At 42.5% G+C, this 57,671-nt stretch carries 44 protein-coding genes, 1 tRNA gene and 1 pseudogene (2 of these 46 running past the window's edge); 18 read left to right on the top strand and 28 right to left on the bottom strand.

Translation table 11 applies throughout. The features are described 5' to 3' along the window. A protein-coding gene (locus tag GO495_RS30255; RefSeq protein ID WP_157303695.1) for a S53 family peptidase crosses the window boundary here: on the top strand, window positions 1-1,091 show its 3' portion. 481 nt of this gene lie to the left of the window's left edge; 1,091 of the gene's 1,572 nt are visible here — the last part of the coding sequence; its start codon lies off the left edge, out of view; its stop codon occupies window positions 1,089-1,091. Window positions 1,092-1,127: 36 nt separating this feature from the next. On the opposite strand, the gene GO495_RS30250 is transcribed toward GO495_RS30255, so the two are convergent. The 3 genes from GO495_RS30250 to GO495_RS30240 form a co-directional block, all read right to left on the bottom strand. Beyond that, window positions 1,128-3,794 carry a T9SS type B sorting domain-containing protein gene (locus tag GO495_RS30250; protein ID WP_157303694.1) on the bottom strand — a complete coding sequence of 889 codons (2,667 nt, stop codon included), beginning with the start codon at window positions 3,792-3,794 and terminating at the stop codon, window positions 1,128-1,130. A gap of 220 nt (window positions 3,795-4,014) precedes the next feature. Then, window positions 4,015-7,188, bottom strand: a complete 3,174-nt coding sequence (locus tag GO495_RS30245) for a CheR family methyltransferase (RefSeq protein WP_157303693.1) — start codon at window positions 7,186-7,188, stop codon at window positions 4,015-4,017. A gap of 106 nt (window positions 7,189-7,294) precedes the next feature. After that, window positions 7,295-7,990 carry a DUF92 domain-containing protein gene (locus GO495_RS30240; RefSeq protein WP_157303692.1) on the bottom strand — a complete coding sequence of 232 codons (696 nt, stop codon included), beginning with the start codon at window positions 7,988-7,990 and terminating at the stop codon, window positions 7,295-7,297. Window positions 7,991-8,197: 207 nt separating this feature from the next. Here GO495_RS30240 and GO495_RS30235 point away from each other — a divergent pair, with 207 nt between their 5' ends. After that, a complete protein-coding gene (locus GO495_RS30235; RefSeq protein WP_157303691.1) occupies window positions 8,198-9,805 on the top strand; it encodes a glycoside hydrolase family 99 protein in 1,608 nt (535 codons plus the stop codon). Between the two features lie 206 nt (window positions 9,806-10,011). Beyond that, the gene (locus GO495_RS30230; protein ID WP_157303690.1) at window positions 10,012-10,884 is read left to right on the top strand and encodes an RpnC/YadD family protein; all 873 of its coding nucleotides are present in this window, start codon (window positions 10,012-10,014) and stop codon (window positions 10,882-10,884) included. Between the two features lie 26 nt (window positions 10,885-10,910). On the opposite strand, the gene GO495_RS32785 is transcribed toward GO495_RS30230, so the two are convergent. Both GO495_RS32785 and GO495_RS30220 read right to left on the bottom strand, forming a co-directional pair. Further along, entirely contained in the window at window positions 10,911-11,051 is a 141-nt protein-coding gene (locus GO495_RS32785) for a hypothetical protein (RefSeq protein ID WP_157303689.1), read from the bottom strand. Beyond that, window positions 11,045-11,407, bottom strand: a complete 363-nt coding sequence (locus tag GO495_RS30220; RefSeq protein ID WP_157303688.1) for a TonB-dependent receptor plug domain-containing protein — start codon at window positions 11,405-11,407, stop codon at window positions 11,045-11,047. The genes GO495_RS32785 and GO495_RS30220 overlap by 7 nt, the downstream gene beginning before the upstream one ends. 194 nt (window positions 11,408-11,601) lie before the next feature. Between GO495_RS30220 and GO495_RS30215 the strand changes: the two genes are divergently transcribed. Beyond that, on the top strand, window positions 11,602-12,744 hold the full coding sequence (locus GO495_RS30215) for a TlpA disulfide reductase family protein (protein ID WP_157303687.1): 1,143 nt from the start codon (window positions 11,602-11,604) through the stop codon (window positions 12,742-12,744). A 100-nt stretch (window positions 12,745-12,844) separates the two neighbouring features. Continuing rightward, window positions 12,845-14,095 carry an MFS transporter gene (locus GO495_RS30210; RefSeq protein ID WP_157303686.1) on the top strand — a complete coding sequence of 417 codons (1,251 nt, stop codon included), beginning with the start codon at window positions 12,845-12,847 and terminating at the stop codon, window positions 14,093-14,095. A gap of 392 nt (window positions 14,096-14,487) precedes the next feature. Here GO495_RS30210 and GO495_RS30205 read toward each other — a convergent pair whose 3' ends face one another. From GO495_RS30205 to GO495_RS30170, 8 genes are all read right to left on the bottom strand, one after another. Then, window positions 14,488-15,582: a hypothetical protein gene (locus tag GO495_RS30205; RefSeq protein WP_157303685.1), complete on the bottom strand. Its 1,095-nt coding sequence runs from the start codon at window positions 15,580-15,582 to the stop codon at window positions 14,488-14,490. A gap of 144 nt (window positions 15,583-15,726) precedes the next feature. Further along, window positions 15,727-17,211: a calcineurin-like phosphoesterase C-terminal domain-containing protein gene (locus GO495_RS30200; protein WP_157303684.1), complete on the bottom strand. Its 1,485-nt coding sequence runs from the start codon at window positions 17,209-17,211 to the stop codon at window positions 15,727-15,729. A 7-nt stretch (window positions 17,212-17,218) separates the two neighbouring features. Further along, window positions 17,219-18,724: a DUF5689 domain-containing protein gene (locus GO495_RS30195; RefSeq protein ID WP_240915381.1), complete on the bottom strand. Its 1,506-nt coding sequence runs from the start codon at window positions 18,722-18,724 to the stop codon at window positions 17,219-17,221. 2 nt (window positions 18,725-18,726) lie between these two features. After that, window positions 18,727-20,217: a SusD/RagB family nutrient-binding outer membrane lipoprotein gene (locus GO495_RS30190; protein WP_157303682.1), complete on the bottom strand. Its 1,491-nt coding sequence runs from the start codon at window positions 20,215-20,217 to the stop codon at window positions 18,727-18,729. A gap of 10 nt (window positions 20,218-20,227) precedes the next feature. Continuing rightward, window positions 20,228-23,629, bottom strand: a complete 3,402-nt coding sequence (locus GO495_RS30185; protein ID WP_240915380.1) for a SusC/RagA family TonB-linked outer membrane protein — start codon at window positions 23,627-23,629, stop codon at window positions 20,228-20,230. 123 nt (window positions 23,630-23,752) lie between these two features. Further along, window positions 23,753-24,658, bottom strand: a complete 906-nt coding sequence (locus GO495_RS30180) for a FecR family protein (RefSeq protein WP_157303680.1) — start codon at window positions 24,656-24,658, stop codon at window positions 23,753-23,755. A gap of 56 nt (window positions 24,659-24,714) precedes the next feature. Then, window positions 24,715-25,227 (bottom strand): sigma-70 family RNA polymerase sigma factor, encoded by a 513-nt coding sequence (locus GO495_RS30175; RefSeq protein WP_157303679.1) that lies wholly within the window; start codon window positions 25,225-25,227, stop codon window positions 24,715-24,717. Window positions 25,228-25,358: 131 nt separating this feature from the next. Further along, complete coding sequence (locus GO495_RS30170; protein ID WP_157303678.1) at window positions 25,359-28,757, bottom strand: PA14 domain-containing protein; 3,399 nt, start codon at window positions 28,755-28,757, stop codon at window positions 25,359-25,361. A gap of 209 nt (window positions 28,758-28,966) precedes the next feature. Between GO495_RS30170 and GO495_RS30165 the strand changes: the two genes are divergently transcribed. The 5 genes from GO495_RS30165 to nhaA all read left to right on the top strand — a co-directional run bounded on the left by GO495_RS30165 (window position 28,967) and on the right by nhaA (window position 34,129). Then, window positions 28,967-29,782 carry a DUF6597 domain-containing transcriptional factor gene (locus GO495_RS30165; protein ID WP_157303677.1) on the top strand — a complete coding sequence of 272 codons (816 nt, stop codon included), beginning with the start codon at window positions 28,967-28,969 and terminating at the stop codon, window positions 29,780-29,782. Between the two features lie 67 nt (window positions 29,783-29,849). After that, on the top strand, window positions 29,850-30,230 hold the full coding sequence (locus tag GO495_RS30160) for a YybH family protein (RefSeq protein WP_157303676.1): 381 nt from the start codon (window positions 29,850-29,852) through the stop codon (window positions 30,228-30,230). A 12-nt stretch (window positions 30,231-30,242) separates the two neighbouring features. Next, the gene (locus tag GO495_RS30155) at window positions 30,243-31,007 is read left to right on the top strand and encodes an isocitrate lyase/PEP mutase family protein (protein ID WP_157303675.1); all 765 of its coding nucleotides are present in this window, start codon (window positions 30,243-30,245) and stop codon (window positions 31,005-31,007) included. A 298-nt stretch (window positions 31,008-31,305) separates the two neighbouring features. Then, entirely contained in the window at window positions 31,306-32,835 is a 1,530-nt protein-coding gene (locus GO495_RS30150) for an ammonium transporter (RefSeq protein WP_205691360.1), read from the top strand. 73 nt (window positions 32,836-32,908) lie between these two features. Next, window positions 32,909-34,129, top strand: a complete 1,221-nt coding sequence (gene nhaA / locus GO495_RS30145) for a Na+/H+ antiporter NhaA (protein WP_157303673.1) — start codon at window positions 32,909-32,911, stop codon at window positions 34,127-34,129. Window positions 34,130-34,134: 5 nt separating this feature from the next. Here the strand turns inward: nhaA and uxuA are convergent, their stop codons facing one another. Beyond that, a complete protein-coding gene (gene uxuA, locus GO495_RS30140; RefSeq protein WP_240915379.1) occupies window positions 34,135-35,316 on the bottom strand; it encodes a mannonate dehydratase in 1,182 nt (393 codons plus the stop codon). 186 nt (window positions 35,317-35,502) lie between these two features. Here uxuA and GO495_RS30135 point away from each other — a divergent pair, with 186 nt between their 5' ends. Further along, a complete protein-coding gene (locus tag GO495_RS30135) occupies window positions 35,503-36,735 on the top strand; it encodes an InlB B-repeat-containing protein (protein ID WP_157303672.1) in 1,233 nt (410 codons plus the stop codon). Window positions 36,736-36,742: 7 nt separating this feature from the next. Here the strand turns inward: GO495_RS30135 and GO495_RS30130 are convergent, their stop codons facing one another. The 10 genes and pseudogenes from GO495_RS30130 to GO495_RS30085 all read right to left on the bottom strand — a co-directional run bounded on the left by GO495_RS30130 (window position 36,743) and on the right by GO495_RS30085 (window position 48,025). After that, the gene (locus GO495_RS30130; protein ID WP_157303671.1) at window positions 36,743-37,726 is read right to left on the bottom strand and encodes a DUF5996 family protein; all 984 of its coding nucleotides are present in this window, start codon (window positions 37,724-37,726) and stop codon (window positions 36,743-36,745) included. Between the two features lie 65 nt (window positions 37,727-37,791). Then, a pseudogene (locus GO495_RS32780) lies at window positions 37,792-37,953 on the bottom strand (helix-turn-helix domain-containing protein); the annotation flags it as partial. Between the two features lie 25 nt (window positions 37,954-37,978). Continuing rightward, a complete protein-coding gene (fbp, locus tag GO495_RS30120; RefSeq protein ID WP_205691358.1) occupies window positions 37,979-39,016 on the bottom strand; it encodes a class 1 fructose-bisphosphatase in 1,038 nt (345 codons plus the stop codon). 12 nt (window positions 39,017-39,028) lie between these two features. Further along, the gene (ppsA, locus tag GO495_RS30115; RefSeq protein WP_157303669.1) at window positions 39,029-41,464 is read right to left on the bottom strand and encodes a phosphoenolpyruvate synthase; all 2,436 of its coding nucleotides are present in this window, start codon (window positions 41,462-41,464) and stop codon (window positions 39,029-39,031) included. Window positions 41,465-41,790: 326 nt separating this feature from the next. Beyond that, window positions 41,791-42,456 (bottom strand): DUF6629 family protein, encoded by a 666-nt coding sequence (locus GO495_RS30110; RefSeq protein WP_157303668.1) that lies wholly within the window; start codon window positions 42,454-42,456, stop codon window positions 41,791-41,793. 220 nt (window positions 42,457-42,676) lie between these two features. Further along, window positions 42,677-43,432 carry a hypothetical protein gene (locus GO495_RS30105; RefSeq protein WP_157303667.1) on the bottom strand — a complete coding sequence of 252 codons (756 nt, stop codon included), beginning with the start codon at window positions 43,430-43,432 and terminating at the stop codon, window positions 42,677-42,679. Between the two features lie 79 nt (window positions 43,433-43,511). Continuing rightward, the gene (locus tag GO495_RS30100) at window positions 43,512-46,013 is read right to left on the bottom strand and encodes a TonB-dependent receptor (protein WP_157303666.1); all 2,502 of its coding nucleotides are present in this window, start codon (window positions 46,011-46,013) and stop codon (window positions 43,512-43,514) included. A 3-nt stretch (window positions 46,014-46,016) separates the two neighbouring features. Further along, window positions 46,017-46,958, bottom strand: coding sequence for a FecR family protein (locus GO495_RS30095; protein WP_157303665.1), 942 nt, complete (start codon window positions 46,956-46,958; stop codon window positions 46,017-46,019). 39 nt (window positions 46,959-46,997) lie between these two features. Further along, window positions 46,998-47,543 carry an RNA polymerase sigma-70 factor gene (locus GO495_RS30090; RefSeq protein ID WP_157303664.1) on the bottom strand — a complete coding sequence of 182 codons (546 nt, stop codon included), beginning with the start codon at window positions 47,541-47,543 and terminating at the stop codon, window positions 46,998-47,000. 152 nt (window positions 47,544-47,695) lie between these two features. Beyond that, window positions 47,696-48,025, bottom strand: a complete 330-nt coding sequence (locus GO495_RS30085) for a hypothetical protein (RefSeq protein ID WP_157303663.1) — start codon at window positions 48,023-48,025, stop codon at window positions 47,696-47,698. 244 nt (window positions 48,026-48,269) lie between these two features. Here GO495_RS30085 and GO495_RS30080 point away from each other — a divergent pair, with 244 nt between their 5' ends. Together GO495_RS30080 and GO495_RS30075 are read left to right on the top strand one after the other, a co-directional pair. After that, window positions 48,270-49,775, top strand: coding sequence for a TolB family protein (locus tag GO495_RS30080; protein ID WP_157303662.1), 1,506 nt, complete (start codon window positions 48,270-48,272; stop codon window positions 49,773-49,775). Window positions 49,776-49,915: 140 nt separating this feature from the next. Continuing rightward, the gene (locus GO495_RS30075) at window positions 49,916-50,842 is read left to right on the top strand and encodes an EndoS/ChiA family endoglycosidase (RefSeq protein WP_157303661.1); all 927 of its coding nucleotides are present in this window, start codon (window positions 49,916-49,918) and stop codon (window positions 50,840-50,842) included. A 103-nt stretch (window positions 50,843-50,945) separates the two neighbouring features. On the opposite strand, the gene GO495_RS30070 is transcribed toward GO495_RS30075, so the two are convergent. Then, window positions 50,946-51,641, bottom strand: coding sequence for a hypothetical protein (locus tag GO495_RS30070; RefSeq protein ID WP_157303660.1), 696 nt, complete (start codon window positions 51,639-51,641; stop codon window positions 50,946-50,948). A gap of 306 nt (window positions 51,642-51,947) precedes the next feature. On the opposite strand from GO495_RS30070, the gene GO495_RS30065 reads away from it, so the two are divergent. Both GO495_RS30065 and GO495_RS30060 read left to right on the top strand, forming a co-directional pair. Further along, the gene (locus GO495_RS30065) at window positions 51,948-52,697 is read left to right on the top strand and encodes a DUF4846 domain-containing protein (RefSeq protein ID WP_205691356.1); all 750 of its coding nucleotides are present in this window, start codon (window positions 51,948-51,950) and stop codon (window positions 52,695-52,697) included. A 47-nt stretch (window positions 52,698-52,744) separates the two neighbouring features. Beyond that, on the top strand, window positions 52,745-53,080 hold the full coding sequence (locus GO495_RS30060) for a hypothetical protein (RefSeq protein ID WP_157303658.1): 336 nt from the start codon (window positions 52,745-52,747) through the stop codon (window positions 53,078-53,080). Between the two features lie 3 nt (window positions 53,081-53,083). On the opposite strand, the gene GO495_RS30055 is transcribed toward GO495_RS30060, so the two are convergent. Then, entirely contained in the window at window positions 53,084-53,563 is a 480-nt protein-coding gene (locus GO495_RS30055; protein WP_157303657.1) for a group II truncated hemoglobin, read from the bottom strand. 43 nt (window positions 53,564-53,606) lie between these two features. Continuing rightward, window positions 53,607-54,425, bottom strand: a complete 819-nt coding sequence (locus tag GO495_RS30050) for an alpha/beta fold hydrolase (protein WP_157303656.1) — start codon at window positions 54,423-54,425, stop codon at window positions 53,607-53,609. Between the two features lie 258 nt (window positions 54,426-54,683). On the opposite strand from GO495_RS30050, the gene GO495_RS30045 reads away from it, so the two are divergent. After that, a complete protein-coding gene (locus GO495_RS30045) occupies window positions 54,684-55,721 on the top strand; it encodes a DUF6340 family protein (RefSeq protein ID WP_157303655.1) in 1,038 nt (345 codons plus the stop codon). A 303-nt stretch (window positions 55,722-56,024) separates the two neighbouring features. Here the strand turns inward: GO495_RS30045 and GO495_RS30040 are convergent, their stop codons facing one another. Beyond that, entirely contained in the window at window positions 56,025-57,125 is a 1,101-nt protein-coding gene (locus GO495_RS30040) for an NADH:flavin oxidoreductase (protein WP_157303654.1), read from the bottom strand. Between the two features lie 124 nt (window positions 57,126-57,249). On the opposite strand from GO495_RS30040, the gene GO495_RS30035 reads away from it, so the two are divergent. Then, window positions 57,250-57,333 (top strand) — tRNA-Leu (locus tag GO495_RS30035). Window positions 57,334-57,434: 101 nt separating this feature from the next. Then, window positions 57,435-57,671, top strand: partial view of a hypothetical protein gene (locus GO495_RS30030; protein ID WP_157303653.1) — the 5' portion only. 105 nt of this gene lie beyond the right edge of the window; 237 of the gene's 342 nt are visible here — the first part of the coding sequence; its start codon is at window positions 57,435-57,437; its stop codon lies beyond the right edge, outside the window.

Here is a 57,671-nt window from a genome sequence, read left to right as displayed (position 1 = left end):
GGAACAGCGGACAGATAGCATATGCCCGGCAGGTAAGCACGTCTTTTACCGCTGATCAGCTGGCGCGTATTTATGATTATCCTGCTGATGTGACAGGCAAAGGTCAGTGTATCGCCATTATTGAATTAGGCGGTGGATATAAGACAGCCGATATCACCAAATATTTCAAATCATTAAAGCTCACCAAACCAAAAGTAAAGGCCATTTCTGTGGATGGTGCGCATAATAGTCCCAGCACTCCGGATAGCGCCGACGGAGAAGTTCTGCTGGATATAGAAGTAGCAGGGGCCGTGGCACATGGCGCCACTATAGCGGTATACTTTGCACCTAATACGGATAGCGGATTTCTGAATGCCATTACCCAGGCCGTACATGATACCCATTACAAACCATCCGTCATTTCCATCAGCTGGGGATCGGCAGAGTCCAACTGGACGGAACAGTCCCTGCAGGCCTATAACGGGGTATTCCAGGAGGCGGCAGCACTGGGCGTAACGATTTGTGCAGCAGCGGGCGACAGCGGCTCCAACGATGGAGTAAATGACGGCCAGGTACATGTGGATTTCCCGGCTTCCAGTCCTTATGTGGTGGCTTGCGGCGGCACACGTTTAAATGTGAATGCGGCCAACGAGATCACAGAAGAAGTGGTATGGCATGAAAACGATAGCAGCGCTACCGGTGGCGGCGTCAGCGATGTATTTCCATTACCGGATTATCAGTCTGCCAGCAAAGTACCGGTTTCACTGCATACCAAAAAGGCTGGACGTGGCGTACCGGATATAGCTGCCGTGGCTGATCCTGCTACGGGTTATGATGTGCTGGTGGATGGACAAAGCCTGGTGATTGGCGGTACAAGTGCCGTAGCACCACTAATGGCGGGTTTAATTGCGTTGATCAATGAGAAACTGAAACGTCCGGCCGGCTTTATCCATACGAAGTTATATGCATCCGCAGACGTATGCAGGGATATTATACAGGGAGATAATATTACCGTAACAGGTAACAAAGGATATAAAGCAGGAAAAGGATGGGATGCCTGCACGGGTATGGGTGTTCCGATAGGTTCTAAATTGCTGGAAATACTAGCATAAATATTACAACCCCGGGGATTCGCTCCGGGGTTGTAACTAATTCACTAACGTCAGCACACCCTTCTGAAGTAATGGTTGATCATCCTGCCCATAATACGCATATTCAATCATGTACACATAAGTACCCGAAGATTGCAATTTATTTTTAAAACTGCCGTCCCAGCCATTCTCAGGATTATTACTGCTATAAATCAATACTCCCCAGCGGTTATAAATACTCATCCGGAACCGGCCTATCCCAAAGGATTTTACTTTGAAATAATCATTCATACCATCATGATTGGGCGTAAAAGCACTGGGGATATATAAATACTGAGAATGAGAAAGCGCAATGCGAACGGTATCAGCAGCAATACAGTTTTTTCCCGTGATCGTTTTCACTATATAAGTAGTTGTCTCCAGCGGTTGTGCCACCGGCGCAGCACAATTGGTACAGGATAAGCCCTCCGCAGGTGTCCATTCATAATCCACACCGTTAATAGCCTGCAGTTGTACCGTTTGCCCGATATTGATGTTCATATCTTTATTCAGAATTAATATCCTTGGTATAGTGATATTATTAATCGTCGTCAGATTAGAGGGACTGCTGCATCCTTTACTGTCCACAGCCGTTATCAGATAATCACCAGGGGATAAATTATTGAGCGAAGCTGAAACCAATGTGCCATTACTGTAGAATGTATACGGCGGAGTTCCTCCGCTGACATCCATATCCAGTCGTCCATCTGCAAGATCGCAGGTAGCATCTGTACCTCTGGTATTTAACGTCACGACCGGCGCCGGTAATGTTACCTCAAAACTATCAATACAAGCCGCATTACGGGCATATAAGGTGTACGTCCCGGATTGTATGCCAGAGAATACAGGATCGGGCTGAAATGGCTGCCCTTTTATCGCGTATTCAAGCGGCGCGGCCCCCTGCAGTATAGATAAAGTGATCGTCCCATCCTCTTTCCCGTCACAGGAAGGAGGAACAGAAGAAACACTGCCGCTGACAGGTACTACCGCGTCCAGATCAATATCCGCCCGGGCAGTCGCCCTGCACCCTGCCGCATCTGTTACATCAATGGTATAGGTACCTGGTGTCAACTGATCAAAAGTTGGCGTAGTACCCATATCCACGGTATTCAGAAAATATTCATAAGGCCCTGTCCCACCTGTTATAACAGCGGACAACTTACCCGTCAGGTCGCCACAGGCATAGGCGGCATTGATAGCACTAAGCTGCATGGATGAACTGATAGTCACATTCACATCATCCACGGCCGTACACCCCCCATTGGATTTTGTCACCTGATAATGGCCTGAAGTATTCACCACTAACTGTTGCGCCGTACTATTATCAGACCATAGATACCGCGTATCGTCCACACCCGCATCCAGGGTCACGGTAGCGCCGTCACAGACTTTAATATCAGGGCCCAGGTCTGCTGTTAAAGGCGGCATTACCACAATATCCCGGCAAACCGACTCCTGCGTGCCCAGCCCTTCGTCCATCATCATTTTAACATTGTATGTCCCCGGTGTAGTATAAGTAAATGCAGGCGGTTGCTGTAACACCGAAGAAGGGATACTGCCATTGGTACACCCCGAAAATTTTATCCTGGTAATCGTACCGTTAAACGCATTTGTCACGATTGTATACAGGTCATCCCCTTCCCTGATCAAAGAAGAAAGACTATGCGGATAATTAAGATTACCAATGTTGCCATAAGAAGTAGCCGAGATAGCACCTGTAATAGCATTCCCGTCAAAAGCCAGTCTGAGGATATCATCCCCATCTCCGTTGGCCATTAAACCAATGAGATTACCACAGTCATTGATGATCATCAGGTCCCTGGGATGATTGAGCTTATTATCCGGATTACCTAAGTTCACGGCGACAGGCACATTCAACAGAGAAGCGCCGAAATCAAACCGTGTGATCGTATTTGAATTCGTATTACAGACAAACACATGCCATTCACCATCTATCTTAATCGCATACACGCCCGTAGGCCAGTCTAAACTTCCCAGGTTACCCAGATTCGTAGCCGCAGGTGGATTATTAAAATCAGTACCAAATGAAAAACGCGTGATCGTATTGGATTGCGCATTCACCGTAAATCCATAATACGCATTATTCTCCCTGAAAATATAGAGATCGGTAGGATAACTCAGCATCCCTAAATTCCCCCAGTTCACGGCTACCGGTGACATATTATCCAGTGAATTACCAAAATCCACTTTTACGATATAAACATTAGCAGGATCAGGATCATTCCCTCCAACTATGATCACTCTCCATCCCACAGCATCTTTCACTACCTGTATCCCTTCTGCTGTACCACGTATGACACCGCCAAAACTGCCAAAATCCTGTACTACCGGCGTATTCAGCAGACTATTACCGTAAGAAAGGCGTACCAGTCCACCGTTACCATTATTGATGACAAAAGTATAGTAGTTATTGCCATCCTTTACCGTCTCGGAGAAAACAGGAATGCTGAACACATTTCCCATCAGGCCTAAATTCGTTGCCTGCGGTAAGGAAAAATTATTGCTGCCACAAAAGCTCCAGTAAAATTTAGATCCCGCTACAGAAGTGTTATTCACAGTAACGGGTGTATTTACACAAATCGTATCCGGGGTAATGAAACCTGCCTGACGGGCATAACAAATAGTATAGCATAACAGCAAAGGGATAGTAAGAAACAGCTTCATATTCGGGTCATGGGTTAAATGGATAGTGGTATGGGTCTTAACGCGATTCAATTTAGCGGTTAATTTCAACAAACACAATACTCAATAATTCACGCTTATACGAAATAATTAATACTATTTATTTCCTGATATATTCTCCCTTGAAACTACTAACATTTATGATACGTTATGAGATCAGGATATTGATCCGTTCATAACATCTACTGCATCCTCCCTATCTTTAAATAATATCAATAAGGCCTGGAGGATCAATATCCGGGCTTTGTTCTTTCTTTATGTATAACTTGAATTCTGTCCCTACATTCAGCTTACTCTCTACCTCTACCTTTCCCCCGGACGCATCTATAATCTTATTGATCAGGAACAATCCCAACCCCTGCCCTTCCGCTCCGCTATTCAGTTGTTCATACATCTTAAAGATACTTTTTATCTTACCTTTGCTGATACCGATGCCATTATCCTTTACAGATAAAAGGATATAATCCGGCAGGTCTTTGGTACTAATAAGGATTTCAGGATACCTGAGAGGGGATTTAAATTTGAGAGCATTATTAATCAGATTATAAATCATGCTCCTGCAATTCTTTTTAGAGAAAAGAATGTGTTTAACATCCAGGGATGTTTTTATATCAGCATGTTCAGACTCAATTTTCCATTGAATACTTGCCAGGATCTCGCCTATAATTTCATCTACATCGATCGCCTCCAGCTTCAGCATTTCACTTTCTATCTTTCCTATCGCTGCCATCTCTTTAATAACTCCCCGGAATTTTTCAACCGCTGTTGACAGCATATCTACATAACCTTTTGTTTCAACATCAAAGATCGTATTCTTCTCATTGATGAAATAAATGATCTGCTCAATATTATTCATCGGGCTTAACAGATCATGAGAAGAAGTAAATACAAAATTATCCAGATCTGTATTGATGGCCTGTAACACTTTATTGCTACGTGATAGTTCCTGCTGTATCTTTTTTAATTCAGAAATATCATTAAAGGTGATAATAGCGCCGTCTGTTTCATTGTTACCTTTACGCAGATAAGGCATCGTCATCACCTGGAACCATTTCCCGTTAATTGCCTGTATCTCGCGGGTAATCACACACCCGTCTGCCAGTACGTCCTTAATATCTTTTTCAATTGTTTCAAAACGGATATTGGTGGATATATCACTTAAAGGCCTTCCGATATCTATTTCAAGCAGGTTGATATGTACTTCTGCTGCGGGTGAGAACTTCATCAGCATTAATTCCTTATTCACGAAAATCTGCCCGTTTACATTACTGCGGAAATAGTTATTGAGATCATCGTTCAGATTAGACAGTTCTTTTATCTTGGACTGATATTCTGCGTTAATAGTCTGCAATTCTTCATTCACAGATTGCATCTCTTCATTGGTACTCTGCATTTCTTCATTGGCGGAAAGCAGTTCTTCATTGAACGACTGCATATTCTCATTTGAAGCATTCAGCAGTTCGTGGGCAGAAACAAGGCTCTCCCTGGTGATGCGCAGTTCTTCCTCAATATTCACCGTATACTTATCCTTAAAAAAACTTTCGTCAAATGAGAACGCCTCATTATTATCTTCCAGAAACAGCACCAGCCTTGTGTTATCAAGCGCCAAAGGTTTTACTGACAAGGAAACGGACGAATCTATACCTGCTACCTCAATTCCTTTTACAACTACTAACCTATTCGTTTTATCAGCTTCTATACTAGCCGCTATAAATGCCACCTGCAATGGTTTTGACAAAAGGTCCGGCAGATCATGATTAAACATCTTCTGATGCAGGAAACGGGTACTATCTCCAAAGACACTTGTCACCTGATTGTCTTCATTAATCAATAATCCCACATATCCCATTTCAATCAGGAGATTCATATCCGTATTAGCAGTAGTAATAACCTTTTTTCTTTCATCGGATTTCCATTGAGGCAATACATATATTTTACTTTCCACAACAGGAGCGGTAAAATCCTCAAAACTCATGATCCTTTTTGCCTGGATATTTTTATAGATCTTCCATTTCTTATTTATTTCTTCCAGATGGGAAATGAAGTCTGTTACATTTTCACTGGGACCTAAAAATAAATATCCCCCATACCGCATACCAAAATGTAACAGATTCAGTATTTTCCGCTGCAGGCTGTGATTCATATAGATCAGCAGGTTGCGGCAACTGATAAAATCAATGTTGCAATAAGGAGGGTTCTTCACCAGGTTATGGTGGGCAAAAATAAGCATCTCACGGATGGATGGTTTAATCTTGTACCCCTTTTCATCCTTTGTAAAAAAGCGTTTTAATCTTTCCGGGGATATATCTCTCTCAATACTTCCGTTATAATATCCTTTGCCGGCCAGTTTCAGTGCATCCGCATCAATATCTGTTGCAAATATTTTTACTGTATTCCTTTTATTAACTGAATCCAGCTGTTCCCGTATCAATATTGCCAGGGAATAGGCTTCTTCTCCTGTTGCACAGCCGGCCACCCATACTTTGATCTCCTCCTCACCTTTAGCATCAATCATATCAGGAATGATACTTTCTTCCAGGATCTCGAAGGCCGCTTTATCCCGGAAAAAGGAAGTCACGCTGATTAAAAAATCCTTGACCAGGTTCTGCAATTCTGCATCATCTTTTTTCAGCAGCTCAAAGTAGTCGCTCAGGTTTTTGCTATTCAGCAGGGTCACTCGTCTTTTGATCCGGCGTAATATGGTGGTCTTTTTATATCCTGAAAAATCTTCGGGTAGTTTATCTTTTATGAGCCCGATAATTTTTTTCATGATCGATTCCTCTTCCTCTTCAATATGAGGGTCTGTGTGCCTCATTTTCTCACTTACATAACGTTGTATCAAGAGTGGCATCTGTTCGGGCGATAATACATAATCTGCCAGACCAGCAGCAATCGCACTCAGGGGCATCTGGTCGAATGCACACAATTCCGGTGTACTTACAATCACCAAGCCACCGGCATTCTTAATAGACCGGCCTCCTTCTGTGCCATCATTACCCGTTCCTGAAAGGATGATGCCAATGGCATTTTCTCCTGCTTCTTCTGCAAGAGAAGCAAAAAAGGTATTGACAGTGAGATTAACGCCTTTTTGTTTGTTCGTCAGTAATAACCGGCCATCTTTAATAGTCATGCAGCTTTTACTGGGAATAAGATAGACCTTATTCATTTCTATCTGCATGCCGTCTTCGGCTTCCAGAATGTTCAGCTTGCTATGCTTTTCCAGCAACGAAGACATCATACTCTTATAGTCTGCAGATAAATGTTGAATGATGATGTAAGACACGCTGTCCAGAGGGGTATAATCGAAGAAGGTGTTTATTTGGGCCATTCCACCAACTGAAGCACCAATGGCAACAATGCATTGTCCTTCTTTCATAAATGTCTTTTTTAGCTGCACGCCCAAAAACGTGCATCACTAAAGTTAGACTATTTATGTCATAACCTTTTTAATTTCAGCTATAATGGAGGGGTTTTTGTTATAATTACCAGTATAGCGAGCCTGCCAGTAATGCGGCAAAAAGAGTATTTAAAAAGTTGACAGTATCATTCCCGATTTGGTGTTTACGTTCCAGCGTGGCCCCCAGTACAGAATCTGCCAGGTTACCCATGACGCCGGCAAACACTATTATCACCAGGTATTTATTATTAAAACCGTATCCTATACCGTAAATAATGGCTATTACCAGGGTCCCTGCCGCCCCCAATAAGGTACCTTCCAGACTCACTACTCCATCAAGACCTTTCGCTTCTCTTTTAAAACTCAGTATGTTATAAAAATTACGGCCGTATACCATACCCAGTTCTGACGACAGTGTATCTGCTGTGGCCGAAGCGAGACTGGCAGCCATCATAAGAAGGAGTTCTTCTGCCCAGGCAGGTTGAAACATGGCGAATGTTGCCAGTATAGCAGCCATCCCCCCATTGGCAAAAACCTGTGAGGCTGTCCTTTGCTGCTCGCCGGCATTTGCTTTAAGCTCCTTTTTATGAGATGTCGCCAATACGCCCATGATAAAAAAGGCGCCCAGCATGATAAGGCCCGGATAACCTGCTCCTGCTATAATAAGGTAACCAATGAATCCTGCCAGCAATGAGGCAGGTACAGTTAACTTCCTGGTCTTAATGCATGCAATCATGAAGATAACGAGCAATGGAAGGACGATGATCAGTTGATAATGCATAATTGCCGGCAAAATTATTACAATATTTCCACAGGAATCGGCCTATATCCAGACTTTCCTCAAAAGAATGATTATCAAATCGATAGAATTTTACTTATCTGAATTGTTCTATATTTCCAACATATTATTACAAAGGATAAAATCCTATATGTACATTGGGTCCCGGAAACCTTAATCCATATCTTTTACTCATCTCAAAATGACCAAATGAAAAAATTAGCATGGCTCTTTTTTTACGCCTCCTTTTTGCTTGCATGTAACAAAACAGAATTGAAGCAAAAAGACTCCTCTTTAGCTTTGCCCTCCGTAGCGGTAAATGCGGTTAGCAAAACTGTCAACAAAAAAGTCTTTATTCACTGGATGCCCTGGTTCGAAACACCGGCTTCCAGGGGTGTCTGGGGTTATCACTGGAAGATGAACACCCGGAACCCGGACATTATCACTAACGGGAAGCGGCAGATTGCTGCTTATTATTATCCCCAGACCGGCCCTTATGCTTCCGGCGACCCGGATATCATAGAGTACCAGTTATTGCTGATGAAATATGCCGGTGCGGATGGCGTATTTATCGACTGGCCAGGTACCCGGCAATTATACGACTACCCTGACAACCTGAGTAATTCCAATGCCCTGATCAGCAAACTGCAATCTGCAGGCTTACAATTCTCTATCGTACATGAGGACAGGAACTGGGATGCCGGTAATACGTCCGGTGCGCATGGTGATTTCGTGTACATGCAGAATAACTACTTTAACAAGAGTAATTATTTAACAACGAATGGTGTACCGGTAGTGTTGAATTTCGGTCCTATTACATTCCACCAGCCATCCGAATGGGACGCTATCCTGAATGGGATCACTCCCAAGCCTAAAGTATTGCCGCTGTACGGATTCACCGGTCAGGTAGGCAGTAACAATGCAGGCGGTGAATTTCCCTGGATCTATCAGGCACATCCAACTGTTGTAGACAACTATTACGCACAGGCAGGCAGTTTCCCCTTATCCATTGGCGTAGTATATCCCGGGTTCAATTCCTTTTATGCTGCAGGTGGAGCAGACGGCCCTACCTGGCAGATCCCGTTCAACGGCACCGGCACTTTCTCCACTATGCTGGACAAAGCGATCAATTCTTCTGTAAACATTATCCAGTTTGCTACCTGGAATGATTACGGAGAAGGTACCATTATAGAGCCTACCCAGGAATACGGATACTCCTTCCTGACGCTGATGCAACAGAAACTGGGCGTTACCTACGGACAGCATGAACTGGAAGTAGTATACCGGTTATATCAGTACAGAAAACAGTATAGCGGCAATAGCAGTGTTCAGCAGCAACTGAACCAGGTGTTTACTTACCTCGCCAATTTACAGGTAAGCAACGCAGAAAATCTACTCAATACGATCAGCAATGGTGGTACCACTGATCCTCCACCAACATCAGGCGGTGTATACATCAAAAACAAATGGCTGAGTACTTTCCTGTATGAAGAGAATGGCCAGGTAAAATACAGTACTGCCAATACCGGAAACCAATACAAGTGGGTACAGGAGACGGTAAATGGGCATATCAGATTTAAGAATTTATCTACCGGTCATTATTTAAACATAGAACATCTTTACAGCTATGCGGAAAGCAGTGCAGTACCTGATACTTATTACAGCAGTTATTGGATTTTAGAGAGCTATAATGGCCTTACACGTCTTAAGAATGAATGGCAGGGTACATATCTCAACTTAGAGAACCAAAGCGGCCTCGCACAGTGCACGGCGGTACCTGATTATTTTGAGAGTAGTCAGTGGACATTGCAGAACTAAGATTTCTTTGATAAATAGAAGCAATAAAAAAATTCGTAATTAAATTTATTATTTCCTTACATTTGTTAAACGAAAACAGCATCTTAAAAAATATTGGAGCAGCCCTGGTGATCAACATCAGGGCTGTTCTTTTTTTTGTTACCCGTTTATCGTTCTCTCCCCTGTTAAAAGTTTGCGGCATATTTATTAATCATTTATTCAATTAAATGGAAGAAGATCGTATAGACCTGAAGCAGGCTAATAAATATGATAAGATTGTAAAGGAAAATATGGAATCTGTATTGCCTGTTTTCATGAAGGATGTGCTGCAGTTAGATATTTCTGCAAGCAGGGAAATTCCCGATGATCTGCAATACACAAAGGAAAGGAAGCCGGATGTATTGAAGGAAATCACAGACAGGCATAACCATACCTTTATCCTTCACATAGAATGGCAGTCTCAGAATGATAAAAACATGGCATACCGCATGGCTGAATATGCAGTAATGCTGTATCGTAAATACAGCATACCAGTAAAACAATATGTCATTTTCATGGGGAAAGATGCTGTTACCATGAAGACTACTATTAAGCATAAAAATTTAAGATTCTGGTATAAGATAATTCCATTGAACGGAATTGAGTATAAATTTTTCTTACAATCAGACAAGCCTGAAGTAAAAGTATTTGCAATTTTAGCTAACTTCGGAAATGATGATACAGAGAAAGTGCTGGAAAATATTTTGCAGGGGATCAATATCACTGCTGATGGGGATTTAACAGAAGGGAAGCATATTAATCAACTGCGTGTCTTAGTGCAATTATGTAATGACAATATTAAACTTAAATTTGAAAATATGATATCAACAAGAACATTTTTTAAGGTAAAAGAAGATGCGTTTTATAAGATAGGAAAAGCGGAAGGAAAGGAGGAAGGGAAAGCAGAAGGGAAGGCCGAAGGGAAAGCGGAAGGAAAGGCGGAAATCCAGATGCAGACAGCGATCAGGCTGAAAGAACTTGGATATGACACAGCATCTATTTCTAAAATATTTAATATTCCTGTTTCAGAAGCAGAGAAGCTTATAAATCAGGAACCGTAGTACAGACAGTAGCCTTGTAGAAGACATTATTCCTTTATAATCTTCTTATTTAATTGGAGGTTGTTATGGAAAGATTTCCTGAACTTCCGAATATACTCAGAGGGGTTCATACCAAAAAGAGCATAAAAATATTCACGAAAATATTTAGTATCATTGAATCCTACCATACTGGCAATTTCAGTGATATTGTATTCACCACTGCTTTACCTGGTTTCCCCTTTTTAGTGGTTACCAGTATAACACCATTAGCGCCCCGCGATCCATAAATAGCAGTGGCAGAAGCATCCTTCAATATTTCCATAGAGGCAATATCATGGCTGTTCAGGTACTGAACGCGGATAATTGGAGCATTTCCCGGAGCCCCCACATTTAATACCAGTACGCCGGGAGCTTTTCCCTGTAGGGCTTCCGCAGCATTACTACCACCTATTTTAGTAATATCGGCAGCTTTAATGCTGGAAACAGCGCCGGTCAGGTCGGATTTTCGCTGCACACCATACCCAACCACCACCACATCCTGCATAAGGTGTATTTATTGAGCAACTACACCTGGCGCGAAGATTAAGTAATCAAACTGAGCCACTACCCGTCATTCATTGTACAAAAGATCCAGGATCCCTAATTAAAAAGGCGTAACAATCCCGCTTTAAGATCTGTTAACAGGTTCCTGTGTTTTCATTCATTAGATTGCAATAAACCAACCTTGTTACCTATATAATGAAAAAACAAGCACTGATTCTTGCAGTTTTACTTCCTTTCCTGGCAAAAGGACAATCCTCTAATTTTACCCTGACAGGTAAAATAGGCCATTTGAATGCGCCAGCGAAAGTATACATCGATTACATGGATTTTAAAGACAACGGTGGGAATCATGAAGATTCTGCTACTGTTGTAAACGGTACTTTTACTTTCAGCGGCAATATCAACGGCGTTGGCACTGCCCGCATGGCCCTGTCGCATAATGGTGAAGGCAAACAATATGCAGTATATGTAGGTGACGTGATTTACTTCTACTTTGGTAAAGAAAAAGTAGTGATCAGCTCCAAAGACTCTTTGAGTAATGCAGTATTTACCGGTTCTAAAGTCTACAATGAATTTGTAGCTTATAACAGGGAAATTGGTGGTACCATTATGGAACTGACTAAAAACGCTAACCTGGCTTATAACGCAGCAACACCTGAGCAACAGAAAGATTCCCTGTTCATGGCTGGCCTGAATAAACAGTTCCATGACAAAGTTGCTGAAAGAGCGAAAAACCAGTTATTATTTGCAAGGAAACATCCTGCTTCCGATTTTGCATTAGTAGGATTATCTGAAGGACTTACTTTCGAAAAACGCCCGGAAGAATTACAGCCTATCTTTGCCGGACTAAGTGAAAGTCTGCGCAATTCTAAAAAAGGTAAGGATGTGGATATGCGCATCAAGTCCATCACGCTCACTACCAAAGGAGCCAAAGCACCCGTTTTTAAGATGAATGATGTGGATGGTAATCCTGTTTCACTGGCGAGCTTAAAAGGCAAACTGGTATTACTGGAGTTCTGGGCAAGCTGGTGCTCTCCCTGCCGTGCAGAAAACCCTAACCTGAAAAAGCAGTACGAACTTTACAAAAGTAAAGGATTCGAAATTCTGGCGGTATCCCTGGATAAAGACAAAGCTAAATGGAAGGAAGCTATTGCTCAGGACGGGCTGCCATGGTTGCACGTATCTGATTTAAAAGGATGGGGGAATGAAGCAGGTGCGCTCTATGGTATCACAGCGGTACCTGCCGGCTTCCTGATCGATAAAGAAGGTAAGATCATAGGGAATGATTTAAGAGGCGAAAAACTGAATGCGAAACTGGCAGAATTGCTGGGACAGTAATAAAAGAAACCAGGAAAAGCCGTCTCTGCCAAGACGGCTTTTTCATGTATAAATCATCGGTTGCATGACGACTTTACTTAACATTCGTTAAATTGAAGTCATGCAGAAAACTCCCCTCTTCCCCATCTTACTGGTCACTTTCATTGATGCACTTGGATTCAGCATCGTGATTCCCTTTATGGTGGTGATCGTGTTAAAACTGGGCGGACATGAAGTTGTGTATGGTTTATTAAGTGCTACCTACTCCTTCTTCCAACTGATCGGCTCTCCTATCCTGGGTGCATGGTCTGATAAGTTCGGTCGTAAAAAGATCCTGCTGATAAGTGAAAGCGGTACATTCGTTGCCTGGGTCATATTTCTCATCGGCCTGCTATTGCCCAATCAGCAAACATCTCTCTTCAGTATCCCCCTGTTCTTTATATTTTTAGGCAGGGCCATAGATGGACTGACCGGTGGTAATGTTTCTGTAGCCAATGCCTATGTAGCGGATATTTCTTCTCATGAAGACCGTAAGCAGAACTTCGGGAAAATGGCGGCAGCTTCTAACCTGGGTGTAATCTTCGGTCCGTTGCTGGCTGGTATACTAGGCGCTACTGCCATGGGGAATACGCTGCCTGTTATTGCCACTGCGCTTACTTCTCTTGTGGCTGTTTTTGTAATTTACTTCAGCATACAAACAGACAAAAAAGTAATTCCAACCGTGGAATTGAACCGTTTTTCCGCTGTACTTAAGCAGACTGATAAAAAAGTGATTCCAACAATGGAATTAAATCGTCTTTCTACTGTACTTAAATTACCCAACGTCCCTTATTTCCTTACTTTATACTTCCTGATATTTTTAGGGTTCAATTTCTTTTATGTAGGGTTCCCTGTATATGCTGCCGGTGAATTACACTGGAACGTATTACAACTAGGTATCTTCTTTGCTTTTTTAAGCGGGATGATGGTATTGGTAGAAGGCCCCGTCTTAACTTTCCTTGCTAAGAAATTCTCAGGTGCCTCCCTGATCATTACAGGCAGCCTTATCCTCTGTACCTGTTTCATCTTACTCAAGTTCAATAACATCGTGTTAATTTATACAGGCGCCTTGCTTTTTGCCATTGGAAATGGTATTATGTGGCCATCTTTTGTGGCCTTACTGTCCAATACGGGAGATGAACACGTGCAAGGTATGATTCAGGGGTTTGCAGGAAGTGCGGGAAGCCTTGCCAGTATTATGGGACTGATATCGGGTGCGTTCCTCTACCATATAGTAGGTTCGGGGTTATTTGTTATAACAGCTACTTTCATGTTATTGATCGCTTTTGCTTCAATACATCTTATCAAGATCGAAAAAAGTGCTACTCCCTGAAATAAATACCTGAAAACCGTTATTAATAGTTCTAATATATTGCCCAACTTTGCATTAACAAAAACGAACAAACTTATTCAAACTTATATAACCATAATAACCATTTATTGAAAACCGTTTTACAATTTTAACCATATGCTTTATAAAAAACCAGGTTCCGAACTTAAATAAACACTCATCTTATATAAACACATATCCTATGGAACCTTGTTACTATCCTATGAACCTTATTACTATTCCAATTCCTATGTAGTTCTTGTCTCAGTCCCTATCCTATGAAAACCCTTAGCAGTTACAGGTTCTTCTAAAAGAACGTACCAGGAGGCTGATTTGATCGCAATCGAGTCAGCCTCTTTTAATTCCGAAAAAATAATTCCCGATACAACTTCTTATTATTCATAATCCGGGTTACGTGTTATTTTCACAGTAGCCTGTGTACTTTGCCAGGTGAGATTTACACGATCACCTTTGAAGTTACTTGAAATGGGCTTCCCTTTTATTTCCGCTTCTGTATGATCTTCCTGCCCATAATAAGCGATGTAAAGCCCTGCTGTAAGATCAGAGGGACCAGACCATTGTACGCCGGTAGTAACACCTGTGACAGGATCAATTGTTTGTTTGAGGATTATTTTCTGAGGAGCAGTACAACCTATACAGTTTTTAGAAAACGTGAAGGTGGTTATATTACCTTCGGTTTTTGCATTTGAGGGATCAAATTTACAGCCAATGATATAACCAGCCAGTTCATTGATCCAGGGTTGTTTGGTGCCTATAAGCTGTACAAGATGGCCATGTGTACTGCTCTCCATGTTTGCTGCCTGCATATCATACTCTTCTTCAGAGATTTTTTCCGCAGGACCGATTACACTTATTTTGCCTTTTGTGGTTGGATGAATCAGCGCCTCACGACCGGCCTCTATCTCTTTGAGTAACTCCTGCTGTTTTTCCAACGCAAGGTTATCCTCTTCCTTCTTCTGCGCCTGTGACATCATCTCCGCCTTCTGGTCCCTTTCCTTTGCAATATAACTTTCCCGTTTCTTTTCGTAATGATCGTAGAAGTTTAGTTCGTTTCTGTATAAAGAGGAAGGCGCATCCGGCCAGTCGCGTTCAAGATCATTCAGGTTGGCCAGTACCCAGTCGTCATCGGTTTTTACGGGTTGGCCTTTTAAAGCGGTCTGTCTTAATTTTTCCAGTCCGGATTCCACAATAGTGGTCCGTTGAATGAAGGAGGCATATTTGGAATTGTACGAACTCAGACTGGATAATGCGTCCTGAGAGCTACGTACATATATAAGCGTATCATCTAAAATAGCTACTTTTTTTGGTTGCTGCGACTGGTAAACTTTCCTGAGGGTTGATTTTTCCCTTGCGCCGTTCAGCAGTTTTGAACCAACCATCACACCGGCTTCTATCTGGGCATGAGTCTGGAGTACAACAAAGAAAAGGAAGATAAAAATACTGGTTCGTTTCGCATCGTGAAATCGCATAGAAATATAGGTATTGAATGGTGATGATTAATAAACAGTTGCAGTACAGTCCCTTAAATAATCATCCAATTTACAAATCTATTTTTGAATTACGATAAGCACGACAAAAAAAGGCGCCCCGGTTACCCAGGACGCCTTCTGCTATTAAACCGTTTCTTCATATACATTTCCAAATCTGTCAGTTACCTTCACCGTGATCTTTTTAGCATCGGGAGAAGGTTTTGCAAAAAACATATGATCAGTCAATACAGGCTCTACAAATTTGCGGACCTTAGGAAGCAATGGGCCGGCATATAATTCAAATGCCCAGGGATCATAAGCAACCCGTTGCTCCATTGGGCCTTTGGATACACCATCCTCAAACCATTCTACCTTCCATTTTTTATCCCAGTTCCATACGTTCACTGCCAGTTCATCCGGAGCGTCCTTGATCCTGCCTTTAGGATAAATCCTGAGTTGCCTGTCCTTTGCCTGGCCGGTGGATTTGTAATGCCATTTAATATCAGAGCCATTTACCTCGTATACACCGTAACCACTGGGAGTACCATCACCGCAGATGGGGCCAGTCCACCAGGCTCCACAAACAGTACCGTGGTTGTGTTCCATGATATCGTCCTGTTCCCAGTTATCATTAAAATGCGTATGACCGCTCATGATATGTACCTTGAAAGGAGCCAGCATTTTATACAGCTGTTGCCTGTTGGCTACAGTACCACCCAGCTCGTCTTCATTTTTCCCGGATCTGCGCCCTGCTCCCGTGAAAGTAGGAATGTGCAGACTTAATATAATAGTAGTGCCTGGTTTTACAAGCGCCAGGTCCTGTTCAAGCCATTGCAACTGGTTTTCAGTAATGTAGCCAATATACTTTTTAGCGACTCCCAGGAAGAACACATCATCCAGTACGATATAGTGCAGCTCCCCCCTGTTATAAGAGTAATAAGTAGGGCCAAACTGCTGTTTGAAGGTATTGGCAGACTTATCATCCGTACGTGCTTCATTATCCATATCATGGTTACCGATCACATTGAAGAAAGGGATGCCACACATCTCAACAGCATGTTTGTAGTCTTCGAACAATTCGAACTCATCCCATACCAGGTCACCACATCCGATACCATGAATCAATGTATCAGCAGGATAAGATTTGATAACAGCCTGCAAATCAGGAACAGACTGACTGATTAAAAGCTCTACATCTTTTTTAGATTTCATCTGAGGATCCGCCCAGACAACAAAGGTATGTTTACGATCATCTACCTTTAATTTCTCCAGATTAAAATCATTTTTGTAATTATTCTTAGAGATAGGTTTATAGAATGCAGCAATGCTTTTATGTTCAGGAAAAGCATATCCTGCAGGCACACTGATATACACAAATTCTGCGGTAGCATTACTTACCAATTCGTATAATCCGTTCTTATCTGTTAACGTGATATTGATGCCATCTGTTACGGGTACTCCTGCAACTCCTTTTCCTTCACACTGTACTTTTCCTCTTAAAGTTATCGCCGAAAGATCGATGTTTGTTTTTGCTGCTGTTAATGATTTTGCATTCAGCAACGCTGCCGGCATCGTTAATAAAGATCCTGTCAGTCCTACGTTCTTTAAAAAATTCCTTCTGTTGATCATAGATGTTTTATTTGAGTGTGGTAGATCCGGAGCCTTCAATCTCAGTAATAGCGGATGTTTTACTTAATAATACGTTCGTTTGGGTCCTGACTCTTGTCCATTTTCCCAAAGTGGCATTATAAGTGCCACCCAGCATAATAAAATATCCCAGGTCGGCAGTATTATAAGTAAGATTAAGTGTATTGGAACCGGCTCTATAGAATGGTTGTTCCTTCTTGGTGATAGGATTTATGACATCGTAGAAGTCTGTATTGGCAATACGGTAACCTTTCGCCGGCGGTCCTTCTGTGTACAGACTGCCACCTGCAGATATAAACATAACATCCACCGGACGGGAGTTTACAGTCACAACGGTATCCTTAAACACTGCCATCCCAAAAGCATTTCCACTGTTGGCCAGCAGTCCACTGGTTTTAGTACCGAAGCCATCTCCATCATTCGTTACATAATTAAAAGCTCTTATCCAGTTGGAAGTATTCATACTGGTAGAAGCAGCACCATTGATCATCTTACCATCCCCACCTACATAAAAGAAAGTCCCTTTAGCCGCGTTACCGGAGAAGAGGTTAAATTTAAATGTACGCATGCCTCCTGTTGCCCATCCCTTAGCGGGATAGCCGGTGGGCGTAGAAGCATTCGCGTTATTGGTTACGACAACGGCATAAGGAGTAGCTGCAAAATCAATATCCTTTGTAGCCATCAATTGTATGTATTCATAATTACCATCACCTCCTTTTACATCACTTATGAATCCTGTAATCAGGACAGGCGCAATTTCTATGGTAGTGCTAAGTACCTCCACATCAGCGGCCTTACGGACCCGGAATTGTGGCGATTCATTTATATTAAAGAATATTCCATAGAAATTAGCATTTACCGGCATCAGGTCCTCAGCGAACAATGCAGTGGCTTCTGTATGCAAAGTAATATCACCAAATCCATCGTTCAGGACCTTATCACCAGACAATACATCTTTGGCGGCAGGCAGCGGATCAAAGGTCCCCTTTACTATAATAGCCAGTGTACTTTCATAGGCATCGGGGTTAGCAAGGAAGAGGTTCGTAGATACCTGTTTAATGGGAATCGTATTTCCGGAAGATACTTTTGTTATATCTTCTTTTTTAATGCCGGTGAGTTCAAGAATACCATCTACTTTTTTCAATACTTTCCCTTCTACATGGATGATCAGGGAATCGCCCGGTACATAATCAGCCGCTTCTGCTCCTAAAGGGATTGAAATACCCCTTAGCAATGATAAACGGCGGCTATCCTGTACTACCAGCAAACTAGGCGGCAAGTTATTGCCGGAATGGTCTGATACCACCATTACAGCGATACTGTTTGAACCATCCATGTTATCTGTTGTGAGTACAACATCGTTCCCTTTATACAGGCCCCTGATATCATAGAGCGCTATATAGGGACTGATGGTTCCACCCGGATAAGTATCCTTCTTACATCCCCATACAATGAGCAATGCAGCGTATATAAATATTACTCTCATATTTTTCATAATTAAGGTTTTTGCCACCATACCTGTGTAGAGATCTCGTCAGGCCCCTGGGCAGCAACAGCAATTTTATAATTTGTAGGATTGGTGGATTGCACATACACGGGATAAGTCATCCTGGCCGGCATTACACCATTGTTTTTTAAACCTGATCCCTGGGGTAATACAGGGTGTCCTGTACGACGGTATTCGAACCATTGTTCCATATCGGTAAGGAAAAGAGCATAATATTTCTGTAAGTGGATTTTCTCCATCTTCTGATCCGGCGTTTCGCTTTCTATCCATTCAATATCTGCTGCTGACAGGAACGTTTTTATATTTACGGGCCATGTTGGGATCCATTGCGTAATGCTGTTTAAAGCACCATCATTATAATAGGTTTCGGCGGAACCACTTACCCATCCTTTTACAGCTGCTTCTGCCAGAATAAACTTCAGTTCTGCATAGTTCATCATCATACCGGTTAATGGTTCTGTCATTAAAGAAGATGCAGATGTATTGGAATAGAAGTAAGATTTTTTAACAGGATTTTCTCCGGGAGCATAACCACTGGGGATACCCTGGAAAGTGCCTGAATAAGGGGCTATCCCCCACCTGTTAATATTGTTGGTACCATATGTGGGGATATCAATACGGGGATCATTCCAGGCGGCTAAATGATCAATAAAGAAACTGCCCAATCCGGGAGCTCTGAAGTCCTGCTCTCTTACACTCAGGTAAGGGGACGAATAAGGCCCTACTCCTGTCCATCTTAAAATAGCTGATTCATCATTGCTTGCTATTATCGGATAGTTGGCTGCATTTGTCTCTGCGATTTCCTTGATTTTTGCGATGCAGCTATCGGACACTTCTGCTTTGCCGGATAACCTGAGCAATAATCTTAAATATAATGAATTGCCGAACTTACGCCACTTCTGCACATTACCACCATAAACAGGATCACTACCGCTGATAACAGTACCCACACTCAAAAGGGTGTTGGCCTCCTCCAGTTTCTTGAAAATATCCAGGTAGATATCCTTTTGTTTATCGAAACGGGGTTCGTAAATGCTGCTGTCTTTGGCCAGGTTGGATTGAAAATAAGGAACATCACCATAGGTATCCGTGAGCATGGAGTAAATCCATGACTGGCAGATTAAAGAGATACCCATATAGGATTTATTGTAGTTTAAATCCTGACTGGCAATCTTATAGATGTCTTTAAAATTGGTGAGTTCGGAGTACCATCCATTGTAGAGATAATCTGCCCAGGTAGCACGGTAATCATATCTGAATACTTTTCCTTCCGCATCACTCGGATCTACCGTTACCTGCATCAGCTCATTATTAAAGTTGCGGTTACGCAACATATTGTATGTTAAAGTGCTTACTAATGCCGGTGCTAAAAGCTGTTGCGGTAATGCCACAGGTGTGCCATTAGGATCTGTATTGATCTCCTGGAAATCTTTTGTGCATGATGCCAGCAGGATGCTTAACATCAATATTATTTTCTTCATCTTACAAAAATTAGAATCCAAGTAATAAATTAAATCCAAAAGTGCGGGTAGACGGGAACTGACCGATCTCGAAACCCTGTGTGATATCATCTCCGTTAAGTGTACCGAATTCAGGGTCAAACATGGGCCACTTAGACCAGATATGCAGGTTACGTCCATACACCCCTACGGTTGCACGCTGTAATCCTACCTTTTTGAGATATTTTGGACTGAAGGTATAATCCAGGCTTGCTTCCCTGAATTTGATAAAGTCTGTCCTGAACACACTGCCTTCCGCATTATCCACCCCAAAGTGAGAGCGGTAATATTCATCGATATCGGTAGCGATCACATCATTCTTCCTGAATTTTCCGTCTGCGTCCTGTACCACACCGTTACCAATGATACCATTGTATCTTCCTGGTAATGTATTCTTTGTTTTCCCTTGTTCCGCCATTTTATAATGCGTGAGAGAATGGGCTACCCCACCGTACTGGGCATCGAACAGGAGGTGTAAGCTGAATTGTTTGTATTGAAAGTCGTTCCTGAAACCCAGCTTCCATTTAGGAATGATATTACCCAGGTATTTCACACCTTCTGTAATCAAAGCCACACCGGTGGTCCCATCATAAATAACCTGGCCGTCCGGAGCACGCTGATATCCTCTTCCGTAGAGATCTCCCATACTTCCTCCTACCTGTGCCACAATCTGACCACCACCTACAGGACCAGTCCGTAGTACTAACGAACTATCCGCCAGCTTTTCAATTTTGTTTCTATTAGCAGAGAATATGATGTTGGTATTCCAGGTAAGTCCACCTTTGACTTTAACAGGCGTGCCATTTAAGGCCAGTTCCAGCCCTTTATTACTCACTTCTCCGGCATTGATGAGTACCCATGTAAAACCGGAAGCACGGTCAACTACACGCCTTAAATGCTGGTCTTTGGTGTTTCCTCTGTATACTGCGAGGTCCATACCCAGGCGGTTCTGAAACAGCTGAATATTGGTCCCTGCTTCATAAGTGATGGTCCTTAATGGTCTGAGATCAGGATTAGCCAACAAAGAAGGGTTTTCCAGCCCGCCGTTGTATAAGCTACCCGAAGAGATATAACTGTAGGCCGTGAGGTAAGAAGTAGTACCACCGCTACCTACACCGGATGCGGAGAATCTCAGTTTTGCAAAGTTGATAACCCTGGGTAATTTGAATACTTCAGATGCAATGAAACTCACGTTCGCAGATGGGTAAAAGAACCCTGCGTTTGTGGTACGGCTGGGTGTTGCCAGTGTGCTGGCCCAGTCCTTACGGGCGGTGAAATCGGCAAAGAGGAAGTCTTTATAACTGGCTGCCACCAGGCCGTAAAAACTGTTGATAGCATAACGGCTTCTTAATGGCATTGTTACCAGCGGACCGGCAGCATTGGCCATTGTAAAGATACCGGGGAATGTCAGTGAATCCGCACGGGTCTCATCTTTGTTATAAGTATTCCTTAATGAGCTACCACCGGCTGTTACTGAGAATTCGAAATCAGAATTGATCCTTTTGGCATATTTTAACAGGAAGTCACTGCTGGCTTCCATAGAAAAGAGATTCTGTGTACGGTAACTTCCTTTAGGCAATTTCGCTCCTGCGTCATAAGGACGTTCCTGGGCGCGTTGTTCATAGGCGAAGTCTACCGAGGTCCTTACTGTCAGGCTTAATTCCCTGGTGAAACTATAAGTAGCCTGGATGTTTCCGGTGATACCGTGACGGTTAGTTTTATTGATAAACTCGTTCGCTACGGCATAAGGGTTCTCCGGGAAGGAACTGAACGGATATTTGATAACACGGTCTTCCTGTCCTTTTGCCCAATAGTTCTTCAGCCAGTCGAGGTTAGCATTTGGCTGCCAGAATATATACCAGTACATGAGGGATTGGTTACCATAACCGGAGCCTGGCAGGTTATCACTCCACTTATTCGTATAGTTTACTTTAGATGAGATCTGTAATTTATCGTTCACTTTTGAATTAACAGACATAGATACCGTATTACGTTTGTAGCCGGTATTAGGTATGATCCATTTATTAGACACATTGGTGAATGAAAAACGGGCGGTTGTTTTATCAGATCCTCCATCTACACTAATAGAATTCGTGTAGGTTTCTCCGGTATTGAAGAATTTCTGCATCTGATTGGGGTAAGCTACCCAGGGTGTTTTTTCTTTCCCCTGTGCCTGTGTTACGGGATCGTACTGATAGAATTTCTGTCCGTTGAAACGTGGGCCATACGCAGAGCTGGTACCACTGGTACTGGCACCATCCGCCGAAGCTCCATAGGAATAGTAGTTAGCACCGTCCAGGCCCTGACCGTATTCATATTGCAGATCGGGCCAGCGGTTCACGTTTTCCCATGAAGCGTTGGAGTTGAATGTAACGCCCAGGCCCTTCCTTTTAGGGCTACCGGATTTAGTAGTAATGATCAATGCACCGTTTGCACCACGCTGGCCATATAAGGCAGCAGCACCGGGACCTTTCAGCACTGTAACAGATTCTATGTCTTCCGGATTGATATCATTAAGTCCGCTTCCATAGTCGGCTGGCATGTTATCACTACTGGTACCATAAGAGGATTCTCCGGTGATACCGTTACGGCGGCCGCTACTCTGGTTGATCACCACACCATCAACTACGATGAGCGCTTCGTTATCTCCATTGAGGTTATTTTCTCCACGGAGAATGATTTTATTCGAGCCGGTAGGTCCCGCATTTGACCTAACCAGGTTAAGGCCAGCTACTTTTCCGGAGAGGGCATCTGTCCAGTTACCGGATAAAGCTTCTGTGAGGTCCTCTCCTTTTACTACTGTAGTGGAATAACCAAGTGATTTCTCTTCTCTTTTTATCCCTAAAGCGGTAGTGATCACCACTTCATTTAATGCTTTACGGTCCGGAGCCAGTTGTACATCCAGTTTTTTAGTTTCTGTGATGATAAATTCACGGGGAGCATATCCCAGGAAAGAAAATAAAAGAACGGTACCGGGATTGAGGGTGATGAAATAACTACCATCTTTATTGCTGACAGTTCCCCTGCCGCCATTCTTAGGCCGGATATTTACACCGATCAGCGCTTCCCCTGTTTCGTCTGTTACTCGGCCACGGACAACTACGTCTTCCACTTTTCGCATGATAACAAACGCATTACTGTTGCGGGTATATTCATAATCGGTCCCCCTTAATGCGGTGCGTAGTATTTCCGGTACGGTAGCATGCTGCATATTGATGGTAATGAGTGTGTTACCATTTACTTCATTGCCGCTATAATTAACCAGGTATGGACTGTTCTTCTGGATAAACTGGAACACGCTTTTCAGCGGCTGGCCCTCCATCGTGATGTCCAGTTTTGGCTCAGCAGTTTGTGCTTTAACAGATAATGCCCAAAATAAGAATAGTACGAACATAATACCGTTCGGGTATGGGCAAAAAATTCCGAACGGGCCTCCCCGCTTTTTTGTACTTTTGTTCATTCATTTTAAAATTTAGCTTGTACTGAATTTCGGCACCCTGTTACAGCAGGGTGTTTTTTATTGTATAATTATCTGGTTGTCCTTGTTGCTCATCAGATTCAACTGCTCTATAATGCTTTGAATATTATTATTCCTGAAGGTGGCGGTAAACCTGTGTTGCAATAATTGCGGGTCTTTCACCACAATATGCGCGGGATACCTGTGTTGCAGTACCTGTAATACCTGTTGTAAAGTGGCATCCTGGAAGATGAACTCTCCTCTTATCCAGGCTGTTGTAGCAGTAGTGTCGATATCCTGTCTGGTAAATGTTCGCGTATGCTTATCCAGTATAGATCCGGAACCTGCTGTCAACTGCCGTCCCTCTAGTTCGATCTTCCCGCTGTTAACGGATACAGATGCATGATTCTCATTATTATAATCCCTGACAGAGAAAGATGTACCCAGTACTTTTATATTTAATTGCGAAGTTTTTACGATGAAAGGCTGACGGGGATTCTTAGCTATTTCGAAATAAGCCTCTCCTTCTTTCAGGTATACAACACGTTCTGCTCCTGCGAACTTCTCCGGGAATTCCAATTCACTACCACCGTTTATGGTAATACGGGTACCATCTGATAATACCAGGGATGCATGGTTACCGTCCGGTACATGGAGACTGCGTTTTTTATAGGTTGTGTTTTTCCTTAATAAAAAGGCACTGCCGAGGATTAATACGAATATGGCGGCATATTTCCAGACCGTGAAAAGGATTCTCCTTTTAGGTGTGTTGTTTTTTATTTTCGCTAATGCGGAGGCTATTTCTTCTTCCGGAAACTGGAATGTTTCATGTATATAATTATCTATAGGAAACAACTCCATACGTTCCTGCTCTGTGAGGGCGGCTAATGCCTGTTGTAAGGCTGTTTTTTCAGCGTCGGTCAGTTTACCTGCTGCGAAATCGTCCAGTTGTTTCCTGATATCCATACTATAAGAACAGTGAAACGTATGGGTTACCGTCAGGAATCTACGTTAAGGAATTGTTACCAGATGGTGGCCATTAAGGCACGCAGGGAACGGAGTACGCGACCGATATAACGTTCTACTGTTTTTTCGGAGACGCCTTCCTGCAGGGCTATTTCTTTGTAGGTCAATCCCTCTTCCCGGTTTAACAGGTAAAAGCGGCGGGCGGGTTCTTCGTGAGTATTAATGGTATAGTCGATAATCTGTTGCTGTTCTTTTACTTCCAGGTGGTTGGGAGTCGTTGTTTCCATCTGAATAATAGAGTAGGCATCCTGTTGTTTCTTTTCTTTTAAGACCAGTTTAAGGTGGTCTAAAAAACAGTTTCTGGCTATTATTAATATATAGCGCAATTTTTCCTCCCTGCTCTCCGGCAGCAGCTCCAGCTTTTGCCAGACTTTCAGGTAGGCTTCCTGGGCAAGGTCTCTGGCCAGTTCTTTATTGTTGCTGATTTTCTCCAGGTACATAACGGTATTGGGATAGGTTTCTTTGAATAACCTGTCGAAATGTAATTCATTATGTAGGTTGTATGCCATCGCAGTCCCCGGGAAGTGATTTTGGATGCGAAAGTAGTTTTACCGTATGAACTTTATATTAAATCGCTGTTAAGTTTAAGAGAAGATTTCGTAAAAGTATAAGGCTCCGGAATTCCGGAGCCTTATCTATGTTAGCCCGCTACTTTTATTAATTGCTTTGTTGTATTTACTCCGTTAACATTGATCTGAATAAGATAATACCCTTCTTTCAACTTAGAAATATTAAATGATTCTCCTGATTGAATCATCTTTGCAGGCATTACTTCATGACCTGATACATCATAGATAATAACCTTTGCCTGTTTAGCTTTAAACTTCAGGCTGATGGTACCGGATGATGGATTAGGATAAAGGATGATGCTTGAAGATGTACCTGTTTTATCCCTATTTGCTACACGTGCTGATGAAGCCACCGGATATAACTGGTTCTTAGGAATGATCTCTTTACCCTGTAAAGCACTGGACCATTGCAATTTCGCATTCGCTCCACCGTAGTTCTCAAAATATTCCATTTTGAAGTCGTACTGCTGACCGGCAGTTAAGGTAATCGTACCGGTATATTCAATATCCCAGTCGTCCAGCCATTTGTCGATGACAAGCTGATTGTTGATCCATAAACGTCTGCCATTGTCGCTGGTAATATAGAAGGTGTACTCACCGGAATAACGGGGTTCTATTTTGCCTGTCCAGCGGATCGAGTTGGCGTCATTGTTAATGCCGGTGCCTGGAGATCCTTCTCCCCAATCAAAATTGATCTGAGGATCTATACGGGAGAATACAAATGTTTCAAAGTTCTTGCCATTGTAGTAGTTGCCACTTAAACCAGTACCGGCACCCACTGTAGGTACGGGTAATAACTGCCAGCGCGCAGAGGCAAGGCTGTTATCCGTATGTTGTACCAAACGGGCTTCAGGAGCTGTGCTTTCACCATCAATAGCGATCACTTTTCCACTCAGTACAGAGATGAATTTATAGTAGCCACTATCCGCTGCAACAGCGATGAACTGTTGATTAGATGCTTCCAGGTTTGTCCATTGCCAGATAAAGGCATTTTCGGAAGTATCGGATTGGGAAATGTCCAGGCATTTTGCGCTATGGTATGCTGTGATAGTATAACGTCCATCACCCAGGTGTTTGAGGGTGAAGGTCTGGTTAGCGGCCCCTGTTGGATGCCATAGTTGCATGCTAACGCCATCTCCTGTACCACCAGTGCCACCACGTACATCCATATACAGGTTGCTGTTGGGGTTTCTGACGGTATAACTTCCAGCCAGATTTGTAACGCCGTTAGCCAGTACCTTAATAGAGCTTATCTTTTCATCCCAGGAGCCTAAGAGTGGATTATCCGCTGTAACGATCACAGAATCTCCCAGGAAGTTCTCGTGTTCATATAAGATAGCTTTGTAACCGGGCTTCACTTTGAAAGATGAAATCTCGTCGTTAAGGACGCCTTTGAGTTCCAGTCCTGCCAGTTTATATGCACCGATAGGTAAACCTGCGTGGAAGCCTCCGTAATTGCTGTTTTCGTAGACAGTTAAGGGGCCATCAGTAGATGCAGGTCTGCTATATAGTTGTGCCCGGGGAACGATCTGCCGCATTTGCGAAGTACTGGACCATTCCAGGTGGCAAAATGCATCTCCCCCTCCTTCCGCGAACTTTAGTTCGATGTTATATTTTTGTCCGGCTATGAGGGAGATCGTCCCGCTGCGGGTATAAGCACCCTGGGTTTCAAAATCATTAATAATGGGTTGACCATTAACCGTTAATACAGCGCCATCATCTGAATAAACATAGAAGGTGTATTGTTCAGAATAAAGCGGTTGTATCTGCCCCGACCATTTCACAGAGAACTGGTTTACACCTAACAGGGCCTGATTAGGAGAACCTGTTCCCCAGTCGAAGTCTACGGTACGATCTGTCTGCTGATATTTTAATTCATCCAGATGATAACCGTGATAATATTCTGCTTTTAATCCGTTACCCGTGCCAACCGGTATGCCTTTCAGATTCTTACGGATCAGCCATACAAATTCATCCGGCGCTACTACCCTTACATTCGGGCCTAAGCGGTTGATACAATCCAATACATCATTAACGCTTCTATCCCATACATGTACAGATACCAGGCTATATCCATCCTGCGAGCTGATATTTGTAGACGCCTGGTTCAGTTGTGCGGCCAATGACTGAGGAGATGATAATGTTCCCCACAGGGTATACCTGCCGCCAATGGAAGGCTTGTCCTTGTACCAGTCGATTTGCCCGTGACGACCGGTATAATTGGCCCCATAGCTATAATAAAACAGGGCATCGATATTATCCTGTTTCAGGTAAGAAGAGGGATCATTATCGCTGTCATCTGCATCGATAATATTTACAATACGCAGGTCTGCTTTTTTCATGTATTTATTCAGCAGACTGCTTTCTGTTTCAAGGTCTGCATCCGGATAGCGGCCGGGAAAGAAATATCCTCTTCCGGAAGGACCCGCGACCAGCACATTTCTACCTTCGGGGGTAGTTAGGCAGTTATCTACGTATTTATCATATACTACCGGAGCTAATTCTGTGAGCGAAGGCGAGATCGTCCAGCCCAGATTTACATGGGCACGGTTAGGGTTGTTCCAGTTGTTCGTATTATCATGAGTGCCCAACAGCCATTGTACATTATCCCCGTCGCTGATCACAAAACATACGGTATGCACATTGGGTACTACTTCAAAAGGCTTTACCGGATCTTTCTGACGGAAGCTGTCTTTCTTCGCCGGGATGTTCGTAAGCGCAGAGATGTTTGGCCCCCAGTCGGAAGGAATGGCCAGCATTGACTTTAATGAGTATTGCTCTACCGTGGAATACTCCTGCGGCCCCCAGCCGAAAAAGTTAGCCCCTTTGTTCATACGGTTGTAGACACTGGTAGCCAGTGTACCATTGCTGGAATCATCCCAGAACTGGAAGGCTTTGGCATAGGAACTAAAATCGCCAAGAAAGAATATGCGGTCGTCCGCACATTGCTGATAAGAAGCGATGTTACGGCTGAACAGGCTACCATAATTAGCCAATGCCCAGGCACCATCGCGGGTACGTACATCTAAAAGACGCGTTAAACCAGCATTGATAGCAGTCTGTTCGATATCAGCAGGAATAGCCACTGCATTCATTACGCCGGCCAGCGAAATGGCTACATTGGTTGACTTATCCTTTTGATTACAAAGAATGTACCCTGCTAATCTGCCTGAGAAATGGGCCAGTAGCCCGGGAAAATCGTTGTAATACGTCTGATCGATCGCTATCCCGGCTTTTTCTACCAGGGCACGGTGCCCATAAGTATCTCTTAGGATTTCCGGTTTTACCTGTGCAATTACCCCCATCAGGGTTTGCAGAGCAATGCGTTCAGAAGGCGCATAATTCTCCGACGTTAAAAACAGCGTGGTGGGTACTGCTGAAAATGGGAAGGGACTTCCTGGTATCCGTTGCGCCTGTGCCAACAGTGCGGACATACATACCAGTAAAACTGTGTACATGGTCTTTTTCATGATAACATTGAATTGAGTGGTTATGGGAGCGGGTTTTCAAATACTATCTTTTATATGCCACGTGGACGAAGCATAGGGTACAAATCAAAAATGGTCTATCTAATTTAATCAAACTTATCTCAAATCATAATTTTATCAGTTCAAAAGTGTTCCGATTTGTACAATTTTTAGTACCTTATTCATTATAACTTCGTGTAAAAAAGACGATTGTGACATTTAAAGAAATTCTTCCCTGTCTGCAATTAAGACCTTACATCAAGGGGTTCTATTTCTATGAATCCGACTCAGCCCTGAGTTTTGATGATATTGTATTCCCCAGCGGGAATATGGAAGTGATTTTTAACCTGGGAGAAGGTAGCTGGCTAACCAAAAAAGATGGGGTATTCCATACTACACCAGCTATAGAACTCTGGGGACAGATCACAAAGCCGTTAGCTATAAAATCTAATGGTAAGAATATTATGCTTGGGATCCGGTTTTATCCTTATTCTGCAGCTTATTTCTTCAAAGAAAATGTAGCCGAATTTAATAATGATATCAGTGATGCCGCTGATTTATTTGGTCCATCCATTCAAACCCTGCATATCAGGTTATTAGAAACTACAGACCTGCATAACAGGATTATATTAGTTGAAGAATACCTGTTAAACAGACTCAGTATTACCGATAAGAAACATAATAAGATTAAACTTATAGGGGAGATCGCAGATAGTTTGAAAAATGATTGTACCAATGAAAAAATAGTCTCTATATCTCTCCGGAATAATATTTCTACCCGTTATCTCAATCAACTCTTTTCTCAATATACAGGACTGGCCCCCAAACTGTTTTGTAAGATCAACCGTTTTCAGTACAGTCTGAATCTGCTGAATGCCAATACCCAGAAATTAACAGGCGTAGCCTATGATGCCGGTTATTTTGATCAGTCGCATTTCATCAGAGAATTTAAGCTGTTTACAGGCATTACCCCCACTTCATTCGCTACACAAACATTACCCATCAATCAAATATTAGCGACTAACTAATACTTCCGATTTGTACAATTTCAGTAGGTCCATGAGGTTTAGTTTTGTATAACTAAAAACTAAAAAAATGAATCTACCAACAAAAGCACAAGACGTTCATGCATCCCTGGCAAATGCATTCAACACAGGTAATGTTGATATTGTAATGAGTATGTATGATGTTACCGGTATTATCGTACCTGAACCAGGTACATCCGTTTCCGGGAAAGAAAAATTTGAGGAAGCAGTAAAGAGTATATTATCTATCAAAGGTAAAATGGATATTAAAACTGTTTACTGCCTTCAGACAGAGAATATTGCTGTAGGAAGATCTGAATGGAACATTACCGATAATGGCGAGGTTAAAATCAGCGCTAAAGGCATAGAGGTAATGAAACAACAGGCTGATGGCAGCTGGAAAATTATTATTGATCATGCATTCGGCGCAGAAGCTGATCTCGTGCCTTAAATAATAGCAGACATGAAAAACAGATTTGAAGAATTTTTAGCATTACATCATCAACCAGCACCATTACTCATCGGTAATGTATGGAATGCACAGAGCGCTAAAATATTTGAACAACAAAACTTTAAAGCGATAGCTACATCCAGTGCTGCTGTAGCAGAGACATTGGGATATGCGGATGGAGAGGAAATGAGTATAGAAGAGTACTTATTTATCATTAAAAATATTGCAGCCGCTGTTTCTATTCCTTTTTCTGTAGATATAGAATTTGGCTATGGTGATACTCCGGAAGAGATTGTTAGTGTTATAAGACGATTACACGAAACAGGTGTTGCCGGTATTAATATAGAAGATTCAATTGTAGTCAATGGAAATAGAAGTATCCTGGACGCGAAAGTTTTTGCGGAAAAGCTGGAACGTATTACCAGTTTGCTGGATGTTGAGCTGTTTATTAATGTACGTACAGACAGTTTTCTGCTGGGTATACCCAATGCACTGGATGATGCCATTTCGAGGATCGATCTATATCAGCATACAGGAGTACATGGACTATTTTTACCCTGCATTGCAAAGGTGGCAGATATAGAAAAAGTGACCGCCCATTCACTCCTCCCTGTTAATGTTATGTGTATTCCCGGTCTACCTGATTTTAAGCATTTACAAAAAGCAGGTGTTAAAAGAATAAGCATGGGACCATTCTTACATAAAAACATTTATCAGAAAATGAACGATCTGGCAGGAGAGATCGTCACGACAGGAAGCTTTGAGCATCTTTTCTAATAAAAGACCATCACAATAAAGGTTGCAACATATAGTAATAGATGTTGCAACCTTTATTATCATATAGATAAATAAATCATTTAATAAATTAAGGAATCTATAATGCTTTTTACCCTATGTATAGATTCAGAAAACCAGATTATTATAAAATTAAATTGAAATTGCTATAAAAAACAGAAAATAAGACTTAATTTACTGATACAAGGATGGATTCCGCAGTATTTCCGATATTATAATATGTTAGCCTGAGCATTATTTACTCCCCTATATTTTTCACAGCGTTAACCAATTACAAATTATGACAGTCAACCAAATTCCCCGAAGGATTTCTTTAAGCTTACTGTTAGGTATCTGTTTTTTGATGTTTTGTTGTTTTTTTGAACCGGCCCGCTCTTTTGCACAGGATCCCACTGGTTCTAAAACAGGAACTGTTACCGACGTAACTGCCGCTAAGGCAGGCTCACCTACAGCCGCTGAATTAGCAGATGCCGTAGGGCATAACAAAATTGCCATCAACATTATGTGGACGCTGATAGCAGGTTTCCTCGTAATGTTTATGCAGGCAGGATTTGCCTTGGTAGAAACGGGTTTTACCCAAAAGAAGAATGTAGCACATACAATGGGGATGAATTTCCTGGTATATGCACTGGGTATGTTCGGTTTCTGGATTTGCGGATTTGCCTTTATGTTTGGTGGTGCTTTAAATGCAGCTACATTGGGCGGGGCTCCCGGGGTAGTCAGCCATGAGGTTATCGTGCATTTGTTCGGCCATGATTTTGGCATTGCCGGCAATGTTGGTTTTTTCCTGAATAGTAAGGTGTATGATGTCGGTGTATTTGCGTTGTTTCTATTCCAGATGGTCTTTATGGATACCACTGCTACTATTCCCACAGGTTCAATGGCGGAAAGGTGGTCATTCAAATCATTCCTGATTTTCGGTCTGTTCATTTCAATGTTTGTTTATCCCTTATTCGGTAACTGGGTTTGGGGCGGCGGATGGCTGTCTCAACTGGGTGTTAATTTTGGTTTAGGGCATGGTCATGTAGATTTTGCCGGTTCTTCAGTTGTACATATGGTGGGTGGTATGGCTGCATTAGCAGGTGCCATCGTTATCGGGCCACGTATCGGGAAATATGGTAAGGATGGCAGCGTTAATACCATACCAGGACACAATATCCCTATGGCCTTACTGGGAACATTCATTTTAGCTTTCGGCTGGTTCGGTTTTAACCCAGGTTCAACTTTAGCAGGCGGCGATTACCGGATAAGCATTGTGGCTGTTAATACTATGATGGCTGGAACTGCAGGCACTTTAGCAGTACTTGCCATTTTATACATACAGGGTAAAAAACCTGATCCCGGCATGCTGGCCAATGGGCTGCTGGCAGGATTAGTTGCTATTACTGCGCCTTGTGCCTTTGTAAACTCTCTTTCATCCGTGATTATTGGTGCTATTGCCGGAGCGATAGTCGTTTTTGTTATCTACCTGTTAGATGTAAAATTAAAAATAGACGATCCTGTTGGAGCTTTTGCGGTACATGGGGCAAATGGTGCATGGGGAGTACTATCGCTGGGACTATTTGCAGATGGCTCCTATGGTGATGGCTGGAATGGTGTTCCTGGTACTGTAAAAGGTTTGTTTTATGGTGATGCCAGTCAGTTCGGTGCGCAATGCATAGGCACGCTTACCTGCGCAGTCTTCGTATTTACCATAATGTATATTTTCTTTAAGATATCAAATAAGATAACCCCGATAAGAGTAAAAGAAGCAGATGAAATTGCAGGTCTTGATATCCCTGAAATGGGTGTTCATGGCTATGTTGATTAACTGTATTACTGAATTTACCTGCTGAAGGGGCAGCAGGTAAATTCTTATTTACAAACTGAAAAAGGTAAGTGAAATGAAAAAGGTACTGACAAAAGTGATTAATCCTTTAAGGATTTTAATTAATGACAGCCGTTTTACCGGTATGATGCTGATTGCCTGTACAGTCATTTCAATGAGTCTGGCGAATTCAGATTCATTGGCGCATCCTTATAAACAGCTCTGGAATTATAACTTTTTACACGCCTCATCATTCCCCCTGCCTTCCAGTTTTCTAAGCTGGATCAATAATTTCCTGATGGCTTTCTTTTTCCTCGTAGCCGGTATGGAGATCAAACGTGAATTGGTGAATGGGGAACTCTCTTCATTCAAAAAAGCGGTTTTACCTTTTGGCGCTGCATTGGGTGGCATGACGGTTCCCGCTCTGATATTTATTGCTTTTAACCTGAATACCGGTCATCTTCATGGGTGGGGTATCCCAACAGCTACGGACATCGCATTTTCTATTGGTATTGCGTCCCTCTTAGGCAAACGTATCCCTGTAGGGTTGAAGATCTTATTGATGGCATTGGCTATTATTGATGATCTGGGAGCCATTATTGTGATCGCACTATTTTATGGAGGGCATATCAATTTTATATTTCTGGGTATTGCTGCGCTCTTATATATTTCCTTATTTGCCTGTAATTATTTTAAAGTAAAATCAGGGCCTTTACAGATACTACTCTCATTAAGTCTGTGGTATGCCATCTTTAACTCCGGGGTCGAGGCCAGTATTACCGGTGTATTGGTAGCATTTGCCACGCCTGTTGACATGCTCCCTAAAATAGAAAAAGCTATTCACGGATATGTCAACTTTCTGATCATCCCATTATTTGCCCTGGCGAATACAGCCATCCTGCTGCCTGATAATATCATCAGTTCATTGGGTACGACTATCGGGTTAGGGATCATATTCGGATTAGTGATAGGTAAACCCGTTGGTATCTTCCTTTTCAGCCGTATACTGGTAGCATGCAAGCTGGCCAGTTTACCCCAGCATGTGGAATGGAAACAGTTTTTAGGAATGGGAACACTGGCAGGGATTGGTTTTACCATGTCTATATTCACTACCATGCTGGCTTTTAAATCAGCAGCTTTTCAGGATATTTCCAAAGTTGCGATCTTAAGCAGTGTGGTATTATCAGTCGTTGTCAGCCTGGCTTATTTTATGATTATCAGCATCAGTATGAAATCCGTACCTGTGGAGGAAATGTCCATCGCTACAGAAGAAAAGCTGGAACTGGAGCTGCAATAATATATCTAGTTCGTTTTTGCGCTGAGGACAATGCCCATTTCCAGTCCTGTTAATGCCGCCAGTCCTTTTAATCTGCCGATACCTGAATAACCCGGATAAGTGGTTTTCTTCAGATCATCCAGCATCTGATGCCCATGGTCCGGCCTCATAGGAATAGAAATGTTTTTTCTTTGCATCAACAATACCAGTTCTTTTACCACGGCAAACATGTTTACGCTCCCTTCCAGATGATTTGATTCAAAGAAGTTATTGTCTTTATCCTTTTGGGTATTGCGTAAATGAATAAAATGGATATGATCTCCCAAACGTTGCACCATACCCGGCAGATCATTGTCCGCTCTCACGCCAAATGAGCCTGTACAGAAGCATAATCCGTTAGCGGCTGAAGGTACTTCCTGCAATAGCTTATTAACGTCTTCTTCAGTGCTTAAAATGCGGGGAAGCCCCAATACAGGGAAAGGTGGATCATCCGGATGGATCGCCAGTTTTAATCCTGTTTCTTCTGCAACAGGTAGTATCTCCCGCAGGAAATAATATAAGTGCTGCCGTAGCTGATCTGCATCTATTCCGTTATAAGTATCCAGCGCCTGTAGTACCTGTTCGGCGGTGAATGGCACATCACTTCCCGGTAGTCCTAATAATACATTTTTATACAACGTGCCCTGGGCCTCTTTACTCATTGATTGCAATAAACGGGATGCGTTATTGATTTCCTCTGTTGTATAATCACTTTCAGCACCTGGTCTTCTTAATAAAAAGAGGTCGAAGGCTATAAAGGCGGCCCGTTCAAAACGCAGCGCCCTGGAACCATCCGGCAAGGTATAAGCGATATCCGTGCGCACCCAGTCAAGTACCGGCATGAAGTTATAAGTAACTACTTTCAGTCCGCATAACGCTACGTTACACAGGCTTTGTTTATAATTCTCTATATGCCTCAGATAATCGCCGGAATGCTTTTTAATATCTTCACTTACAGGCAGGCTTTCGATGACTGTCCAGCTCATGCCTGCTGCCATGACCAAATCCTTTCTTTTATTGATCTCTGTAATCGTCCATATTTCACCAACGGGTATATGATGTAATGCCGTGACTACCCCCGTACATCCTGATTGCCTGATATCTGATAAGCTGACTGGATCATTCGGGCCAAACCATCTCATGGTTTTCTCCATTATATAGTGCATCATTAATTCCCTGTATTTTGATATGAATATAAGTGAATTTTTAAAAATGCAACCGATTGTATATTTCCCTGCAAGAAAATACCAATTGATAATCAATACAATATTCATATTAAATTAATCTTGTAAATATCATTATAGATTTTTATCTTGTTAACGCATTTGTAAAGGGACAATCACTTAAACTATTCTATGAGATCTTCATTATTGGGTGGACTGCTATACGTAGTATTGTTTACTGCCTGCCAGAAATCCGGCACCCCTGCTCCTGATAATAACAATACTATTACCGACAGCGCTACGGTTACCGTCGTGAATGGCTACGGAAGTGGTAAATATAAAATCGGAGATACTGTAAATATCTGGTCAGCAGCAATTCCTGACAATGCAGTATTTGATAGCTGGACCGGCATTACAAACCTGCTGCAGAATAGCGGGGAATGGCATAACAGCTTTGTGATGCCCGCGCAAAATGTGACAGTCACAGCTTCTACAAAAGCATCAGTTGCCTATACGCTGCAATATGAGAAGATAAAAGGCGTGAACATCCTGAAAAATGTATACTATTATTTCCCTGCCAGTCCTAAGGGTATTGCCTTTCTGCTGCATGGTACCGGTGGCAGTGCACAGAATATCGCTAATAACTACGACTGGATACTGATGATGAGAGACCTGGTAAATGCAGGTTTTGCGGTGGTTGTTACAGAAGCAGAAGAGATCTCATTAGGAACAGACACAAACGGAGACGGAAAACTAAGATGGCAAACGTTACCGCTGGACAGCACTACCAGTATAGACTATGCCAATATCAAAGCGATACGTGACACCTTCTACGCGCGCGGTTATGCCAATCGAACTATCCCTCTATACGCTATAGGTATGAGCAATGGCGGCGCCTTCTCCTGCTCCTTATCTTCATTATATAAATTTAAATCCGGTATCTCTTATTGTGCGCAGGGCTTTCAGATAATCTTCAATACTTCAGTTATACCTTTCCAGTTTTGTATGGCTAAGTATGATGATAATGACGAAGTGGGGGCTAAGGGAGATGCGGATGCGTTGACTTACTCACAATTGCTAACAGGCAGAGGCATCTGCAGTAAATACTTTCTGCAGGATAAATCACCTGCTTATCCGGAACGTTTTGCCAGAAGGTCCGATATCAGTATCGCCTCTTCTACCGCCTTTTTCAATGAATTAAAAACGAATCACTGGATGGATGCCAAAAACTATATGACAGTAACTGCAGATAGCCTGGGGCCTGTTTTACTGGCTAATCCAACTATCTACCCTACTTACAAATCATTCAATGTTTCCCAACGGCTTTTCGTAACGGACCAGATTGATGAGATGTATGCAGCACATCATTTCTTCAGTGATCTGAATAAAACAACCATCAAATTTCTTACTTCACAATGTCAGTGATAATGGCTTAATCATCCAAAGTATTCGTCACTTCCTTGAAACATCCGTATTCTGTTTCGAACCTGGTAAAGTCACATTCCAGTTCTTTACGGTTCCAGTTGCCTGTATTGGCTGCTGCTTCATAAGTAGATTGCAGGAATGCCAATATCGCTTCTTCCGGATCATCTGCCCGCATCGCTGCGTCATATGGCAACAGGAACTCTCCCATCTCCTTACTATAGAAAGCCCCTTCAGGTTTAACAGGCTGTTCTCCGAAAGCAGGCGTTGCAGGATAACAGTAAGCATAAAAAGCGGCGTGCGGGTACTGGTCATTGCCCGGCCAGAATCCGCAGGAGCTTACTTCTTTGGAATAAGCTTCCCGCATTACTTCGGCTGGCATATTGGGTGCTTCTCCCTGGTGCTGCGGTGCATCTCTTCCTGAGAAACGCGTAACAGCAAGGTCAAAGGCTCCCCAGAAGAAATGCACAGGGCTGCATTTACCGGTGAAGGTGGCTCTGAAGCGGGTAAAGATGTTATTGATTTTTACAAGCGCCAGCCAGTAGTCTTCCATTTTTTGCGGATCATATGACTGATGGATTTCATCTTTTTCGAAAGGAATAGCTCCTTCTAATTCGCAGGGGACTGTATAAATAGTCACATCGATATCCAATATTTTTAATTTTTCAAATACCTCTTTGTAGAAGCTGGCAACTGTTCTGGGTTTCAATTCCACCGTTTCTCTTTTACCATTGCTGGTAACGATTACCAATTGATGATGTATAAAGTCAAAGTCTATCTGAAAAATCCCATTCTCATATGGGATACTTCCTGTACCCAATCCATAAGGATTAACATACAACGTAACATGCCAGGAATGATTTAACCAGGGCATCTTCCTCAGACGGACCTTCCCTATGATCTGCGTCCATAGGTGCACAGTGGCTAATGTATCTTTCCAGCTATTATAATCCAGTACGGGCCATTGTGTTTGTTGTAAAGCAGTCTTATCCATAGCAAATGATTGAGAATAGTAATTTAATGAAAAACGGGCTATATCAGCCCGTTTTATCTTTTACATCAGATGAAAACACACTTACCGGTATATTTTTGCTTAAACTCTTTGGGATTGCATCTCTTCCGTTCCCTGAATATGCGGTTGAAGTTGGCCATGTTATGAAACCCACATTTACCGGCAATTTCATTGACAGAATAAGAAGAGTTTATCAGCATCCGGGATACATGTCCAAGGCGGGGTGTTACTTATTTAATATGCATTACTCATGTTGTATAGGATGGCTGTTCCTTTGATGTATTGATGCAGTTCCTGCATCATACCGGAACTTCCGATAAATAACGGAGATCTTTCATGTAGTGTATCCGGGATAATGCTAAGGATGGATTGTTTACCATTGGTGGCATGGCCACCGGCCATTTCGATGATAAAGGCCATAGGATTACATTCGTACAACAGACGTAATTTGCCCTTAGGTTTTTCCGCAGTACCCGGATAGAGAAATATCCCTCCCTTGATAAGGTTCCTGTGAATGTCTGCCACGAGGCTTCCTACATAACGCTGCGTGTAACATTTTCCATTCTGCTTTTTGCGTTCACAAAAGTCGATATACTTTTTTATCTGGTCGTTGTAACCGCCGTAGTTGCCATAGTTCAGTGAATAGATGTCCCCTCTCTCCGGGCATTTCATATTACTGTAACATAGACAGAATTCACCGATGGAAGGGTCTAATGTGAAAGCATTCACTCCACGCCGGGTAGCATACACCATGATGGTACTGGGACCGTAAATGATATAGCCGGCAGCAACGATGCGGGTGCCCGGTTGTAAGAAATCCTCTTTTGTACAGGGCGTGCCTAATGGAGTAACCCTGCGGTAAACAGAGAAGATAGTCCCTACCGGCATATTCACATCAATATTACTGCTACCATCCAGCGGGTCCATCAGTACAACGTATTTAGCGTTGTTGCTTACTTCATCATCGAATACAAGGATATCATCATTTTCTTCACTGGCAATGCCCGCGCAAAAGAGACCATTGCGCAACACACTCACCAACTGGTTATCTGCAAAAACATCTAATTTCTGCACTTCTTCTCCCTGTACATTGATATAGCCTGTAGCACCAAGTATAGCATCCATCAATCCGGCTTTGTTCACTTCCACATTAATACGTTTGGCCGCCAGACCTATATCTCTTACTAATCCGGATAATTGTCCTGTGGCTTTGGGAAATGCCCGGAGTTCCTGGATCGTAAACTCTTCGAGTGTCATTAATTTTCTCATCATACAGCACCGTTGTTAATATTCTGATAAAGCAGCAGCCGTTACCTGTTCTGCAGTGTGAATAGCACGAATAGTTTTAATGATTGAATCAGGTGTAACGGATATTGAATCGATCCCTTCTTCAACAAGGAAACGGGCAAAGTCGGGATGATCAGAAGGCCCCTGACCACAGATACCTACTTTTACGCCTGCCTTTTTTGCCTCTTTTATCAGCATGCTTATCATCCGTTTTACCGCAGGATTCCTTTCATCGTATAATCCTGCTACCAGTGCAGAGTCACGGTCTAATCCCAGGGTTAACTGTGTGAGGTCATTGGAACCGATGGAAAACCCATCTATTTCTTTAGCAAATTCAGCCGCCATCATGATGTTGGAAGGTATTTCCGCCATCAGGTATAATTCCAGGCCATCTGTCCCCTGTTCAAGGCCATATTCCTTCATGATCGCTTTTACTTTCAGCAGTTCTTCTACTGTACGGCAAAAAGGGATCATAACGGATACATTGGTCAGGCCTATCTGGTTACGGACACGGCGGATCGCTTCGCATTCCAGTTTAAATGCTTCCTGGTAAACAGGATCGTAGTAACGGGAAGCCCCCCGCCACCCTATCATAGGATTTTCTTCCTGTGGTTCGAAGTGATGACCGCCCAGCAGATTAGCGTATTCGTTACTCTTAAAATCAGAGAAACGGACGATCACCTTATAGGGATGGAAAGCGGCTGCGATACGGGCAATACCGAAAGATAGCTTTTCAATAAAGTAATCGGCGCCATTGTCGTATCCACGTGTGAGTTCCTTTATGCTGGCAGACAGCGCGGCATCGTTCAGCCGGGTATGATGCAGCAGGGCAAGCGGATGTACTTTGATATAGTTGTTGATGATAAACTCTTCCCTGGCCAGCCCCACTCCTTTATGCGGCAGGTTGGAAAACTGAAATGCCAGTGACGGAGAGGCTACGTTCAGCATCAGTGAAGTATGGATAGCAGGCAGGCTGCTGAGGTTTGTTTCCTGCATGTGGTAATTGATTGTACCATCGTATACAAGCCCCTCATCCCCTTCTGCGCAGGAGGCAGTGATCAATTGCCCTGTGGTGAGCACTTCTGTGGCATTACCACAGCCTACAATGGCAGGTACGCCCATTTCACGGGCTACAATAGCGGCATGACAGGTACGTCCACCTTTGTTGGTAATGATGGCGGAGGCCTTTTTCATGATAGGCTCCCAGTCGGGGTCTGTCATGTCTGTTACAAGTACATCCCCTTCATTGAAATCGTGGCCTTCAATGCGTTTATCCATCGAGTAAAAAATATTGACCATTCCGGTGCCTATTTTATCGCCTACCGCAATACCTGTAAGGATGGGAGCTGCGGTATCCTTATTTTTATCGATGACATATTCTACAAGGGTCTGCCGGTCTTTGTTCGAGTGGACAGTCTCCGGACGCGCCTGCACGATATACAGCTCTCCGGAAATACCGTCCAATGCCCATTCTATGTCCATCGGGCACCAATGTCCTTTGAGTTTGGTGTAGTAATCTTCAATGGTACATACCCAGGAAGCCAGGCGGAGGATCATTTTATCATCCAGGCAGAATCTTTCCCTGGCTGATTTCTCGGTGGAGATGACTTTTACTCTTTCATCCGGGTCATCGCCATATACCATTTTCTGGTCTTTACGGCCCAGCTTCTTTTCTATGATAGCAGGAAAACCATCTTTTAAGGCCGGTTTGAAGAGGATAAATTCATCCGGCAATATGGCGCCCTGTACAACCAGTTCTCCCAATCCATAGGCCCCGTTGATCACCACAGCGTCTTTGAAACCGCTTTCTGTATCGAGGGAAAAAGCTACTCCGGAGGAACCGAGATCAGAACGTACCATTTTTTGCACGCAGATGGATAGTGCTAATTCAAAATGATTGTAATTAAAGCGGTGACGGTAGCTGATAGCCCTGTCTGTAAATAAAGAAGCAAAACAATTACGAACAGAGTCCATGAGTGCTGCCGCACCACGGACGTTCAGGTAGGTTTCCTGCTGACCGGCGAAGGAAGCATCCGGCAGGTCTTCTGCGGTAGCGGAAGAACGTACTGCCACATCTGTATTCTCCTGGTCGTAGTTGGAAGATAACTGGTGATACGCTTCGATAATGAGCTGGGATAATTCCGGCGGGAATTTACTGTTCCGGATCAGTTGCCGGACCTGCAAACCTCCCCTGCGCAGGGATTCCACACTATTGTGGTCGATACCGTTGATCAGCTCTTCTATCTTACTTTCCAGCTGGTTAAACCGGCAGAATATGCGGTAACCGTCTACCGTAATGACAAATCCTTCCGGGATCTTTATACCTAATCCGGAAAGGTTGCTGATCATTTCTCCAAGGGAAGCATTTTTGCCACCCACCTTGCCAATATCGTGGATACCCACGGCAGACAAGCCGATGATTGTTTGGTGCATAAATAAAAAGTGTTAGTAATGGTGGTTGTAAAAAGATAGAATAGGGAAATATCAGGTGCTTTCTGCTAATGCAAATATGAGCAGTACATATTCTGTACGCTCATCGTGGAATCTCTTGGAAACATAGTCAGGACGCATTGCTTATGAATATATTTATGAATCAAATATAATGTTCATAAATTAAAGCAGGCTTGTATGGGTTTAGTTAACAAAAGATGCTAAATGGATTAATTAATAGAGATTTTATCAATTGTAATCGACTTACCTCTTATACTATCGCATTGATACCGGTACTTTTATGAAAGTTCACGAAATCTGTAAGTATTTCACCGCAGGTGAAATGTCTTTATTTCCTCTTTTTCCAAATCCATAATAACAATCAACACAATAACACTTATAGTAGCGGCAAAGTAGCACCAGATTGATATAAGGTACTCACCGAAGAAAAATTTGGATATACCGAATGCTAAAAAGACGATGAGGCCAATCATCCTCATTTTTTTGTTGCCGGAAACAAGGGGAGAAACGACGGTCGGAATGAAATACAGCAGACCACTGTACCATCTGTTTGTATAGGGATATAAAAAGTCATACCTGATATGATGCCCCGACACAACTGCGGTCAGATTAAAAGTGAACAGACAATAAAGCAGGTAAACAGATAGCATGACACCTATAGCCAATATCATACGTAGTATCTTTTTACGCACAGCGTCTTTTTCAATAAGCAGGATACTGAATGGCACTAATATTGGCCATACCACCTGTGCAAACAGCAGAAAGACATGTATGGCTATCTGTTGCCATTGCATATATGCGCTGTTGGAGAATGTAAGCCATAGTATACCTTCATCGAATTGCTGAAAAGAAAATAATAATGGTATACATGCCAGTACTTTTTGGGGAGTGGCTACGGCTTTGTACATTGAGATTGTACCTATTCCCAAAAGAATAGTTCCGGCGGCAAAACTGGCCTCAGCAGAGAAACACATAGTTATCCATCTTTAAATCTCCAACTGCAGTATCAAAGATCTTTTATCAGGTAGGTACAAGGTAGGCTTATATACACATATAAATCAATAAAAAGAAAAACCGGCGTATCCTCAGTTTTCCCTGTAGCTGGCTCAACTGGTCCGGTATAGAAAGGTTGCAGGTATAATAGTTTAAACAAAGGGGAATAACCAGGTATTAACCCGGTTATTCCCCTTTATTTTATTGCTTTACCATCTTCTGGCGCAGTGTCTGCACCACCAGCGTATCATTGCTTTGAAGGAGATAAGTCAGACTACCGCTGACATAAGGAAGGGTCCTTCCTAACTTAGATACCATACTTTTATCAAAAAGCATTGTTTCTCCTCTCTTATGTGTATAAACACTATAGTCCATTGATACACCAAACTGGGTAGGAATCATGACATTTGTTGTAATAGTGGCCACTACATAAGGGATATAATAATTACTATCAGCAATCAGCAGGGGATATTTTTTTCTGTAGGAACATGGATCCGTATAGTAAGAAGGACATTCTGCCAATGGACCATTCTTATTTACCATATCCATTAAAGAATCACTCCAGGATTTTTGTCCTGCCGGAGTAACAGCGCTATCTAATACTGCCATCAGTATCAATGAATCGCTTTTATCAACGATTTCTGCTTTAGTGTTGCCTATTACTGTATGCTTAGCATCGGAAAATTCCAGTGTATATGCGGTAAACATACTGGCATCTGCTGTTGACTTATCAAATACATAATCTGACAGCACCCCTCTGCGTGTTACATAATCCTTTATGATCGCCTGATCGTGAATAGCTACCCCGTTGTTGGTGTACATGACAGCTTCATCTGCGGTTACAACATTCCCCGCTTTGTATGATTCGTTCCTGGAATCAGGAGTAGTACCGTCATCATTTTTACTACAGCTATATAAACATGTGCATGTCAGTAATGTAATCAGAATTCTTTTCATGGTTAAATCGTGTGTTTGGTTTTGTTTGATAGTAAGACGGGGAATGTTGGGAAACTCCTATCGCTTAGTAAAAATATTTTTAAAAGCTGATGTTATAAGTCAGGTACCAGCTATACTTAAATAGCTGATTAGGGGATGTAGTGATATCATAGCTTTTATTCTCAGCTGTTATTATCTCTGTGCTATACTTCATGGCAGATTGATTCACCGCATGTATACCTGTTGTTACTCTATGGCGGATTTTCCCTGTATCAAAATAGTAAGAAGCATTACAATTCAGGCGGTTGGTTTCTGGACCTCTGAAAGGGGTATTAGTTGGAGTAGTGATGTCCGGATTGAAAGATACCGATGAAGGAAGTGTTATCCAGTCGCCCGTATTAAAATGCCAGAGTACACTTAATTCAAGCTTTTTAATTGGCTGATATTGTATTAAGAGATTCAGATTATGACGTCTGTCGTAACGGTAAGGTTGTTTGCTGCCATTGTAAATGCTATCAAACTGTCGCCAGCTCCAGGAAAGTGTGTAGGAGAAAATGGTTTTCCATTTGTTGTACTTTTTCTCCACCATCAGTTCTGCACCATAGCCGGATGCTTTGCCTGTCATAATCTTTTTCTCTATGGAATCATTGTTAAAAAGGATATTGGATGTTTGCGTAAAGCCGGTTACGTTATTTGTTTCCTTATAATAGATATCAGTGGTGAGGTGTAACTTACTCCTGCTTTTATACTGATATCCGATATTCAGCATTTTACTTTCTTCCGGTTTTAAGAGCTTGCTGCCGGGTATCCATACTTCCCTGTTCATACCCGGGTACGGACTTGTAACCAGATGTAATAACTGCCCGATTTGAGTATAGGAAAGATTGATCTGCTGGGACTCATTTATTCTGTAGCTGGAGAAAAATCGTGGTTGCCATGCATGATAGCTATAATTATCATAGTTACAGGCATTAAAATGTACACCGGGCCGTATCAGGAAATTTGCACCTATCCTGATCTCATTTTCATAATATACCATTATATCAGAAAAACCAAGTGTACGTTTTCCGGAAGAAAAAGAATCAAGGTCCTCTACAAAATAATAGGTAATCAGTGTGTTGTAAGAGTGTATGTTGTTATGCTCAAATCTTCCTCCAAAACGGCTTTGCAGATGTGGAGATATAGTGAGTTCAACTTGCGTTTTGGCTTCGTATCGTGTACCGGAAGAATAATTATTGAATACAGCGCCTTTGTTATATTCATCCGGAACATTGTACATTAAACCGATGTAGTTATCATAGTTGCTTACATTCAGTGTGGTATTTACAAAGGAGCGGGTACCCGATATATGGTTCCAGTTAACAGTAAAAAGCCTGTTATTCCATTTCTGCAGGTATTCCGGATTATCCTGTGACAGGTGAAGCCTGTCTGTCCCCACATAAGCGCTTAACTGTAATTTATTATTCCGGTTGAAAATATGGGTAGCCTTAATATGTGTATCTGAAAAAGCGGCATCGTATGCTAACAGGTCGTGATTAGCCACATCTCCCAGGCTTTGTCTGGAAGATAACATGATGGCAGTACGGTTTTTCTTCAACGGGCCTTCAAGGGTAAATGAAAGAGAATTGATGCCCGCTTCTCCCTCACCGCTCCATCTCTCCATGTTACCATCTTTTGTGTTGATCTCAGTGACGGAGGAGATGCCGCCGCTTAACCGGGCGGGGAAATCATTTTTATATTGCTGGACTGATTTGATACTGGTATTGGCTAAAATAGATACCTCTCCGAGTAAATGCGCAGGATTAAACACCTGGTTACCATCCAGCAGAAAAAGGCTTTCACCGGGATCTCCTCCCCTTACCAGCAGTTTACCACCGGATTCCTGGCTTTCCATATTTCCAGGTAACAGGTATACAGCACGTACGGGATCGGTCCCTCCCAGCATATTGCTATAGATCCCGGATTGGTATCTGTCGAGTTTAATACCGGCATCCCTTTTTAGCATATTACCCGCTTCTACCTTTGCTTCGGGTAACATAGCAGGTGAAAGGGCCAGGTTGAGATTCCTATTTTTATCAAGGTCTATTGTAACTATCCTTGAAGAAGATCCTGTAAATGAGACCTGCAATGCATGTTTCCCTGATGGAAGGGAAATACTGTAAAAGCCAAAGACATTTGACTGGCACAGGGTTCCTGTGGAGGTTTCCCTGATAGAAGCAAATGGTAATGGCTCAAGACTGTTCTCCAGCTGGACAAATCCGTAGAGAACGTATTTCTCAGCCGCTTCCAGCGGAGAACCGGCAGCTACTATGATAATTTTATTATTCCTTTCAATAATGGATACTTTTTGTCCGGCTAAAGTTCTGTTGAGTGCAGCACCCAATGATGTTTCACCCGCAGGAAGGCTTATTATCAGGGTACTATCCAGAGAAGAAGGCGCATATTCAATATTGATCTTGCTATAGGTAGCCAGATCATGCAATACAGCATTTGCACTTCCCTCCGTTGCCTGGCAATAGAACTTGATTTTTAACAGACTACTTTGTGCCATTCCATCTGATAATAGAAAACAGCCGGCTACAGCAAGCAGGAAACGTAACATAGGTTATGGCTTAAATAGCAGGATAGTATCGTGTTGTTTGCGGTAACTAAGATTGGACAATAATTTGATTTCTTCCAATACCTGTTCTATTGGTTGCTTTTCAAACTTCGCTGTGATATTGGATGTCAATAACCCGCTATCTGTTTTTATAACCAGGTGATAATAATCAGAAAGTTCTGCAGCTACCTGGTCTATCGGAGTATTATCGAATGTTAAGACCCCTGTTCTCCATGACAAATAATTCGAATCCTTCACCGGTGTTACATCAATACCTTTTTCATTCAATACGGCAGCCTGGTTGGGCAAAATGACCTGCCGTTGTTTAGTGGCTGTTTCGGTAAAGGCCACCCTGCCGGTAGTTACTACTAACCGGTCGTATTGACTGTTGGTATTAATCGTAAAAGAGGTCCCCAGTACTTCAAGGATAGCCCTGGTGGTCCGTATGCGGAAAGGGCGCTCCTTATCCGGCCGCACATCGAAGTATGCCTCACCGCTAAGGGTCACCTCCCGCTCTTTAAAGGCTTTCGGGAAGCTGATGGCAGCGCCTTTACGGAGAATCACGGAGGATCCGTCCGGAAGTGTAAGCTGCCTGTTGGCAATATTGGATGCCTGGAGCGTTGTCATATCCTTTTGGCCGAAGAGCATCCAGCCTGCGATAAAAATGACGCCGATAAAACAGGCTGCCAGGAGTAATCTGTAATTACGGGCAGGCTTACCCTGTTTAAGGGCAAGATCGAGCTTATTCCACGCTTTATTTGCATCGTAAACAGGTGTATCAAGGACAACTCCTGATTCCTGCCATAACTTAAGTAGCTGTTTATATAATAATTCATGTGCAGGGTTCTCTGCACGCCATTCCTCCAGCACCTTCATTTCTGAGCTGCTTTCCAATCCTTTCAGATGTTTTTCGAGTATTATCTCTATATGTTCAGGTAATGACATCATAACTTTCCCGGTTATAAGACTATCGGTTTTGGAAAACTCCTACAGTTTGGTAAAAAAAATAAGTAAAGCCGGCGGGAGCCATAGTTTGGCCTTCGCTACATATGCTTTCAGCATTTTCATGGCTTTCCAGGTTTGATTATTGACCGTATTAACAGAGATCCCGAGATTGTCCGCAATTTCCTGGTTACTAAGGTTGCCTGATCTGCTTAATAAAAATACCTCCCTGCATTTTGCCGGAAGGTTATCAATCGCTTTTTTCAATAGTTCCCTGTAATGGGGAATGTCATGGTTTTCCTGTTCTGTTATATCTTCTTCATCAATATCCCAATCAGATAAACTATATACCTTATTCTTTTTACTCAGATAGGTAAATGAATTGTTTCTCACTGATTTATAGAGGTAAGCACGGATGCTGAGGGATGTTATCATTTCCTGATGCCTTTCCCATATGCGTGTAAACATATCCTGTACGATATCCTCACTGGCATCTTTATCAGCAACGAAAGTAAAAGCATATTTACACAGGGGGTCATAGAATTGCAGGAACAATTGCCTGAATTGAGTATAAAGATCGTTGCGATCCACAGTAATATAAGTTAACGTTGGCAAAACACAGGTTCCGATACATCACAAGAATGCGCAAGTTAAACTTTATTTGGTAATGGGAACTATTCGCTTCTTAAAAAGCAAAAGGTGTCCGACATCGAACACCTTTTGTACAATATCGTGCAACAGCATTAACTATGAATGATGGTGACGTTGAATTCCGTAATGTGTCCGTTAACATCGTCAATATGAACTTTGTTGAATTCTTCGTGTGATGATATTACCTCTGTATATAACACCTTTGCGTATTGATCATTTGTTGTCCCACCCACACAAGTGAGATACAAAACGCCCGGCTTTTTATCTGCTTTACGCTCATTCTTTTTTAATGCGGGAGCAGCGGTACCACTCCCTACTTCTCCGATAACAGTAATTGTGTAAGGAGGTCCTGTTAATTTGCCTACCGACTTGGCATGCCAGTTCCTGGACCTTGTGTTGGATTTTACTTCAGTTTCTACCATGGAATTTATGTTTGAAGTTTAATAATATATTGAATTTAAGCTAATTAGGCAGTTCTTCAAAATATTTCATTACTTTCAAAGTATCAGGTAGTTATATATGGTAAACCAGGAACCGGGGTGTCGGCATTTGTTGCTTATATAATCCAAAAACCTGCTTTCTCCTGCGTGCTTACTACTAAATGAGATAGCATATACAATATCAGGAATCAGTCTTATCTTTAGATACCACCCAATCAAAATCGTTATGAACACCCTCAAAACGTTCACTTGCGTCCTGCTTTTAGCAGCCGGTAATCCTGCCATTTCACAAAACATAGGAGTATTTGACGGAAGTACCGATGTAGGTGTTCCATCTTCCCATAAAGGCACGACTAACTACGATGCTTCCAGCCAGGTATATGAACTATCAGGCGCTGGTAATAATATCTGGTTTGGCAGTGATGAATTTCATTATGCCTGGAAAAAGATGAAAGGCGATTTCATTTTACAGGCCCGGGGATCCTTACTGGGCAAGGGAACAGAGCTGCACAGAAAATTCGGATGGATGGTGCGTAACGGTCTGGATAGCAGTTCAGCTACCGTTGCGGCTACAGTACATGGGGATGGACTCACTTCTTTACAATATCGCAAAACGGCACATGCGGATATGGAAGAAATTCAATCGGTTGTAAAAGCGCCTGATATCATACAACTGGAACGGAAAGGGACCCGGTACATTATGTCCGTAGCGCATTTCGGGGAACCTTTTACAGTTGTACAGGTAGCTGATGTAAACCTGGAAAATGAGGTATATGCTGGTCTGTTCATTTGTTCCCACAATAAAGATGTCGTAGAAAAAGTAAAGTATAACAATGTGCGCATCATTGTACCTGCAAAAGAAAACTTTGTTCCCTACCGGGATTATATTGGCAGCCATATTGAAGTGATGGATATCAGTAACGGTCACCGGCAGATCGTATACTCCGACAAAGCATCTTTACAGGCGCCCAACTGGACAAAGGACGGTAAAAGTCTTATCTATAACAGCAAAGGCCTGTTATATCGTTTTGACTTTGAAAAAAAATCGCCTGTTGTGATCAATACCGGTGTTGTAAAGGATAATAATAATGATCACGTACTTTCTTTTGATGGAAAAATGCTGGGGCTCAGTGGCTCAGAAAGTGGTCCGCTGAATAGTTCTTTCGTATATACAGTACCCAGTACAGGCGGGATTCCCAAACAGATTACACCGCTAAGTCCTTCTTACCTGCATGGCTGGTCGCCGGATGAGAAATACCTGTTATACACCGGCAGGCGGAATAATGATTTTGACATTTACAGGATACCTGCCGGCGGAGGAAAAGAAGAACAACTCACGAATACTCCCGGTTTGGACGATGGTTCTGAATACAGTCCGGACGGGAAATACATTTACTTCAACTCTACCCGCTCCGGCACTATGCAGCTCTGGCGTATGCACGCAGATGGTAGTCAGCCCGAACAGCTCACTGCGGATGAATATAATAACTGGTTCCCGCATGTTTCGCCGGATGGGAAATGGATCGTTTTTCTTTCTTTTTCAAAGGATGTTCCACCAGATGCTCATCCCTTCTACAAACAGGTATATCTGCGGCTAATGCCCGTCAATGGCGGAAAGCCCAAAGTAATAGCTTATGTATATGGAGGGCAGGCAACTATTAACACCCCTTCCTGGTCACCAGACAGCAGGAAAATTGCATTTGTAAGCAATTCAGATGGTATTACCCCTTGAATAATCCCCTTTTTTGTTATTACTCAAACCAGATCCCAACTTTAAAAAGATATCACTTCGATATTTAAATTCCATACCTTAATAAGACTTATAAGAATATTCTATGCGGATGCGTTCATATCAGCTAAAATGAACCCGCTATGATTAAACAACTGTACTATGCATGTGTGCTCATCCCAATCATGAGCATTGTTTCCTGTCAGAAAAAAGATGCACCTCCCGTTATCAACCCGCCAGTCACGGATAGTTTACATATAAAAATACCCAAACCACCCTTTAAGGTGGCTTATTATGCTTTTGATGCAACGCCCAACCTCCTTCCGCTCACGAACTTTGCAACTGAGGCCAATGTAGTGGTACTGTTTGAAGGTACTGCCTGGGAAATGGCAGATTCTGTACATTATGGCAAGAGTGATAGTTACATACTGACTGTCAATCCCAACTATCACTCCTATAAATCGATCCTTACCCATGTAAGGACTTTACAGAAAGCAGGGGTGAAAGTGCTGATGAATGTAGATGATGCCAGTTCGTGGAATACCACTACTCCATTTACTGACTACCAGGGAAAGGGATTGAACTATCAGCAATTTGCAGCATTTGTTAAAGCCTGTATCACTGATTCACTACATCTCGATGGAATTGCCCTTGATGTTGAACATATGGCAAATACACCGGCAAACAGCAATTTCATTACACTGATAAAAGAATTGGGGAAATATTACGGGCCGCTTTCTCCGGACAGCAGCTACACAATATACACGGCGGCAATATATACCGGCGGACGGGCCGGTTACGCGATCGGGCAATCGCCGGATGTAGCAAAATATCTCAACTTTGTACAGGATATGGGTTATTTCCAGAATAATGTTACCCGGTTTAACCGCTGGTCGGATTCTATTGGCGCTGCCAAAACAATGATAGGGGTCGCCAAGGTTTATAATACACTTACAAGTGCAAAAGCAGCAGCAACGTGGCAACCTGCCGTTGGTAACAAAGCGGGTATCATGGTATTTGCAGGGAATGTAGATTCTGCGTATACAAATGCGACTTTCAGAGCTTTATAGGATCACAAACATTTTGCATCTCTCTCATTCTAAAATCCCGGTAAATATTCATCTATATAGAATACTTACCGGGATTTTATTTGCAGGGAGAAGTTCCGGGTTGTTAAAAATGCAATTTAAATTCCATGATCATACCCGGACCGCTTTTATTGTCTTTGATTTTAGTATTGGGAATAAGAGTACCATCATTAGCATAGACATTCGTTGTCTGTTGCAGGAAAGAATAGAGAAGATGCGCGCCAAAGCTTGCTCTTCCGGGTATTACCTCAAAAAAAGGCCCTACGCCCAAAATCTGGCAAAAGGCATTACCTTTTACTTTTACATACTGTTCCGGTGCGCCTGCGGCGGATGTCATGGATTTGATGTCTATGGGGCCGTAGGTAACAGCCGCCGTTGGTGCCAGGTACAGTGTTTTAGTGAGAGGTATCATGTACTGAACAAGTGGGCCTGCCAACACACTAATACCACGGGTATATACTCCGTTCGCTTTTTTATCAGTAATACTGATAGCGCCGGTGATGGTAATTCCGACAGATAACTTATCGATAATGTGGTACCCCCCTTTTATAGAAAGGTTGGCAGCTGTGCCTATATACTGACCCAGTGGAGCCACAGAACCACTTAGTCCTAATCCGCCACCTATCCAATAATCTCCTTTTCTGATTTTGAGTGTATAAGGCTTGCCCTTTTTAGTCTTTTCCGGCTTTACATCTTGCGCAGAACAGATCGTTGTTAATGACATGATGAGGAATACAGTTAACCAGGTTTTCGTTTGAGTTATTCTTGGTAAAAACTTCATAGTAAGAATTTAGATCGGTATAAAATGGTAACAAGGGACTAATTGAAAAGTTCTATTTATTGAAAAATAAAGTTTTTTTATATAACCAGGTGTATAGGTTATGAGTGATAAGCACCTGAACAGCTTCAGCCTTTTTGAAGCCCTTCTGATACTGATCACCGGCTACAGGTGAATAACTTAGTCGCTAATTTAATTAGTATTTTTGAATCCCTCTCCTATTTCCGGGAGTTTTATGGAAATTCTGTCTTTCTGCATCTCAACACCATGAAACCTGTTATATTTCTATTTTTATTGATAGGATGCTCTATGTCAGTATCCGGGCAAAGTATCGGGGAGATCCCTTTACCGGAAGGATATCAGCGGATAACTCAAAAGGCAGGTTCTTTTGGGGCCTGGCTACGGCAAATTCCGCTTAAAAAGGATAAGACGGTGTATTTGTACAACGGGACCAAAAAGTTCAACCAACTGGCTCAATATGCCGTTTTGGATGTGAGTGTCGGGGACAAGGACCTTCAACAGTGTGCAGACGCGGTAATGCGGCTGTATGCCGAATATCAGTATGCACATGCGTTATACCAGCAGATCAGTTTTAAGGCAACCGATGGAACCTCTATGGATTATGCCAGCTGGATGAAAGGGTATCGTTTCCCTGAAAAGCAAGGTAAATTAAGTAAACAGCTACAGGCTGCCCCATGCACCGGACGGGGATGTTTTGACAGTTATTTACAAACGGTGTTTTCCTATGCAGGTACATTATCTCTTTCGAAAGAACTCCAGACTGTGACGAACGTTAAAGATATAGCGCCAGGGTATGTTTTTATTAAAGGAGGATCTCCGGGGCATGCGGTGATTGTGGTGGATGTGGCTTACAAGGCAGCGACCGGTGAGAAGATATTTCTGATCGCACAGAGTTATATGCCTGCACAGAATATACATGTATTGAGAAATCCCACGTCTATGTTAAGTCCGTGGTATAGTACAGCGTTTAACAGCAATCTTTATACGCCTGAGTGGATATTCCAGCGGGATCAGCTAAAAAGGTTCAAACAGGGGTAGAATTTTCAACATTTAGGTATTAGTTTAGCATTCGAAAATGTAGCCCTATGAAAATCACGGTTGTTAAGAAGTTCGCTGAATACGTATACAGCAATTATATTGGTAATTTTTTAGGATTCGTGATCGGGATGACCTCTACACGCCTGGTGTCTCATTTCTTTACCACCCGCAGTATCTGGAATTTATGGGGACGAGCCACGCATAAGACGGTACTTGATAAGCATACTTACAGTACTTTGGAATGGAGCATCTCAATTATAATAGGGTTTATTGTATTTGAGATTGTTTCCAAGTGGCTGAAGAAGAAAATGAGCGAAATACTACCGAGATATAAGTTTACACAATGGCTTGTTAGTAAGGATGACAATACGGATATAGCGTGATTGCTATCCCTGGTAAGGTCCTTTTGTTTCTCCCCAGCCCCATTTGGGCATTGGCTCATTTTCGTTAACCGGGTTATCGTTTGTATTTGAATTGATGACGGCTATACGGCTCCCCCATTCTAAATAGCCAACAAGGGCCGAACGGAATTCGGGGTCGCTGGCCAGGCCTGTTTCATCCGCGCTTTCCAGTAGCAGGTCCATCCACCTTTTTCTTTTAGGTTCGTCCAGCATCTTACCAAGATGGTGTGTAATCATGATGGCATGACTACCTTTATCTTCTTCTGAGTACAATTTAGGGCCTCCAAAAACTTCTGCAATAAAATGGGCTACATGATTACTATGATCAGTAGACATGTTTTTGAATACGGGATATAGCAGATCATCTTTCAACACCTTCTCATAAAACAGTTTTGTTAATTTTTCGAGCGCGTCTTTACCACCGGCCCAATCGTACAGTGTGGGGATCGCTTTTCTCTCTTCCATATTTAAGGTTTTTAATCAATGGTGAAAGATACTGAATGTATCGTTATTTGAGGAAGTCGTCTATCATGGCCACTACCAGGGCAGGTATTTTGCTGTGTTTATCCGGCGCACATATTTCTCCTATGTAATCTCCATGTCCACCCGGTAAGATGGCTAATTGTGCGTGTGGCAGTGTACGTGATAACTCCATTGCATGTTCCGCACGTATTACTTCCGCATCACCGTTAATGACCAGTGCAGGAGCCTGGATCCCCTTTATGTCTTTGTCACTGATATCTTTGAAGGCTATCATCCTGTTTGCATCTCTATGAAACATGGCTTCTAACCCTTTAGGGTCCGGATTGATTTTAATATAGGCGTCTTTGAGGGGTTGGGGCATATTATCCAGGGTAGCATGTTGCATGCCCTCAAAGAAGCCAGGCGGCAGACCATCCCGTTTGTAGGTAGTGGAGGCCAGTACCAGTTTGTTTACCAGTTCCGGATGGCGGATAGCGACCTGTAATGCGGTAGTGCCGCCATTGCTGAATCCCATGATATCTGCTTTTTTGATATGGAGCTGGTTTAGCAGAGCGGCCACATCATCAGCATCCTGTTCGAAGCTGAGGGGGCGGTCTATATCCGGGGTATGACCGTGTGCCTGCAGTTCTATAGCTATTACCTGGTGCGATTTCGCAAGGTCATTCAGGATGGTGCCATAGGTAGTCATTATTGTAGAGCCTCCGCCGTGTAATAGTACCAGTGGCATACCTGTGCCGTGGATCTCATAATACAGTTTTAACCCGTTCACGGTTGCTGTTTGCTGTGCATTCATTTGCAAATGTGTTATCACCATAAAGAGGAATATTATAAGTCGTTTTTGCATGGATCAAACTTAAACGAAAATACTAAATGGCAAGGGATGTAAATGGGCCATTTATGGGGGTAATTGCGACAACGTATCTGGTCGGAGTTATCAACCTGAAATTATTTAAGCGAAAAAATAATGTATCTCCTAGTATTTTAAAAGACCTATTCAATTGATAATCATTCACTTGTTAAATAAATACTTATTATTTCAATATATAATTATATTATATAATATTTATTTCTATTTTGTGCTGATAGAAGCAAATAAAACAGCATGAGAATCTTAATTTCCATTCTTTTCGTGATAATCAGTTTTTGTTCCTGCCGCACAACTAACTTGGTTTACATAAGTGTTTTGAAGCCGGCACCGGTAACTATTCCCCCATACATTAAGAATGTTGGTGTGATTAACAGAAGTGTAGTCTCGGATGCAAATAAAGCGGTTGATGTGGTGGATAAAGTCTTTTCCATGGAAGGCGTTAATCTTGATAAAGAAGGTTCTAATGCCACTATCATAGGAGTTACAGATGAACTTTTTAAGAATAACAGGTTTACGAATGTGACTGCATTTAACAGTATTGATTTACGGACAACTGTTCCCGGGTTATACTCTGCTCCCCTGCCCTGGGAGACGATAAATCAGATATGCAGAGATAATAAAGTAGATGCGCTTTTTGTGCTGGAGCTTTTCGATACTGATTCCAAAGTAAGTTATGCAGCGGTCCCTATTACAATAAAGACGCCACTTGGCAATATACCGGGCATAGAACATCATGCTAATATGCTGACGACGGTTAAGACTGGATGGCGGATTTATGATCCGGCGAGTAAGAATATTCTTGATGAGTATTCTATAGCAAGGGATATTACATTCTCTGGTAAAGGGATTAATCCTGTAGCTGCTGCTGGTGCTATTCTCGACCGGAAGGAAGCAGTAAAAGAAGTGGGAAATAAAGCCGGGAAGGATTATGCGTTAAGGATAATTCCTTACTGGATAAGAGTATCAAGAGATTATTATGTAAAGGGAACGGATAATTTCAAGATTGCAAAACGGAAAGCGCAGACGGGCAACTGGAATGGAGCGGCAGAATTATGGCAACGTGAAACGGGTAATACCAGTATAAAAATTTCTGGCAGGGCATGTTACAATATGGCGATTATCTCTGAGATAAATGGTGATCTTGATAAAGCGATTGAATGGGCGCAGAAGTCGTATGAGAATTGTAACAATCGTTTAGCGCTTAATTATATCAGGATCCTTAAGAACAGGAAGGTGAGTGATAATGTATTAAAGGATCAGCAATCAGAATAAATAGTTTTTATATTAGTCATAGAAGGCCATGTAACATTCTAATGTATTGCTAATCAATAATAAAAGTATTGAAATAGTAATTACTACTTATAACCTACTGACATTCAGCCTATATGAGGGTATAAGCCCTATATAAGCCCACTATAAGTCCTCTGTAACTGGTATATAAGCCCACCTTATTTAGGGTGGGCTTATATACAGCTTATATAGTAGTCTATCCCCGGTTATACAGAGCTTCCAGGAGAGTTTAGGTTCTTCCTGTACTGTTTAAGACACTTATTAAACAGTAGGTCACTTCGTTTACTAAAGCAATTGAGCGAGCGCTTCTTTGGAGAATCCTTTTAATTCGGAAGTACGACCGTTCTTAATTTTCTTCACCCATTCAGGATCTGCTAATATAGGACGTCCTACAGCTACCAGATCGAAATCTCCGCGGTCGTAGCGGCGTAATAGTTCATCTAAAGAACTTGGTTCAGAGCTTTCACCGGCGAAGGCAGACAGGAAGTCACCGGACAGGCCAACTGAGCCAACTGTAATCGTAGGTTTTCCGGTTAATTTTTTGGCCCAGCCAGCGAAGTTGAGATCGGAGCCTTCGAATTCAGGTTCCCAGAAACGGCGTTGAGAGCAATGGAAGATGTCTATTCCAGCGTCAGCGAGGAGGTTGAGCCATGCCCCCATTTCTTCTGGTGTTTTAGCCATTTTATGGGTGTAGTCTAAGGGTTTCCATTGAGAGAGGCGGATGATGATTGCGAAGTCCTCTCCTACCTGTCTGCGTACTTCTTTGATTACTTCTGTAGCAAATAAGCTTCTTTCTGCTACGGTTTTCCCGTTGTATTTATCGGTACGGGCATTGGTCACTTCGTAGAAGAACTGGTCGATCAGGTATCCGTGAGCGCCATGGAGCTCCACGCAGTCGAAACCTAATCTTTTGGCATCTGCGGCGGCTTTACCGAAAGCGGCGATAACGTCGGCGATGTCTGCATCTGTCATTGCCTTACCGTTTGTTTCTCCTGGTTTGAGTATGCCGGAAGGGCCTTCAAACGGAGCTGGAGGTAACCAGCCGGTGTGATATTTCCCCATGATTCCCTGGTGCCAGATTTGCGGGCCCATACTGCCGCCGGCAGCGTGTACATCGTTTATTGTTTTTTCCCAGCCTTTTAGTGCCTGTTCACCGTAGAAATGCGGGATGTTTGGATCGTATGAAGAGGATGGACGGTCTATTACAGTACCTTCGGACAATATGAGTCCTACTTCCCCTGCTGCCCTCCGTTGGTAATAAGCGGCGACGTTATCGCCGGGGATACCATTAGGGGAGAATGATCTTGTCATTGGCGCCATTACAATCCTGTTTTTGAGGTGTAAGGATTTGAGGCTGAAAGGTTGGAATAAGCTATTTACGTTCATTGTTTTATTTCTTGTGACACAAAGATATCGGCAATTTCCGATATACCAATAATCTTTAAAAAATTATTTGTGGTTTAAGTTTTTTTTATACATTTGCAACCCGCAACTGTAGGACAGTTGCTTTGCCCAGATGGCGGAACTGGTAGACGCGCTAGACTCAAAATCTTGTATTCGCAAGGGTGTGCAGGTTCGATTCCTGTTCTGGGCACTTAATAGCTCTGTAAGTCTTTGATTTACAGAGCTTTTTTATGTGCTAATGTCGTAAAATCATGCTTTTAAACCCTTTCTACCACTATTTACGACACTCAAATGACACTCGCAATGACACTCAGTTTTGCAGGCATCCTACCGGAATACCTCCGGCACTATTCAAGGGGAATTATGCTCAAAAATGTGGCTAAAACGCCCTATTTGACACTCGGTTTGACACTCGAAATGACACTCGATTTTGGCAGTTATTTAAAAGCCGAAATGTCAGTACTGACAAGAGTTACAGACAGATTGCAAAAATTAATTTCAAGTTTCTTTTTCTCACCTTTTCACAAG

Origin of the sequence: Chitinophaga oryziterrae (genome assembly GCF_009758125.1) — a bacterium.
GTDB lineage: Bacteria > Bacteroidota > Bacteroidia > Chitinophagales > Chitinophagaceae > Chitinophaga > Chitinophaga oryziterrae.
The sequence above is the reverse complement of the archived record's forward strand: the minus strand, read 5'-3'. Positions and strand labels throughout refer to the sequence as shown.

What these genes read in the sequence shown, in the direction of transcription:
- fbp (WP_205691358.1), bottom strand. Translation starts at nt 39,016, where the DNA reads ATGATGAGAAAATTAATGACACTCGAAGAGTTTACGATCCAGGAACTC.
- GO495_RS30110 (WP_157303668.1), bottom strand. Translation starts at nt 42,456, where the DNA reads ATGTGTTTCTCTGCTGAGGCCAGTTTTGCCGCCGGAACTATTCTTTTG.
- GO495_RS30195 (WP_240915381.1), bottom strand. Translation starts at nt 18,724, where the DNA reads ATGAAAAATATGAGAGTAATATTTATATACGCTGCATTGCTCATTGTA.
- GO495_RS30200 (WP_157303684.1), bottom strand. Translation starts at nt 17,211, where the DNA reads ATGATCAACAGAAGGAATTTTTTAAAGAACGTAGGACTGACAGGATCT.
- uxuA (WP_240915379.1), bottom strand. Translation starts at nt 35,316, where the DNA reads ATGATGCACTATATAATGGAGAAAACCATGAGATGGTTTGGCCCGAAT.
- GO495_RS30080 (WP_157303662.1), top strand. Translation starts at nt 48,270, where the DNA reads ATGAACACCCTCAAAACGTTCACTTGCGTCCTGCTTTTAGCAGCCGGT.
- GO495_RS32785 (WP_157303689.1), bottom strand. Translation starts at nt 11,051, where the DNA reads ATGGTAGGATTCAATGATACTAAATATTTTCGTGAATATTTTTATGCT.
- GO495_RS30135 (WP_157303672.1), top strand. Translation starts at nt 35,503, where the DNA reads ATGAGATCTTCATTATTGGGTGGACTGCTATACGTAGTATTGTTTACT.
- GO495_RS30210 (WP_157303686.1), top strand. Translation starts at nt 12,845, where the DNA reads ATGCAGAAAACTCCCCTCTTCCCCATCTTACTGGTCACTTTCATTGAT.
- GO495_RS30150 (WP_205691360.1), top strand. Translation starts at nt 31,306, where the DNA reads ATGACAGTCAACCAAATTCCCCGAAGGATTTCTTTAAGCTTACTGTTA.
- GO495_RS30040 (WP_157303654.1), bottom strand. Translation starts at nt 57,125, where the DNA reads ATGAACGTAAATAGCTTATTCCAACCTTTCAGCCTCAAATCCTTACAC.
- GO495_RS30230 (WP_157303690.1), top strand. Translation starts at nt 10,012, where the DNA reads ATGGAAGAAGATCGTATAGACCTGAAGCAGGCTAATAAATATGATAAG.
- GO495_RS30190 (WP_157303682.1), bottom strand. Translation starts at nt 20,217, where the DNA reads ATGAAGAAAATAATATTGATGTTAAGCATCCTGCTGGCATCATGCACA.
- GO495_RS30155 (WP_157303675.1), top strand. Translation starts at nt 30,243, where the DNA reads ATGAAAAACAGATTTGAAGAATTTTTAGCATTACATCATCAACCAGCA.
- GO495_RS30055 (WP_157303657.1), bottom strand. Translation starts at nt 53,563, where the DNA reads ATGGAAGAGAGAAAAGCGATCCCCACACTGTACGATTGGGCCGGTGGT.
- GO495_RS30240 (WP_157303692.1), bottom strand. Translation starts at nt 7,990, where the DNA reads ATGCATTATCAACTGATCATCGTCCTTCCATTGCTCGTTATCTTCATG.
- GO495_RS30065 (WP_205691356.1), top strand. Translation starts at nt 51,948, where the DNA reads ATGTCAGTATCCGGGCAAAGTATCGGGGAGATCCCTTTACCGGAAGGA.
- GO495_RS30075 (WP_157303661.1), top strand. Translation starts at nt 49,916, where the DNA reads ATGATTAAACAACTGTACTATGCATGTGTGCTCATCCCAATCATGAGC.
- GO495_RS30220 (WP_157303688.1), bottom strand. Translation starts at nt 11,407, where the DNA reads ATGCAGGATGTGGTGGTGGTTGGGTATGGTGTGCAGCGAAAATCCGAC.
- GO495_RS30100 (WP_157303666.1), bottom strand. Translation starts at nt 46,013, where the DNA reads ATGTTACGTTTCCTGCTTGCTGTAGCCGGCTGTTTTCTATTATCAGAT.
- ppsA (WP_157303669.1), bottom strand. Translation starts at nt 41,464, where the DNA reads ATGCACCAAACAATCATCGGCTTGTCTGCCGTGGGTATCCACGATATT.
- GO495_RS30095 (WP_157303665.1), bottom strand. Translation starts at nt 46,958, where the DNA reads ATGATGTCATTACCTGAACATATAGAGATAATACTCGAAAAACATCTG.
- GO495_RS30205 (WP_157303685.1), bottom strand. Translation starts at nt 15,582, where the DNA reads ATGCGATTTCACGATGCGAAACGAACCAGTATTTTTATCTTCCTTTTC.
- GO495_RS30175 (WP_157303679.1), bottom strand. Translation starts at nt 25,227, where the DNA reads ATGGCATACAACCTACATAATGAATTACATTTCGACAGGTTATTCAAA.
- GO495_RS30160 (WP_157303676.1), top strand. Translation starts at nt 29,850, where the DNA reads ATGAATCTACCAACAAAAGCACAAGACGTTCATGCATCCCTGGCAAAT.
- GO495_RS30170 (WP_157303678.1), bottom strand. Translation starts at nt 28,757, where the DNA reads ATGAAAAAGACCATGTACACAGTTTTACTGGTATGTATGTCCGCACTG.
- GO495_RS30235 (WP_157303691.1), top strand. Translation starts at nt 8,198, where the DNA reads ATGAAAAAATTAGCATGGCTCTTTTTTTACGCCTCCTTTTTGCTTGCA.
- GO495_RS30215 (WP_157303687.1), top strand. Translation starts at nt 11,602, where the DNA reads ATGAAAAAACAAGCACTGATTCTTGCAGTTTTACTTCCTTTCCTGGCA.
- GO495_RS30050 (WP_157303656.1), bottom strand. Translation starts at nt 54,425, where the DNA reads ATGCAAAAACGACTTATAATATTCCTCTTTATGGTGATAACACATTTG.
- GO495_RS30245 (WP_157303693.1), bottom strand. Translation starts at nt 7,188, where the DNA reads ATGAAAGAAGGACAATGCATTGTTGCCATTGGTGCTTCAGTTGGTGGA.
- GO495_RS30070 (WP_157303660.1), bottom strand. Translation starts at nt 51,641, where the DNA reads ATGAAGTTTTTACCAAGAATAACTCAAACGAAAACCTGGTTAACTGTA.
- GO495_RS30130 (WP_157303671.1), bottom strand. Translation starts at nt 37,726, where the DNA reads ATGGATAAGACTGCTTTACAACAAACACAATGGCCCGTACTGGATTAT.
- GO495_RS30185 (WP_240915380.1), bottom strand. Translation starts at nt 23,629, where the DNA reads ATGTTCGTACTATTCTTATTTTGGGCATTATCTGTTAAAGCACAAACT.
- GO495_RS30180 (WP_157303680.1), bottom strand. Translation starts at nt 24,658, where the DNA reads ATGGATATCAGGAAACAACTGGACGATTTCGCAGCAGGTAAACTGACC.
- GO495_RS30085 (WP_157303663.1), bottom strand. Translation starts at nt 48,025, where the DNA reads ATGGTAGAAACTGAAGTAAAATCCAACACAAGGTCCAGGAACTGGCAT.
- GO495_RS30045 (WP_157303655.1), top strand. Translation starts at nt 54,684, where the DNA reads ATGAGAATCTTAATTTCCATTCTTTTCGTGATAATCAGTTTTTGTTCC.
- GO495_RS30105 (WP_157303667.1), bottom strand. Translation starts at nt 43,432, where the DNA reads ATGAAAAGAATTCTGATTACATTACTGACATGCACATGTTTATATAGC.
- nhaA (WP_157303673.1), top strand. Translation starts at nt 32,909, where the DNA reads ATGAAAAAGGTACTGACAAAAGTGATTAATCCTTTAAGGATTTTAATT.
- GO495_RS30250 (WP_157303694.1), bottom strand. Translation starts at nt 3,794, where the DNA reads ATGAAGCTGTTTCTTACTATCCCTTTGCTGTTATGCTATACTATTTGT.
- GO495_RS30060 (WP_157303658.1), top strand. Translation starts at nt 52,745, where the DNA reads ATGAAAATCACGGTTGTTAAGAAGTTCGCTGAATACGTATACAGCAAT.